The sequence below is a fragment of the Streptomyces sp. NPDC001890 genome (assembly GCF_042891445.1).
GTDB lineage: Bacteria > Actinomycetota > Actinomycetes > Streptomycetales > Streptomycetaceae > Streptomyces.
Genome location: NZ_JBIATE010000002.1, coordinates 1,017,506 through 1,074,442, shown reverse-complemented (window position 1 = coordinate 1,074,442; position 56,937 = coordinate 1,017,506). Strand labels below are relative to the sequence as shown.

General features: G+C 71.2%; 50 protein-coding genes (2 of these 50 only partly in view). 26 read left to right on the top strand and 24 right to left on the bottom strand.

The features are described from left to right. Nucleotides 1-835: the 5' portion of a cytochrome P450 gene (locus tag ACFYY1_RS10995; RefSeq protein WP_388583309.1), read on the bottom strand. The gene continues 461 nt to the left of window position 1, outside the view; only the first 835 of its 1,296 coding nucleotides appear in the window; its start codon is at nt 833-835; its stop codon lies off the left edge, out of view. A gap of 463 nt (nt 836-1,298) precedes the next feature. On the opposite strand from ACFYY1_RS10995, the gene ACFYY1_RS10990 reads away from it, so the two are divergent. The 12 genes from ACFYY1_RS10990 to ACFYY1_RS10935 all read left to right on the top strand — a co-directional run bounded on the left by ACFYY1_RS10990 (nt 1,299) and on the right by ACFYY1_RS10935 (nt 16,450). Continuing rightward, the gene (locus ACFYY1_RS10990; protein WP_266729578.1) at nt 1,299-1,631 is read left to right on the top strand and encodes a hypothetical protein; all 333 of its coding nucleotides are present in this window, start codon (nt 1,299-1,301) and stop codon (nt 1,629-1,631) included. 21 nt (nt 1,632-1,652) lie between these two features. Further along, entirely contained in the window at nt 1,653-1,964 is a 312-nt protein-coding gene (locus ACFYY1_RS10985; protein ID WP_266729579.1) for a pore-forming ESAT-6 family protein, read from the top strand. Between the two features lie 69 nt (nt 1,965-2,033). Further along, nucleotides 2,034-2,438 carry a DUF6507 family protein gene (locus ACFYY1_RS10980; RefSeq protein WP_388583307.1) on the top strand — a complete coding sequence of 135 codons (405 nt, stop codon included), beginning with the start codon at nt 2,034-2,036 and terminating at the stop codon, nt 2,436-2,438. Next, complete coding sequence (locus ACFYY1_RS10975; protein ID WP_388583305.1) at nt 2,435-5,107, top strand: hypothetical protein; 2,673 nt, start codon at nt 2,435-2,437, stop codon at nt 5,105-5,107. Before ACFYY1_RS10980 ends, ACFYY1_RS10975 begins: the two co-directional genes overlap by 4 nt. After that, nucleotides 5,107-5,481, top strand: a complete 375-nt coding sequence (locus ACFYY1_RS10970; protein ID WP_388583303.1) for a toxin-antitoxin system YwqK family antitoxin — start codon at nt 5,107-5,109, stop codon at nt 5,479-5,481. Before ACFYY1_RS10975 ends, ACFYY1_RS10970 begins: the two co-directional genes overlap by 1 nt. 53 nt (nt 5,482-5,534) lie before the next feature. Beyond that, entirely contained in the window at nt 5,535-6,320 is a 786-nt protein-coding gene (locus ACFYY1_RS10965; protein WP_388583301.1) for a hypothetical protein, read from the top strand. 81 nt (nt 6,321-6,401) lie between these two features. Continuing rightward, a complete protein-coding gene (locus ACFYY1_RS10960) occupies nt 6,402-6,713 on the top strand; it encodes a hypothetical protein (protein ID WP_388583299.1) in 312 nt (103 codons plus the stop codon). A gap of 102 nt (nt 6,714-6,815) precedes the next feature. Continuing rightward, nucleotides 6,816-8,189 (top strand): type VII secretion integral membrane protein EccD, encoded by a 1,374-nt coding sequence (gene eccD, locus ACFYY1_RS10955; RefSeq protein ID WP_388583297.1) that lies wholly within the window; start codon nt 6,816-6,818, stop codon nt 8,187-8,189. Nucleotides 8,190-8,242: 53 nt separating this feature from the next. Further along, entirely contained in the window at nt 8,243-9,448 is a 1,206-nt protein-coding gene (locus tag ACFYY1_RS10950) for a MinD/ParA family protein (RefSeq protein WP_388583295.1), read from the top strand. Between the two features lie 49 nt (nt 9,449-9,497). Beyond that, a complete protein-coding gene (gene eccCa, locus ACFYY1_RS10945) occupies nt 9,498-13,469 on the top strand; it encodes a type VII secretion protein EccCa (RefSeq protein ID WP_388583294.1) in 3,972 nt (1,323 codons plus the stop codon). Nucleotides 13,470-13,550: 81 nt separating this feature from the next. Beyond that, nucleotides 13,551-14,969, top strand: coding sequence for a DUF6177 family protein (locus ACFYY1_RS10940; protein ID WP_388583292.1), 1,419 nt, complete (start codon nt 13,551-13,553; stop codon nt 14,967-14,969). 503 nt (nt 14,970-15,472) lie between these two features. After that, nucleotides 15,473-16,450, top strand: coding sequence for a terpene synthase family protein (locus ACFYY1_RS10935; RefSeq protein ID WP_388583499.1), 978 nt, complete (start codon nt 15,473-15,475; stop codon nt 16,448-16,450). 77 nt (nt 16,451-16,527) lie between these two features. Here ACFYY1_RS10935 and ACFYY1_RS10930 read toward each other — a convergent pair whose 3' ends face one another. Continuing rightward, on the bottom strand, nt 16,528-17,805 hold the full coding sequence (locus ACFYY1_RS10930) for a PucR family transcriptional regulator (RefSeq protein ID WP_388583290.1): 1,278 nt from the start codon (nt 17,803-17,805) through the stop codon (nt 16,528-16,530). A 174-nt stretch (nt 17,806-17,979) separates the two neighbouring features. Here ACFYY1_RS10930 and ACFYY1_RS10925 point away from each other — a divergent pair, with 174 nt between their 5' ends. Then, entirely contained in the window at nt 17,980-19,473 is a 1,494-nt protein-coding gene (locus ACFYY1_RS10925) for a long-chain fatty acid--CoA ligase (RefSeq protein WP_388583288.1), read from the top strand. A 271-nt stretch (nt 19,474-19,744) separates the two neighbouring features. Further along, on the top strand, nt 19,745-21,232 hold the full coding sequence (locus ACFYY1_RS10920; protein ID WP_388583286.1) for a carboxylesterase/lipase family protein: 1,488 nt from the start codon (nt 19,745-19,747) through the stop codon (nt 21,230-21,232). Between the two features lie 41 nt (nt 21,233-21,273). Here the strand turns inward: ACFYY1_RS10920 and ACFYY1_RS10915 are convergent, their stop codons facing one another. Further along, the gene (locus ACFYY1_RS10915; RefSeq protein WP_388583284.1) at nt 21,274-21,489 is read right to left on the bottom strand and encodes an EF-hand domain-containing protein; all 216 of its coding nucleotides are present in this window, start codon (nt 21,487-21,489) and stop codon (nt 21,274-21,276) included. A 166-nt stretch (nt 21,490-21,655) separates the two neighbouring features. Between ACFYY1_RS10915 and ACFYY1_RS10910 the strand changes: the two genes are divergently transcribed. Then, nucleotides 21,656-22,294 (top strand): GNAT family N-acetyltransferase, encoded by a 639-nt coding sequence (locus tag ACFYY1_RS10910; RefSeq protein WP_388583282.1) that lies wholly within the window; start codon nt 21,656-21,658, stop codon nt 22,292-22,294. Between the two features lie 12 nt (nt 22,295-22,306). Here ACFYY1_RS10910 and ACFYY1_RS10905 read toward each other — a convergent pair whose 3' ends face one another. The 7 genes from ACFYY1_RS10905 to ACFYY1_RS10875 form a co-directional block, all read right to left on the bottom strand. Further along, nucleotides 22,307-22,930 (bottom strand): ADP-ribosyltransferase, encoded by a 624-nt coding sequence (locus tag ACFYY1_RS10905; RefSeq protein ID WP_388583498.1) that lies wholly within the window; start codon nt 22,928-22,930, stop codon nt 22,307-22,309. Between the two features lie 90 nt (nt 22,931-23,020). Then, nucleotides 23,021-24,208 carry a beta-propeller fold lactonase family protein gene (locus tag ACFYY1_RS10900; protein WP_388583280.1) on the bottom strand — a complete coding sequence of 396 codons (1,188 nt, stop codon included), beginning with the start codon at nt 24,206-24,208 and terminating at the stop codon, nt 23,021-23,023. Then, nucleotides 24,208-25,026 (bottom strand): polysaccharide deacetylase family protein, encoded by an 819-nt coding sequence (locus ACFYY1_RS10895; RefSeq protein WP_388583278.1) that lies wholly within the window; start codon nt 25,024-25,026, stop codon nt 24,208-24,210. The genes ACFYY1_RS10900 and ACFYY1_RS10895 overlap by 1 nt, the downstream gene beginning before the upstream one ends. A 387-nt stretch (nt 25,027-25,413) precedes the next feature. After that, nucleotides 25,414-25,929: an ATP-binding protein gene (locus ACFYY1_RS10890; RefSeq protein WP_388583276.1), complete on the bottom strand. Its 516-nt coding sequence runs from the start codon at nt 25,927-25,929 to the stop codon at nt 25,414-25,416. 251 nt (nt 25,930-26,180) lie between these two features. Next, complete coding sequence (locus ACFYY1_RS10885) at nt 26,181-26,948, bottom strand: enoyl-CoA hydratase/isomerase family protein (RefSeq protein ID WP_388583274.1); 768 nt, start codon at nt 26,946-26,948, stop codon at nt 26,181-26,183. A gap of 87 nt (nt 26,949-27,035) precedes the next feature. Continuing rightward, nucleotides 27,036-28,280 (bottom strand): Ig-like domain-containing protein, encoded by a 1,245-nt coding sequence (locus tag ACFYY1_RS10880; RefSeq protein ID WP_388583272.1) that lies wholly within the window; start codon nt 28,278-28,280, stop codon nt 27,036-27,038. A 214-nt stretch (nt 28,281-28,494) separates the two neighbouring features. Then, nucleotides 28,495-29,721, bottom strand: a complete 1,227-nt coding sequence (locus tag ACFYY1_RS10875; protein WP_388583270.1) for an Ig-like domain-containing protein — start codon at nt 29,719-29,721, stop codon at nt 28,495-28,497. A gap of 153 nt (nt 29,722-29,874) precedes the next feature. On the opposite strand from ACFYY1_RS10875, the gene glgX reads away from it, so the two are divergent. Then, nucleotides 29,875-32,085, top strand: a complete 2,211-nt coding sequence (gene glgX, locus ACFYY1_RS10870; protein ID WP_388583268.1) for a glycogen debranching protein GlgX — start codon at nt 29,875-29,877, stop codon at nt 32,083-32,085. A gap of 44 nt (nt 32,086-32,129) precedes the next feature. On the opposite strand, the gene ACFYY1_RS10865 is transcribed toward glgX, so the two are convergent. Genes ACFYY1_RS10865 through ACFYY1_RS10850 form a run of 4 tightly spaced genes read right to left on the bottom strand, consistent with a single transcriptional unit; the run spans nt 32,130 to nt 35,813 of the window. Next, nucleotides 32,130-32,777 carry a response regulator gene (locus ACFYY1_RS10865; protein ID WP_388583266.1) on the bottom strand — a complete coding sequence of 216 codons (648 nt, stop codon included), beginning with the start codon at nt 32,775-32,777 and terminating at the stop codon, nt 32,130-32,132. Nucleotides 32,778-32,796: 19 nt separating this feature from the next. After that, on the bottom strand, nt 32,797-34,086 hold the full coding sequence (locus ACFYY1_RS10860) for a sensor histidine kinase (protein ID WP_388583264.1): 1,290 nt from the start codon (nt 34,084-34,086) through the stop codon (nt 32,797-32,799). Nucleotides 34,087-34,117: 31 nt separating this feature from the next. Then, a complete protein-coding gene (locus ACFYY1_RS10855; RefSeq protein ID WP_388583262.1) occupies nt 34,118-34,909 on the bottom strand; it encodes an ABC transporter permease in 792 nt (263 codons plus the stop codon). Between the two features lies 1 nt (nt 34,910). Next, entirely contained in the window at nt 34,911-35,813 is a 903-nt protein-coding gene (locus tag ACFYY1_RS10850) for an ABC transporter ATP-binding protein (RefSeq protein WP_388583260.1), read from the bottom strand. 173 nt (nt 35,814-35,986) lie between these two features. Here ACFYY1_RS10850 and ACFYY1_RS10845 point away from each other — a divergent pair, with 173 nt between their 5' ends. Both ACFYY1_RS10845 and ACFYY1_RS10840 read left to right on the top strand, forming a co-directional pair. Then, nucleotides 35,987-37,879, top strand: a complete 1,893-nt coding sequence (locus ACFYY1_RS10845) for an ABC transporter ATP-binding protein (protein WP_388583258.1) — start codon at nt 35,987-35,989, stop codon at nt 37,877-37,879. Then, on the top strand, nt 37,876-39,765 hold the full coding sequence (locus ACFYY1_RS10840) for an ABC transporter ATP-binding protein (RefSeq protein ID WP_388583256.1): 1,890 nt from the start codon (nt 37,876-37,878) through the stop codon (nt 39,763-39,765). The genes ACFYY1_RS10845 and ACFYY1_RS10840 overlap by 4 nt, the downstream gene beginning before the upstream one ends. A 32-nt stretch (nt 39,766-39,797) precedes the next feature. Here the strand turns inward: ACFYY1_RS10840 and ACFYY1_RS10835 are convergent, their stop codons facing one another. The 5 genes from ACFYY1_RS10835 to ACFYY1_RS10815 form a co-directional block, all read right to left on the bottom strand. Continuing rightward, nucleotides 39,798-40,574, bottom strand: a complete 777-nt coding sequence (locus ACFYY1_RS10835) for a hypothetical protein (protein WP_388583254.1) — start codon at nt 40,572-40,574, stop codon at nt 39,798-39,800. Then, a complete protein-coding gene (locus tag ACFYY1_RS10830; RefSeq protein ID WP_388583252.1) occupies nt 40,558-41,841 on the bottom strand; it encodes a hypothetical protein in 1,284 nt (427 codons plus the stop codon). Before ACFYY1_RS10830 ends, ACFYY1_RS10835 begins: the two co-directional genes overlap by 17 nt. A gap of 14 nt (nt 41,842-41,855) precedes the next feature. Beyond that, on the bottom strand, nt 41,856-42,254 hold the full coding sequence (locus ACFYY1_RS10825) for a VOC family protein (protein WP_388583250.1): 399 nt from the start codon (nt 42,252-42,254) through the stop codon (nt 41,856-41,858). 47 nt (nt 42,255-42,301) lie between these two features. After that, complete coding sequence (locus ACFYY1_RS10820; protein ID WP_388583248.1) at nt 42,302-42,625, bottom strand: hypothetical protein; 324 nt, start codon at nt 42,623-42,625, stop codon at nt 42,302-42,304. A gap of 63 nt (nt 42,626-42,688) precedes the next feature. After that, nucleotides 42,689-42,895, bottom strand: coding sequence for a hypothetical protein (locus ACFYY1_RS10815; RefSeq protein WP_388583246.1), 207 nt, complete (start codon nt 42,893-42,895; stop codon nt 42,689-42,691). Nucleotides 42,896-43,001: 106 nt separating this feature from the next. Between ACFYY1_RS10815 and ACFYY1_RS10810 the strand changes: the two genes are divergently transcribed. Beyond that, nucleotides 43,002-43,718, top strand: a complete 717-nt coding sequence (locus ACFYY1_RS10810; RefSeq protein WP_388583244.1) for a DUF6333 family protein — start codon at nt 43,002-43,004, stop codon at nt 43,716-43,718. 202 nt (nt 43,719-43,920) lie between these two features. On the opposite strand, the gene ACFYY1_RS10805 is transcribed toward ACFYY1_RS10810, so the two are convergent. From ACFYY1_RS10805 to ACFYY1_RS10795, 3 genes are read right to left on the bottom strand one after another with little or no spacing between them, the layout of a single operon-like run. Further along, nucleotides 43,921-44,376: a VOC family protein gene (locus ACFYY1_RS10805; RefSeq protein WP_388583242.1), complete on the bottom strand. Its 456-nt coding sequence runs from the start codon at nt 44,374-44,376 to the stop codon at nt 43,921-43,923. A 55-nt stretch (nt 44,377-44,431) separates the two neighbouring features. Then, nucleotides 44,432-44,638, bottom strand: a complete 207-nt coding sequence (locus tag ACFYY1_RS10800; protein WP_388583240.1) for a DUF397 domain-containing protein — start codon at nt 44,636-44,638, stop codon at nt 44,432-44,434. A 12-nt stretch (nt 44,639-44,650) separates the two neighbouring features. Continuing rightward, nucleotides 44,651-45,475: a Scr1 family TA system antitoxin-like transcriptional regulator gene (locus ACFYY1_RS10795; protein WP_388583238.1), complete on the bottom strand. Its 825-nt coding sequence runs from the start codon at nt 45,473-45,475 to the stop codon at nt 44,651-44,653. A gap of 105 nt (nt 45,476-45,580) precedes the next feature. On the opposite strand from ACFYY1_RS10795, the gene ACFYY1_RS10790 reads away from it, so the two are divergent. The 5 genes from ACFYY1_RS10790 to ACFYY1_RS10770 all read left to right on the top strand — a co-directional run bounded on the left by ACFYY1_RS10790 (nt 45,581) and on the right by ACFYY1_RS10770 (nt 50,915). Continuing rightward, nucleotides 45,581-45,841, top strand: a complete 261-nt coding sequence (locus ACFYY1_RS10790) for a hypothetical protein (RefSeq protein WP_388583236.1) — start codon at nt 45,581-45,583, stop codon at nt 45,839-45,841. Next, the gene (locus ACFYY1_RS10785) at nt 45,838-46,359 is read left to right on the top strand and encodes a hypothetical protein (RefSeq protein ID WP_388583234.1); all 522 of its coding nucleotides are present in this window, start codon (nt 45,838-45,840) and stop codon (nt 46,357-46,359) included. Before ACFYY1_RS10790 ends, ACFYY1_RS10785 begins: the two co-directional genes overlap by 4 nt. Further along, nucleotides 46,347-47,996 carry an ABC transporter transmembrane domain-containing protein gene (locus ACFYY1_RS10780; protein ID WP_388583232.1) on the top strand — a complete coding sequence of 550 codons (1,650 nt, stop codon included), beginning with the start codon at nt 46,347-46,349 and terminating at the stop codon, nt 47,994-47,996. The genes ACFYY1_RS10785 and ACFYY1_RS10780 overlap by 13 nt, the downstream gene beginning before the upstream one ends. After that, a complete protein-coding gene (locus ACFYY1_RS10775; RefSeq protein ID WP_388583230.1) occupies nt 47,993-49,765 on the top strand; it encodes an ABC transporter ATP-binding protein in 1,773 nt (590 codons plus the stop codon). The genes ACFYY1_RS10780 and ACFYY1_RS10775 overlap by 4 nt, the downstream gene beginning before the upstream one ends. A 118-nt stretch (nt 49,766-49,883) precedes the next feature. Then, on the top strand, nt 49,884-50,915 hold the full coding sequence (locus ACFYY1_RS10770; RefSeq protein WP_388583229.1) for an alcohol dehydrogenase: 1,032 nt from the start codon (nt 49,884-49,886) through the stop codon (nt 50,913-50,915). Between the two features lie 19 nt (nt 50,916-50,934). Here the strand turns inward: ACFYY1_RS10770 and ACFYY1_RS10765 are convergent, their stop codons facing one another. Then, nucleotides 50,935-51,099, bottom strand: coding sequence for a hypothetical protein (locus ACFYY1_RS10765; protein ID WP_388583227.1), 165 nt, complete (start codon nt 51,097-51,099; stop codon nt 50,935-50,937). A gap of 290 nt (nt 51,100-51,389) precedes the next feature. Between ACFYY1_RS10765 and ACFYY1_RS10760 the strand changes: the two genes are divergently transcribed. Both ACFYY1_RS10760 and ACFYY1_RS10755 read left to right on the top strand, forming a co-directional pair. Then, nucleotides 51,390-52,304, top strand: a complete 915-nt coding sequence (locus ACFYY1_RS10760) for a TetR/AcrR family transcriptional regulator C-terminal domain-containing protein (RefSeq protein ID WP_388583225.1) — start codon at nt 51,390-51,392, stop codon at nt 52,302-52,304. Between the two features lie 163 nt (nt 52,305-52,467). Beyond that, nucleotides 52,468-54,501: a M4 family metallopeptidase gene (locus ACFYY1_RS10755; protein ID WP_388583223.1), complete on the top strand. Its 2,034-nt coding sequence runs from the start codon at nt 52,468-52,470 to the stop codon at nt 54,499-54,501. An 81-nt stretch (nt 54,502-54,582) separates the two neighbouring features. Here the strand turns inward: ACFYY1_RS10755 and glgP are convergent, their stop codons facing one another. Then, a protein-coding gene (gene glgP, locus ACFYY1_RS10750) for an alpha-glucan family phosphorylase (protein WP_388583221.1) crosses the window boundary here: on the bottom strand, nt 54,583-56,937 show its 3' portion. It continues 252 nt past the right edge of the window; 2,355 of the gene's 2,607 nt are visible here — the last part of the coding sequence; the start codon falls outside the window, past its right edge; the stop codon is at nt 54,583-54,585.

The window sequence follows — 56,937 nt, the reverse complement described above, 5'->3', positions numbered from 1 at the left end:
AGCCCAGGGCGATGGTGCTGGCGGTCGTCTCGAACCCGCCGGTGAGCACGCCGTCGGCCAGACCCGCGAGTTCCTCGTCGTCGACGTTGTCGCCGTGCTCCCGCACGATCATGCCGAGCAGGCCGTCGCCCGGCTTCTCGCGCTGCGCCTTGACGACCTCCCTGAAGTACGCCAGCGACTCCGACATCGCACCGAAGGGCGCGGTCGTACCGGCGAAGAGGTCGAATCGGTCCATGGCGAGCTGCTGGAAGTCGTCACGGTCCTCGTACGGCACGCCGAGCAGTTCGCAGATGGTGAGGGAGGGGATCGGCAGCGCGAACTCCTGCACCAGGTCGACCGGGCCCGTGGCGGCCTCCATCGCGTCGAGGCGCTCCTCGACGATGGCGTCGATCCTGGGACCCAGCCGCCGCAGCCGGCGCATCGTGAACTCCGGGGTCAGGATGCGGCGCAGCCGGGTGTGCACCGGCGGATCGTTGAACCCGAGCCCGCCGGGGCTCTGTTCGGCGGCCACTCCGGCGTTCGTCGCGAGGTGGGCGAAGTCGGTGCTGAATCCGTCGGCCGAGCCGAGGACGGCCTTCGACTCCTCGTAGCCGCTGACCACCCAGGCGTCCATGCCGAACGGCAACGAGACCTTGTGCACCGGCCGCTTCGCCCGGGTCCTGGCCAGTTTGTCCACCGGGTCGAGGCCGTCCCTGCGCAGCATCATCAACAGGTCGTCGGGCAGCAGCCGGACCGTGGATGACCCGATCCCGTACTTCTGGATCCTGGACAGGTAACTGCGCCCGATCCGGGCGGTGATGCGAGAGCGGAACGTCGTAGTCAATCTGCACTCCATGAGTCGTCGCGCGGTCCGCACACACACGGTGCGGACGTGAAACAGCTGTGCAGCAGGCGCGGATGTGGATCGTGGCCGGCGGCGACACGGCTTGTGCCAAACGGCATTCTGTCTCAGAGCGTGAGCAAGCGGCGCCCCCACGGCACCGGATCCGGCCCGCGGGGGCCGAGGAGCGGCAACTGTGATCATGCACACGCGGCGAAGGGACCGGAGCCGTCGCTCGCGGTCGTGTGCGCGGAGTGAAGGCCGGCCGGGGATCCTCGGGAGTCCTGTCGCACCGGGAGGGCTCCCCCGTCCGCGCTCCGGTCAAGTGCTCCTTTTCCGCACCTCATTGCCCGTGCCGGAAATTCGATGGCCATGTCACAGCTTGTCCACAGGCCCGAGGTCCTCGATTGCTTCGGCTTCCTGGAGTTGATAGGGATGTTCAGCACATTTGTTTGCTCAGGCTCGACAGGGGTACTCAATGAAGTTCGACATGGGGGCGCAGGTTCTGACGAACCTGTCGTCGAAGTCGCGTGGGTCGAGTGATGATCTGGGCACGCTGATTCGCCAGCTGGTTCAGGCTGCGGCACCGTTGGAGGGGAAGTTCCACGGTGCGGGGCGTGTGGCGTTCGATTCGTTCAAGAATCGTTCGGACGAGATCACGGCAGCGCTGAACGGTTCGCTTTCGGCTCTCCTCGGCGGTCAGTCGGGGATGGAGCAGGCGTTCGGTTCGGGTGACCAGGAGCAGGGTGACAACGCGCGGCAGCAGATGTCCGCGGCGAATTTCGATGCGGCGCGCTTCGGCGGCCGGTGACATACGGGGGTTGGGTTTCTGATGGCTGGTGACAGTGACCGTCGGGCATACGACACGGGTGCGTCCTCAGACGCGCAGGGCAACATCCAGGTGGTGATCGCGCGGCTGGAGGAAGTGATCGCGGCGCGGGACGGCCAGGTCAAGGCGGCGATGGCGGACTTCGCGGCCGACGGTGTGGCGGACGAGTACCACGGCAAGGAACTGCGGTGGAACCGTTCGTCGCAGGAGGTCAAGAACATCATCCAGCTGCTGAAGACGACGCTGGAGCAGAACGACGGCACCGCGCAGCACACCATCACGCGTGCGAAGGCAGCGGTCGACAACATCGGCTGACTCGGCCGGGATGCCTGCCCTGGGGGCGGGTTCGGGGTCGGTTCGGTAACGGGGAGCATGAGGTAAGGCATGACCGGCTGGGATCTGAAGCCGCAGGGCATTCAGGGTGTGCTGAAGACGACGGGTGAGGTCGCGTCGAAGATCCAGACGCACGCGACGTCGTACGGGGATCATCTGTCGTCGGCGGCGTCGAGTGCGGGGACCATCACCGCCGAGGGCGGCGGTGACGGTGGCGGCAAGGGCGGGGAGCAGGCCGTCGGTGGTCTGGTCGCGCTGGCGTTGTCACAGTTCGCCGAGCACACCACCCCTGATCTGAAGTACATCGCGGCGCGGGCGGGGAAATCCCTGACCGGTGCGGTGGATGCCACGACCGCGTATCTGAACGGTGATCTGGACATGGCCGCCGAGGCGCAGCGCAAGGCGCTCGGTGCGGTGGACATGGATCCGAAGAAGCCGGGGGTGCAGTCGCGGTGATCAAGCCCGAGGCGATTCCGCAGTACACGGGCGATCTGGGCCAGTTGGAGAAGGATCACGCGAGTCTGACGAAGGACGCGGGTCATATCCGGGACACGGGTTCCTCCGTCCACACCCAATTCCAGGCGCTGTCCGCCTATTACAAGGCGCCCGAGGCGGAGCAGTTGTTCGCGTCGACGAAGCCGGTGAAGGACCGGGCGGACGGTTTCGCGGACGATCTGGAAAAGGTCGCTTCGTCGTTGTCGGACTATGCGACGGAGATCCGTCCGCTGGTCACGAAGCTCGCGCAGCTCAAGACGGACGCGACGACGTTCGTGAACGAGAACAAGGACGACGACGAGTGGGAGTACGACGGGGACAAGGTCGAGGAGCACAACAAGCTCCGCGATGACATCACCGCGACGGTCGCCGCGTTCTGGGCCGCCGAGCGGACCTGTCACAACAAGATCACCGCCCTGTTCGGCGGGACGCAGATGGTCGCGGGGGACGGGTCCGAGCGCAAGGACCAGTACGGGTTCGACGCGGACGACCTGAAGAACGCGAAGCTTCCCTGGGGCGACCCGGTCGAGGAGAAGCACCACTGGTACGAGGTCGGCCACTGGGTCAAGTCGTTCGTGTGGGACGGGCTGATCGTCGACGGGATCTGGGGCACCATCAAGGGCCTGGGCACTCTCGTCGGGTTCGGTGGCTGGGACGCGATGGGGCAGGCGTGGAAGGGCCTCGCCCAGCTCGCGACCGGTCTCGTCATCAGCGCCGTCCCCGGCGCCGGGGCGTTGTTCTGGACCCTGCCCGACGACAAGCTCCCCTCCTGGCTGCGTGACTCGCGGACCGCGATGAAGGAGACCGGCAAGGCCCTCGTGGCGTGGGACGAGTGGGGCAAGAACCCCGGCCGGGCGGCCGGCGCCGTCACGTTCAACGTCCTGACGACCGTGTTCACCGGAGGCGCCGGCGGCGCCGCCGCGGGAGCGGGCAAGGCCGGGGCCGTCGCGAAGGTGCTGTCCGTCGCGGGCAAGGCCGGCAAGGTCATCGACCCGATGACCTACATCGCCAAGGGCGCCGGCGCGGGCCTCTCCAAGATCGGCGACATCACCAAGGGCCTCAAGGGCATCGGCAACATCGAGATCCCCAGGTTGCCCGACGACGCGATCACCCTGCCCGAGGGCTCCCTCAAGCTCCCCGACGGCACCTTCCACCTCCCCGAGGGCGCGGCGATCCCCGAGGGCGGCGTCAAACTCCCGGACGGGAACGTCAAGTTCCCCGACGACGTCCCCCTCCTGCCCGAGAACGCCACCAAGCTCCCCACCCACAGCGACGTACCCGTCCAGTACTTCGACCACGACGGGAACCTCCTCGACGAGAACGGCGGCATCGTCCAGCACGCCGACGACGCCCCCAAGGAGGGCTCCCCCTCCATTCCCCGCACCGACACCGGCGCCCCGCACGCCGGCACCCCGGTCAGGGAGCCGGTCCTGGCCGGTGTGGGCGCCCACACCGCCGACGTCTCGGCGCACGTCGGCGACGACGCCATTCGCCTCGGCAGCGATCTCGGGGACACCGGCCGCCTCGCCGACGACCTTCCCGGCACCCGCAGCGGCGACCATCTCCCCGGCGGCCACGCGGGCGACCACCTGCCCGGCGGTCACGCGAACGACCTCGGTCACGGCCCGTCCGCCGGCCACGAACCTCCCGGCCCCCGCCCCGGCGGCCACAGCGACGGGCCCGGCGGCACCCACCCCGGCGGCGACGGGCCGGGTGGACCGCACGACCCGACCCCGCCGCACCACAACGACCACGGTCCCAACGGCCATGCCGACGACGGCGCGCACCACGCGGCGGACGAGGGTGCCCCGCACCACGGGTCCGACGACGGGGCGCCCCACGGCGATCACGACCCCCACGAGTCCGGTACGGGCGGGCACGACCCCGAGGGAACGTCTCCCCACGACCACACGGACGACGGCACGGAGCACGTCGACCGGGACGTCCGGGAGCCCGGGGGCTCGCTCGCCGACGACGCCGCCCGACGCGCCGCCGACCCGATCATCCGGATCGGGGACGACCCGCTGCCGCCTCCCGGTCCCGGCACCAAGCTCCTCGGTCAGCTGCCGGAGAGCCGCCTGACACGCGACGCGAACGGTTTGATCACCCATGTCGACGGCCGCAACTTCGAGCACTTCCTGAAGGACCTCTCCTTCCAGCGCGGCGCCGCGTACAAGGAGGCCAAGGAACTCGGCACCTTCCCCAGGAAGCAGGTCGGCGCCTGTGTCGGATCGGTCATGGACCTGCGTACGGGCATGGTCTTCGAAGGGATCAACGGGAAGTTCGACAACATCATCCCCGGTGACCGGGTCCACCCGACCATCGAGGCGAGGCACAACGCGATCGGGGACCCCCCGCCGGCGCCGGACCACCCGCTCGGCCACGCCGAGGTCAAGGCTGCGAACGAGCTGCTCTGGGAGCGGGAGAAGCTGGGACTGCCCACGGACGAAGCGGCGCTCGCCGAGCTCCGTGCGTCGATCGAGTTCCCCTACCTGCCGCACATGAAGACCGAGCTCCCCGGGCGCCCTGCGGCCTTCTGCGCGAACTGCAACTTTATGCTGAAGGGCGTGGACAGCCTGCACGGCAGGTTCACCGGCAATCCTCCGACCGACGAACTCTGGACTCCGTGATGCCCGACGTGACACGAATCGACATCGACGACCCCGAAGTCGACATGGATCAGGGGCAGCGGCTGCTGTACCGGGGGGAACTCTTCACCGGCGAGGTCGAGGAGCGCCTGGGCGGTGCCGTCGTCAGCCTGGACTCCTACGTGGCGGGGGTGCAGCACGGCCCCAGCCGCGAGTGGTACAAGGACGGCACGCTCCGGTCCGAAGCGACCGCCCACGAGGGACGTCCGGTGGGAGTGTCCCGGGAGTGGCATCCGAACGGTGTGCTCGCCGCCGAGGTCGAGTTCTCCGAGAACGGTATGACCATGCTCGCGGAACGCCGCTGGGACGAAGAGGGACAACCGACGAAGAACTGGCGTGCGGGCGAGGGGCAGTAGCCCGTCGGCAGCGGAGCGGCGCCGGCCCGGGGCGGTTAGGGAATTGATCCGAAGTGAGTGCTGAGCCGCCACGCGCGGTCCTGGAGCGGCTGCGCGCGGTCGACTGGTACGGCGACTGGGACGTGCCCAGCAGTCACTCGCGCTCCCGCGCCCTGCTGATGCGGGAGCACATGCGCCGCGCGGCGCTGTGGGCCCGGGCGTACGGCGCCGAGGAGCAGTGGCCCTTCTTCGACGTCACCGCGTTCGTCGACCCGTCGTTCCGGCTGGACCCGGAGATCGAGTCCGAGCTGGAGGACTACGTGGCGCACAACGTCGGTACGCCGTCCACCGCGAGGACGTGCCGGGGTGCCGTGCGCTGGGCCGCGCTGCGGGAGCGGGGCGGGACCGGTCTGCCGGACCTCCCGGACCCGTACGAGCCGTTGCTGCTCATGTACGAGCGGGGCGGCGGCTACTCGATCGAGGAGTACATCGACCTGTACGGCGTGATGATCACGTACGGGAACTTCGAGTCCAACCTCGGCACCGAGCCGTTCCTCACGCTGGCCCCGGGCACACTCGACGCCCTCGATGCCGGAGCGGCCGGCCGGATCACGTACTACGCGAAGACCGGTGAGGGATATCCGCGCAGCAGCCCACGCGGCATCCTGCGGCGGCGTCTCACCGGCCGGGACGCACAGCCGCACGACGAGGCCTTCACCCGTAATCTTCGCTGGGAGCCGACGGAGTACCTCAGGCTCCACGAACTCGGGCACAACGACATCGACCATGTGCAGATCTCCGAGCGGGAAGCCGCCGCATTCATCGAATCGGCGGCGAAGCGGCTCACCGGTTCCCGATGAGCCGACGGCCGGGCGGTCCGACCGGCGTCCGGCGACCATGACCGACGCACCATACGACTGAGGCAACGGACGACAAGACGAATGGCACGGGATTACGACAGCCAGCTCCTGGAGTCGGTGGCGGTACGCCGGCGCAGGATGCGTGACGCACTGCTGTTCGGCGCGCAGCGGGCGCGGCGCACCGCGGACGAGCGGCTCGGAAAGGTGTTCGCGGGGATCGCCATCGCCGCCGTGCTGTGCGCGGGATGCGTGGGGTGGTCCTTTGTCCAGAACATGCTGGAGAAACAGAAGGCAGAGCAGCAGAAGCAGCAGCGCCAGGAACAGCAGTACCAGCAGCCGTCGAAGACGGTACAGCCGGAGAAATCCGAGGATTCCGCAAAGAATCCCCAATAGTTCGGCAACTCCGGCGAATTCAGAAAGAGTTCCCCGCAAAAGGGCCGAGAAGGCGCCAGTAGCATGGGCACGCCAAGCTGCCCGATTCCTCAGAACGTCGCGATGATAGGTTCCCGTAAAGTGGTGAGCACAGCAACGACTTCCCGAGCGCAGCTCAGCCGGGTGACTCTGGTCGGTGAGCGACGCCGGGCCGACATCGTCCTGCCGTCCGACACACCGATCGGGCAGCTGCTGCCGGACATTCTGCAGTTGCTGGACGACCGGGCGGCGGCACGCCCGATGACACGGCAGTTGATCACGCCGGACGGCTCCGCGCTCCCGCACGACAGCACGCTGTCCTCGGCGGGGATCGCGGACGGTGCGGTGCTCAGGCTGGTCCGGGCCCATTCCGCGCCCCCTGCCCCGGTCGTGCACGACGTCACCGATCTGGTGGCCGACGATCTCGATCTGCAGACCTGGCGCTGGCGTCCCGCCGCCCGTCGCACGAGTGCGGGCGTGGCCTCGGTGGCCTTCGCGGTGGTCGCCGCGCTGCTGGCCCGGCGTGAGTTCGCCCTGGACGCGCTGACCGCCGCCCTGGCGGCCGCCACGCTCGTCCTGCTCGCGACCGGTGCGCTCGTCGCGAGGATCGGGCAGGGCAACCGGGGCCTGGCGACCGCGCTCCTGCTCGCCTCCGGCAGCCTCGGCGTCCTCACCGCCTGGACCGCCGCGGACGCCTACCACTGGTCGGGGACCGCGCGGCTCGCCGCCGTCGCCGCGGCGCTGGTCCTGACGCTGGTGCTCCTCGGCTACTTCTCCCCGCTCGGCCGCGGCGGGCTCATCGGCGCCGTCGCCACCACCGTGATCGCCGTGGCGTGGGAGGCCGTCGCCGCCGTCCAGGACGACCTGGCCCGGCTCGGCGCGGTGATGGCCGTCTTCTCCGTCGTACTGCTCGGACTGCTCCCCCGGCTCGCACTGGCGGCCTCCGGCCTCACCGCGCTCGACGACCGCCGCTCCGGCGGCACCTCCGTCAGCCGCCACCAGGTGGGCAACGCACTGGCGGCCACCCACCGCGGCCTCGCCCTGGCGACGGTGGTCACCGCGGTCTCCGCGGCGGCCGGTGGCTGGCTGCTCACGATGGCCGGCAAGCCGTCCGTGTGGACCGTGGCGCTGCCCTCGCTGGTGGCCCTCGTGCTGCTCTCCCGGGCGCGGGCCTTCCCGCTGGTCGCCGAGGTCCTCGCGCTCTTCGCCGCCGCCGCGGTCCTGATCGTGCGCCTGGTCATGCTGTGGATGCAGCATGCCGGGGGTGCCGGACCGCTCGCCCTGCTGGTCGTGGCCGCGGTGCTGCCGCTGCTCGTCCTGGCGGTGCAACCGCCCGAGCACGTGCGGGTCCGGCTGCGGCGCACGGCCGATCTGGTCGAATCCATCGGTGTGGTGGGGCTCTTTCCGCTGGCCGTCGGTGTGTTCGGCGTGTACGGACAGCTGCTCAACAAGTTCTGAGTCGACGCGCAGGTGCTCCGGGCGGGGCAGCAGGGCGAAAGGGAAGGGCGGACATGCCGAACGAAGAGAACTGGCAGGGCGATGTGCTGCGCGCCATGCGGGGCGGCGCCGCCCAGGGGGACGTGCAGGGCCCCGGCGGTCAGCCGCACGGTGCCGCCGCGCCGGGTCCCGGCGTTCCCGCGCAGAACGCCCCTGCCCAGGGGACGCCCCAGCAGCAGTACCCCGGCCGGCAGGGGCAGCAGGGACACCAAGCAGTGGCCGCCCACCCCGCCGTACAGCCTCAGCAGCAACAGCCCCGGGCCCGGCCCGCGTACACCCCGGGCACCCGCCCCCGGCACACCCCCGACTCCCGGCCCGTGGTGGACCGGGAGCTGGCCGCCGTCGGGCGCAAGGCGCGGCGCGGTGAGCCGTTCGCCGCGCGGGCCGCGCGCGCCCTGCGGGTGAGCGTGTCCTCGTCGGCCGCGCGCGAGGTGGCCCGTACCACCGCCACCGCCGAGACGCTCCAGCAGCCCGTGACGACCGGCCGGCAGATCGCCGTCACCTCCATCCGGGGCGGCGCGGGCAAGTCGACCGTCGCCGCGCTGCTCGGCACCACGTACGCGCACTACCGCCAGGACCCGGTCCTCCTCGTCGAGGCCGATCCGGCGCTCGGCTCGCTGCCGCTGCGGCTCGGCGCCGAGTCGCTGCGCTGGACCACCGGTGACCTGGCGGGCATCATCGAGCCGCAGATGTCGCTGCTGGACATCACCGGCTATCTCGTCCAGCTCCCCGGCAACGCTTGGCTGCTGCCCGGCAGCCAGGGCCAGATCGGCGCGATGCTGGACACCAGGGCGTACGAGCGGGTCATGGTGTCGCTGCGCCGCTACTTCGGCGTCACCGTCGTCGACTGCGAGACGCTGCCCGCCGAGGTCGCCCGGGTCGCGCTCTCCGCCGCCCAGGCCCGGGTGCTGGCCGCCCCCGCCACGCTGGAGGGCATCACCAGCACGTACGCGGTCCTGCAGTGGATGCAGTCGCTGCCCCGACAGGTGATCACCGGCACCGTCGTCGTGCTCAGCGAACTGGTGCCGCACCCCGGGCTCGATCTCGACGAGGCGGCGCGGAAGCTGACGGCCACCGGCGCGAGTGTGCAGGTGCTGCCGTACGACCGTCATCTGGCGGCCGGCGGCGAGATCCGTACCGAACTCCTGGCGCACTCGACCCGGGAGGCCGCCACCCGGCTCGCCGCGGACGCGTTCCGGCTCTCCCAGCAGCACCACTGATCACCGATCGGCAGCATCCGCCGAGCCCGACCCCGAGTGACGGACGACGATGAGTACCCGACTGATCCACCGCCCGGCCAGGACCACCCGGCCGCCGGCCGCCTCCGAGGCACGCACCATCGAGGCCCCGCCGAACCTGCCCGAGGGCAAGTCGGGCAACATCGCGATGTCGCTGCTGCCCGTCGCCGGTGTGATGTCGTCCGTCGTGATGATGACGGTCGTGCGCAACAGTCAGTTCGCCGGGCTCGGCGCGATCATCCTCCTCGTCACCGTCATCGGCTCCGTGGCGCTGGTCTTCTCGCAGCGCGGCAAGGCCCAGCGCACCCGCCGTACCCAGCGCGAGGCCTACCTCGCCTATCTGGAGGACCTGCGCGAGGAGCTCTCGATCGAGGAGCGGCGGCGGGCCGAGCGGGCCGACGTCCTCAATCCGCCGCCGCACGCCCTGTACGACATAGTGCGCGACCCGGCCCGGGTCTGGGAGCGGCGCCGGCTCGACGGCGACTTCCTGCGGGTGCGCGTCGGCACGGGTGAGATGCCGGTACGCGATCTGACGGTCGCCCAGCAGGGCTCGTCCGTCCTCACGCCGCCCGACACCTTCATGCTCAACGAGGCGTCCGCGCTGATGGACCGCTTCCGTACCGGCACCGAACTCCCGCTCACCGTCCCGCTCGACCGGGTCGGCAACATCAGTGTCATCGGCCCCCGCGAGGACTGTCTGCGCGTCGCGCGCGCCCTGCTCGTCCAGACCGCCGCCACGCACGCCCCCGACGACGTCGCGATGGCGCTCGCCGTGCCCGGTGAGCGGCTGGCCGACTGGGAGTGGGCCAAGTGGATGCCGCACCTGCTCGACCCCGAGCAGTTCGACGGTCCGGTCGCCGCCCGCCGGATCGCCCCGTCCGCGCCGCAGCTGGCCCGCCAGATCGGCCCGGAGCTGCGCCGCCGCGCCTCGTACGCGGCCGAGGTGCGGCGCGGTCTGTCCGGGAAGGACGCGCTGTCCATGACGTCCCGGCTGCTGGTCGTCACCGACGGGCACGGCGAGGACGCCGTCGACCTGCCGCGCCCGGACGACGCGGTCGGCCTGCGCGAGATGGGCGTCAGCGTGCTGCACCTGCTGGAGCACCGGGTCCAGGAGCCGGGACACGTCAGCGTACGGATCAGCGTCGACGGCGACGCGGTGGTCATCGAGGACCTGCGCGAGCAGGAACCGGTCAGCGCCCACGGCACCGTGGACGAGGTCGGCATCCCGTTCGCCGAGGGCCTGGCCCGGATGCTGGCGCCGATGCGGCTGTCCGCCGAGTCGATGGTGGATGCCCCGCTCTCCGGCCCCGTGGACTTCGCCGGCCTGCTCGGCATCGACGACGTGGCGCGGCTCGACCTGTCGCGGATGTGGGCGCCACGCGGCGAACGCGCCTTCCTGCGGGTGCCGATCGGCATCAGCGACTCCCACCAGCCGGTGCTCCTCGACCTCAAGGAGTCCTCCGAGCTGGGCATGGGTCCGCACGGGCTGTGTGTCGGGGCGACCGGTTCCGGCAAGTCGGAGCTGCTGCGCACCCTGGTCCTCGCCCTGGTGGCCACGCATCCGCCGGAGGACCTCGCGCTGGTCCTGGTCGACTACAAGGGCGGTGCGACCTTCGCCCCGTTCGCGGAGCTGCCGCACGTGGCCGGGGTGATCACCAACCTGGAGAACCAGGCGGGCCTGGTGGAGCGGGTGCATGCCTCGCTCGCCGGTGAGGTCAAACGCCGTCAGCAGGTGCTGAAGGACGCGGGCAATGTCGCCGACATCGGTGACTACGCGGCGCTGCGCGCGGACCGGCGGCCCGATCTGGACCCGCTGCCGCATCTGTTCGTCGTGATCGACGAGTTCGGTGAACTCCTCACCGCGAAGCCGGACTTCATCGACCTGTTCCTGTCCATCGGCCGGATCGGCCGCTCCATCGGGGTGCATCTGCTGCTGTCGAGCCAGCGCATCGAGGGCGGCAAGCTCAAGGGCCTGGACACCTATCTCTCGTACCGGCTCGGTCTGCGGACGTTCTCCGCCGACGAGTCGCGCACCGTCCTGGACACCACCGACGCGTTCCATCTGCCGCCGCTGCCCGGTTTCGGCTATCTCAAGGTCGACACCAGCCACTACGAGCGCTTCAAGGCGAGCTATGTCTCGGGGGCGTACCGGGGGCCGGTGCAGCGTGACGAGGAGCAGGACAGCGGTCCGCTGGCCCTGGAGTACGAGGCGTTCAACACGCTGGCCGAGCCGGAGAGTCCGGGCGAGGAGCCGAAGGTGCGGCGCCGGGAGACCGGCCCGACCGAGATGGGCGTGATCGTCGACCAGCTGCGGGAGGCGGCCGCCGCGGTGCGCCGGATCTGGCTGCCGCCGCTGCCCGGTGGGATCGCCCTGGACAAGGTCGCGGGGCCGCTGGACGTGGGCCCGCGCGGGATGCAGCTGGCCAAGCGGCGCGGCCCGCTCCAGGTGCCGCTCGGCCTGCTCGACGACCCGGCCAAGCAGTGGCAGGGCCAGTGGTACCTGGACCTCACGGTGGCGGGCGGTCACGTCGCGGTCATCGGCGGTCCGCAGGCCGGCAAGACGACGCTGCTGCGTACCCTCGCGCTGGCGATCTCGCTGACCCACACCCCGCAGGAGGTCGGCGTCTACGGCCTCGACCTGGTCGGCGGCGGCCTCCAGGCCGTGTCGGGGCTGCCGCACGTCGGCGGGGTCGCGGGCCGTGCGGACCGGGAGCGCGCGGGACGCACCGTCGACGAGGTCCGGGGCATGCTCGCGGTCCGCGAGGAGCTGTTCCGCGAGCACCACATCGACTCGGTGGAGCAGCTGCGTTCACTGCACGCGGCGGGCCGGCTGCCGCAACTGGCCTCGGCCGAGATCGTGCTGATCATCGATGGATTCGGTGCACTGCGCGACGACTTCGACGAGCTGGACGACGCCGTCGTGGACATCCTCAAGCGCGGTGGCGGCTACGGCATCCACGTGGTCGCGGGCATGCTCCGCTGGAACGACGTACGCATCGCCACCCAGTCGAACTTCGGCACCCGGGTCGAGCTGCGGCTCAACGACCCCAGCGAGTCCAGCATCGACCGCAAGCTGGCGCAGACCCTGTCGCCCGACGAGCCGGGCCGCGTCCTCACCGACGGCAAGCTCTTCGCGCAGGTTGCGCTGCCCCGCACGGACGGTGTCGCGGACGTCGCGGACCTGGGCGCGGTCCTGGAGCACACCGCCCGTACGGTCCGCGCCACCTGGAGCGGCGAGGTCGCCCAGCCGGTGAGGGTCCTGCCGCACGTTCTGGAGCCGCATCTGCTGCCGGGCCCGGTCGCCGAGCCCGAGCGGGTGCCGATCGGCCTGGACCAGACAGCGCTGGCGCCGGCCCTGCTCGACCTGTTCCACCACGACCAGCACCTGCTGGTCCTGGGCGACAGCGAGTGCGGCAAGACGAATCTGCTGAAGACGGTCGCCGGCGGGCTGATCGAGCGCTACGGCGAGGATGAGCTGGTCTTCGCCGTCATGGACCCGCGGCGCGGTCTGCGCGGCGCGATCCCCGAGGAGTTCCGCGGCGGGTACGCGTACAACGCCAAGATGTGCGCGGGGCTGGCCGCCGGTATCGCCACCGAGCTGGAGAAGCGGCTGCCGGACGACCGGGCGGACACCGAGGACCTGGAGCCCGGCAGCTGGGGCAGCGGTCCGCGGATCGTGATCCTGGTCGACGACTACGACGTGCTGACCACCGCCGGGCAGTCGCCGCTCGAACCGTTCCTGCCGTACATCCCGTCCGCCGTCGACATCGGTCTCCACTTCGTGCTGACCCGCCGGGTGGCCGGTGCCTCGCGCGGCATGTACGACCCGCTGATGCTGGGTCTGCGCGAGTCGGGGGCCTCGGCGCTCCTGATGGCGGGCGACCGCAGCGAGGGGCAGCTGTTCCCCGGTGTGTACGCGACCCAGCAGCCGCCGGGGCGCGGGGTGTTCATCCGCCGGGGCCGGCCCAACCGTCTGATCCAGACCGTGTACACCGCGGAGTGACCCGCCGGGGGCGGTCCCGCTTCCGCGGGCCGCACCCCCACCGCACATCCGCACCCGGACGAAGAAGGAACGGCCGACCACATGACCAAGGACGTCATCGCCCTCACCCCGCGCATGCCCGATCCGCTGACCGTGCTCGCGGGTCTGCTCGCGGGCGGCCCGGACAAGCTGGTGGGGACGACGGGCGAGGATGCCGTCGTGCAGCTCTGCGACGACCGGGGCCGGCCGCTCGTCTCCATCGAGGCGCCGCTGCTGGTGCAGGTCGCGGGCGAGGCCGAGCGGCTGCTCGGGGCGACCGCGCCGCCGGTCCCGTTCTGGTGGACGGAGGCCCGTGCCACCACCGGGGTCGAGGAGGCCGAGCTGCTCGCGGGCACCTTCGCGGCCCGGATCGCCACCCTGGCCGGGGGCTCCGCCTGGCCGCCGGAAGCCGCGCGCTCCCTCGCGGTGGTGAAGACGGACGGGGTGAGCGTCGCGCCGGCGCCGGCCGCCGCGCAGCCCGCCGTGGACGCGCTCACCGACAAGGTGGCCGTCATCATCCAGGACCGTCCGGTGATCGCCATGACGGCGTGGCTCTCGGACGCGTTCCGGGCCGCGGCCGACGCCGAGCTGGGGCTCCAGATCGTCACCTCGCCGGGCGCCACGCTCTCCCCCGCCGTACGCAACAGCCTCAGCGGCTGGCCCTCGCGCTGGGTGGTGCAGGACGAGAAGGACGGCTACTACGACGGCCTGTCCGGTGCCGTACTGCGCTGGCAGCACGGCATGTTCGCGGCGGTGGAGTCGCCCGACGCCACGCCCGAGGACCCGCGCACCCCGGTGGCCGCCGCCTACCAGGAGGTCGGCGACACCGGTGACCGCCAGCTCGCCGTCTCGTTCCGCACGGTCCACCCGGCGGACGACCGGCTGGTGCTGGGCGGGGCGCTGGAGTCGGTGTGGCAGGAGCTGACGGGGCGGCCGCCGGCCGGGTGGGGCACCGCCGAGCCCGCCAACCTGCCGTGGTCGCTGCGCCGGCTGACCGATGTCGCCTTCGAGCGGGCGCCCGAGCCGACCTGGTTCGTGGTGGTCGGCGCCCCGGACCGGCCGGGCCTGGCCACGGTCCGCGTCAGCCGTACGAAGGCGGGGGTGGAGGAGGACGTCACGCTGGCGTTCGGTTACGGCCCCGGCGAGGAACCCCCGCTGGACGCCCTGCCCCGGGTGGCGGAGGTGCTCGCCACCCGTCATCACCTCCAGTCGATGCTGGTGCAGCTCCGCAAGGCGCGGCGCGACCTGGCCGTGCCGCCGCGCTTCGAGGGGCCCGGGGTCCCGCTGGCCTTCGTGCTCGGCGCGGAGGAGGTGCGCGAGATGCCCGGCGACCGCGCCCGGCGCACCCCGCTCTCCGAGCCGCCCGTCCAGCTCGGCCCGAGGTCCCGTCCGGCGCTGTACTACCCGCTGCCGGGCGACCCGTCGGACCTGTCCGGCTGGCAGGACTTCGAGCGGCTGATGCGGCACCTGAAGGGCGCCTGAGCGGGACGGGCCGGTCGGCGAAACCACTCGGCAGGGCGGCGCGGCGTGAAATCGCCTGTGCTGCTGCCTGCGCGGGTGGCTGCGTGCACGTCCGCGCCGCCGACCGGCGATCACCACAACAGGTCACCGACTGCTCAGAGATGTTCAATCGTTTCTGACGATCAAGCAGTTTCGGTCACAAATAGCTTCCCTCTTTCGCCCACAGGCGGTTGACTGGGGGTTACACATGGTGATGCCGCCGTCCTGCACCACGGGCGATTGCCACCGCGGGCCCACGGGCCCGGCCCCGATGCCCCGACCCCCGGCGGAGGAGAGTGAGCAGGAATGACTGCCTCGTCTCGCACGGTGAGCCTCTGGCCAAAGTCGGTGGGCGCGGGCGGCCCGTACCCCGATGCGTACCCGGCGCCGGCCCGCGAGTCCGGCCGGTTACCCGTTCGTACAGCTCATCCGAACCGCTTCGACGAGGGGCACCAATGAGCCAGATTGCGCTGCCAGCGTTTCATATGCCGTTCCAGAGCACCGGATGCAATCCAGGCGTCGAGGAGACCAGAGAGGCAGCGTGGGAATGGGCCGAATCCAATGACCTGATGCTCTCCCCGGTGGCCCGGAAGAAGATGATCCGGACCAGGCCCGAACTCTGGATCTCCCTCATCTTCCCGACCGCGTCGCAGCAGCATCTCGATCTCTTCTGCCAGTGGCTCTTCTGGGCCTTCCTCGTCGACGACGAGTTCGACGACGGGCCCGCCGGACGTGACCCGCGCATGTGCGAGGCGGCGATCGACCGGCTGGTCACCGTGCTCGACGGCGGCCCGCCGCGCGGCGCCATGGAACGCGCGCTCGTGGGGCTGCGGACCCGGACGTACCGGGACCGGTCGGCGCGCTGGATCCGGCAGTTCCGGCGGGACACGGTCGCCTGGCTGTGGACCTACTACGCCGAGGCCGTGGAGCGGGCCGCCGGGCAGGCGCCGAGCCGGACCGAATTCGTGAAGCACCGCCGGGATTCGGTGGCCATGCAGCCCTTCCTGGACCTCCATGAGATCACCGCCGGGATCGACCTCCCGGAATCGGCCCGGAGCCTGCCCGCCTACATCGCGCTGCGCAACGCGGTCACCGATCACTCCGGGCTCTGCAACGACATCTGCTCCTTCGAGAAGGAGGCACTGCTCGGGTACGAACACAACGCGGTCCGCCTCATCCAGCGTGATCGCGGCTGCACGCTCCAGGAGGCCGTGGACGAGGCCGGGGCGCAGCTCGCCGGGATCGCGCAGCGGGTGCAGCGGGCCGAGAAGGAGCTGATCGAGGAGATCGAGGCGGCCGGCATCCAGGGCCCCACCCGGCTCGCGCTGGAGCGGTGCGTACGGGACTACCGGGGGCTGGTCCGGGGCGACTTCGACTACCACGCCCGCGCGGAGCGCTACACCCGCCCCGATCTCGTCGAGGTCGACGAACGGGACTCCCTGTCCGAGCACTTCGCGGCCTGAACAGCCGTCAACCCGTGCGGGAGCCGCCGACCGGGGGCCGGCCACGGCCTCCGGTCCCGCGCACCCCATGCCCTGAACTACCCCAAGTCGCTTTCTCCCGCAGCCTGTTCGTCTTCGCCGGCCAGCAGCGGCAGCGCCCGCAGGGCCAGTGCCCAGCCCAGCCGTACCTCGCCCGACTCCGCCGAGGCGCCGGTGAGTTCGGCGATCCGGCCGATCCGGTTGAGGACCGTGTTGCGGTGGCAGTAGAGCAGCTCGGCCGCCCGCGCCGCCGAGCAGCCGTGGTCGAGCCAGACCCGGAGCGTGCCGAGCAGCACGTCGCGTTCGGCCGCCATGTCCAGTACGCCGCCCAGCCGCGTGGTCACGAGGCGCTCGGCGATCTCCGGCCGGCCGACCAGGAGCACCTCGGCGAGCCGGTCGTCGAAGGCCGCCGCCGCACCGCTTTTGGCGGGCAGCGTGCGCAGCGCCTGCTCGGCCAGCCGCAGCGCCCGCCCCGCCCTGGCCAGCCGGTCGAACTCCGGTGACACGCCCGCGGTGGCGCCGGTGCGGTGGCGCAGCAGGTCGAGCAGGACACCGGAGTCCCCTGCGGCCGCCAGCCGCACGATGCCCGCGTACCGGCCCGACCGGGGCCGCCAGAAGGACCAGATCCCGTGCTCTTCGAGGACGGGTGCCGGGTTGGGCGGCGCGGCCGGGTCCTGGGCGGCGACGACGATCACGTACCGGTCGTGGAGCGGCACGCCCAGCGCGGCGGAGGCCGCCGCCGCGACCGCCGGGTCGTCGCCGCGACCGTCGAGCAGGGCCTCGAAGAGGGCGACGCGGCGGGTGTCCTGCCGGCCCTGCATCTCCAGCTGGGTGAGCCGGTACGACTCGGCCATGACCAGCGAGGAGCGGTCGATGGTCTCCCAGACGGCGCCCGCCATGTCCAGCTCGGTGTCCCGGTCGCCCGCGACCGGCCCCACGGCGTCCGGTGCCCCGCGACTCGCCCGCAGATGTTCGGCCATCACCTGCCACATCACCCGCCCACCGCGCCGGTAGGCTTGGAGCACGGTGTCCAGCGGCACGCCCTGCTCCGCGCGCCGCCGCCCCGTCTCGCGCGCCGCGTGCTCGCCGTCGCCCCCGCTGGACGGCAGCCCGCCGAAGTCCTCCACCGCGCGCAGCAGGTTGTCCCGGCAGATCCCCCACAGGTCGTCCCGGCTGACGGGCGAGCCGGAGGCGTACGTACCGCTGTGCGCGTGGATGTCGTCGACGACCCGCCGGGTCAGTTCGTCGATCCCCGGCAGGAGGGCGGTGGCCAGGGCGCGGCGCAGCTCACCGTCGTCGCCGGTACGAGGGGCGGGGGCACGCGGGTTCTGCGCCATGCCCCGAAGATTAACGCCCGCGCTATGCGGATGCCTCGCCATGTGTCTCTCCACGTGGCCGCTGCCCAGGTCGGCGGTGCGCATGGTGGGCACCTGCACATTGTGCGGAGCCGGGGCCACGGCCGATTCTGGGCGGGAAGAGCCGTGTGAACGCCATGTTTCCTGGAGCGTGTCATGTTTCTCAGCGTCGCCATCGTCCTGCGCGAGTCGGCCCGCAAGCATCCCGACCGCGTGGCCGTGGTCGATTCGGGCACCCGGATCACCTACCGCGAGCTGTGGGACGGAACGCTGCGCTGCGCGGGCGCGCTGCGGGCCTCGGGGGTCCGGCCGGGCGACCGGGTCGCGGTGCTGCTGCCCAACTCGGCGGACTTCCTGTACGCGTACTTCGGCGCGCTGGCCGCCGGGGCGACGGTGGTGCCGGTGCACGGGCTGCTGGTGGCCGACGAGGTGGCGTACGTGCTGCGGCACAGCGGTTCCGTCGCGCTGATCGGCGGCGGTCCGATGTGGCCGGTCGCCGAGGAGGGGGCACGCGCCGCGGGGGTCCGGGCCGTGCGGGGCGTGCCGGAGGGCGGCGACCCGCTGCCCGCGGCGGAGCCGGCGGCCCCGGAGGACACCGCGGTGATCCTCTACACCAGTGGCACGACCGGGCGGCCCAAGGGGGCGCTGCTCACCCACCTCAACATCGTGCTGAACGCCTCCGTGGTCGCCCACGACCTGCTGCGGCTGGACGTCGACGACGTGGTCCTCGGCTGTCTGCCGCTGTTCCACACCTACGGGCAGACCTGTGCGATGAACGCGACGCTGCGGGCCGGGGCGACGCTGGTGCTCATGCCGCGCTTCAGCGGCGCGGGGGCGCTGGAGCTGCTGGCGGCCGAGGGCGTGAGCGTCTTCATGGGCGTACCGACGATGTACCACGCCCTCGTGGAGGCGGCGGCGCAGGACGGGTCGACGCGTCCCACCCTGCGCGCGGCCGTCTCGGGCGGTGCGGCCCTGCCCGTCGCCGTGCTCGAACGCTTCGAGGAGACCTTCGCGACGCAGGTCCTGGAGGGTTACGGGCTGACCGAGACCTCCCCGGTGGCCACCTTCAACCAGCCGGAGATCGGCCGCCGCCCCGGCACCGTCGGCCACCCGGTGTGGGGCGTGGAGGTCGGGGTGGCGGACGCGGCGGTGGAGGAGACCGTGGTGCTGCTCCCGGACGGCGAGGTCGGCGAGGTCGTGGTGCGCGGCCACAACGTGTTCGCCGGGTATCTCGACGATCCGGCGGCGACGGCCAGGGCGGTGGTCGACGGCTGGTTCCGCACCGGGGATCTCGGGGTCCGGGACGAGGACGGCTTCCTGAGCATCGTCGACCGGAAGAAGGACCTGGTCATCCGGGGCGGCTTCAACATCTACCCGCGTGAGGTCGAGGAGGTGCTGGTCCGGCACCCGGCGGTCTCCGAGGTCGCGGTGATCGGTGTGCCCGACGAGGCGCGCGGCGAGGAGATCTGCGCGGTCGTCGTGCTGCGGGCCGGCTCGGAGGCGGTGACGGAGCAGGAGCTCATCACCTGGTCCAGGGAGCGGCTCGGGCGGCACAAGTACCCGCGCATCGTGCGCTTCACCGGGTCGCTGCCGCTGGGCCCGACCGGCAAGGTGCTCAAGCGGGCCCTGACGGCGGCCCCGTCCGCCTAAGGGCTGTCCCGTGATCCCTGGTGGATCAGCGTGCGGCGTCGGACGCGGTGCATCGCAAGGCGGAGGGACGCCCGAATACTGGATGTATTCGGGCGTCCCGACAACGCGGCGAGGTGCCGTGGCCGTCGTCGCGCGCCCGCCAGGGAATACGGGACAGCCCTTGGACCCCGCCCCGCCACGGCGGCGGATCCGGTCCGGGTCGACGCGGCCCCGGACTGGGTACACATATCGGTCACCGGTCCGCGATCGCACCCCAGAAGGGCTGAACCACATGTCTGCCGTACCCACTCCGATACCCGGGACCTCACCCCGGGTCAGCACGGTCCACGGGGCGGTGCGCGGCACGCTGGAGCAGGGCGTCGCCGTCTTCCGCGGCATCCCGTACGCCGCCGCGCCGGTCGGTGCCCTGCGCTTCCGGGCCCCCGGACCGCCCGAGCCGTGGGAAGGGGTGCGGGACGCGGTGGCGTTCGGGCCGACCGCACCCAAGCGGCCGTACGACCCGCCGCTGGACCGGCTGCTGCCCGACCCCGACGTACCGGGCGACAACTGCCTCAACCTCAATGTGTGGACGCCGTCCCCGGACGCCACCGGGCTGCCCGTCATCGTCTGGATCCACGGCGGTTCGCTGCTGCACGGCTCGTCGGCGGTTCCGCTGTACGACGGGACCGCGTTCGCCCGGGACGGGGTGGTCCTGGTGTCGGTCAACTACCGGCTCGGCGTGGAGGGGTTCGGGGTGTTCCCGGACGCGCCCGCCAACCGGGGACTGCTCGACCAGATCGCGGCCCTGAGCTGGGTGCGGGAGAACATCGCGGCGTTCGGCGGCGATCCGGACCTGGTCACGGTGTGCGGCGAGTCGGCGGGGGCGATCAGCATCGGCGCCCTGCTGGCCGCCCCTCGGGCCAGGGGCCTGTTCCGGCGGGCCGTGCTGCAGAGCGGTGCACCGACCGCGCTGCCGCTCGGCGCGGGCGCCCGGCGCACCACGGAGCTGATCGCCAAGCGGCTCGGGGTGGCGGCGACGGCCGGGGCGCTGGCCGCGGTGGATCCGGCCGCGCTGCTGGCCGCGCAGACCGCGGTGACGGCCGGCGGCTCACCGCTGACCGGCGGGAATTCCTTCCAGATCGTGGTGGACGGCGATCTGTTGCCCCACGATCCGCTCGAAGCGCTGCTGGACGGCGCCGCGTCCGGTGTCGATCTGCTGCTGGGCTCGAACAGCGAGGAGTACCGGCTCTGGTTCGTGCCCAGCGGTCTGACGGAACGGCTGTCCGCGTTCAAGCTCAGGCTGGCCCTGCTGAAGTTCAAGGTCCCGGGCGCCACGACGCGTACGTACCGGGCGAACCGGCCGGGTGCCACGCCGGGTGAGCTGCTCGGGGCGCTCGCCACCGATCTGCTGCTGCGGGTCCCGCTGAACCGGGTGGCCGACGCCCGTGCGGACGGGCCGGGGAGCACCCATGTCTACGAGTTCGGCTGGCCGTCCCCGGTGCTGCGGCTGGGCGCCTGTCACGCGCTGGAGATCGGCTTCGTCTTCGACACGCTGGACAAACCCGACGCGGTGGCGCTGGCCGGTCCGGACGCCCCGCAGGAGCTGGCCGACGCGATGCACGCGGCCTGGGTGGCGTTCGCCACGTCCGGCGACCCCGGCTGGCCGGCCTGGGACGCCTCGCGCCCGGTGATGGGCTTCGGCCCCGGCAGGCCCGCCGTGGTGCGGGCCCCGCGCGACGAGGAGCTGCGCGGCTGGTCTCCGTACCGCGAGAGCGCCTGAACGGCGGCCCCCGGCCCGGGAGGCCGGGGGTCCTGCGGGACTCAGTCCTTGTTCTGGGCCGCCCAGAACTCGTCGAACGTGAGCAGCCCGTCGCTGTTGGCGTCGTGCGAGTTGATGACGGCCTGGGCCACCGTCTCGGTGACGTAGGGGTCACCGAGCTGCGCCATCACGCTCTTGTACTCGGCGGCCGAGATCAGCCCGTCGCCGTTCAGATCGAACCGCTCGAATGCCTTGCGCGCCGACTCTATGTCCGCCACGGTTCCGCCCCTTCTCATCCCTGTTCAATGCCTGGCCAATGCCTGACCGACGGGGGCCAGATTAACGGTCGTGACCGATGGCGTTCGCGGCGGCCGGTAGTCGATCATGCGTGGGGGGAGTCCGCCGCCCGGCGGACCACGGACCGGACGGGGAAGCGGGACACCGATGGACGACGCGCTGGCACGGATTCTGACGGCCTCGGCGGACGGGCGGTTTCCCCCGCCGGACGGTTCGACGACCGTGGTGCGGCAGCCCTCGGGCCGGGACGCCGGGGTGCTGGCGTTCACCGCGCACTCGGTGGTCTTCACCGACGAGGACCCCGACTGGGTGCGGGCCGTGCTGGCCGAGACGCCTGGCGACGAGCTCGCCGCGACGATGAACCCGCACTTCCTGAACGCGCTGCTGGCCCGGACCGGCCGGCACATGAACACCGTCGACCTGCTGACGGTCGCCCCCGCGCTGCCCGGCACCCCGGAGATCGAGCTGCGGGAGATCGAGGACCCGGAGCATCCACGGGTGGCGCGGGCGATGAAGTACCGCGACGAGGTGCGGGTCTGGTCCGCCGACGGCGGTGTGGTGATCCTCGGCCGGGGCGTGGCGGGCCGCTGGGAGACCGCGGTCGAGGTGGCCGAGGAGGCGCGCGGCCGGCGGCTGGGCGAGCGGCTCGCGCGGGCGGCCCGGCAGCTGGTGCCGGACGCGGTGGTGTGGGCCCAGCAGTCGCCGGGGAACGCCCGCAGTGTGCGGACGTTCCAGGCGGCGGGCTACCGGCCGGTGGGCTCGGAGGCCCTGTTCGTCATGGGGTGACCGTGCGCCGGATCAGCTGCGCCACGGCTTGTAGTGCGGGTTGTCGACGCACTCGTTCATGATCTCGGTCTTGGTCGCCCGGTCGATCGGGCACGCCCCGACGATGAACTCCCGGTCGACGCCGCCGGGGAAGGCGACCTCCACCTGGTCGGCGTACTTGTGGGTGTCGCCGATCGTCTTGTTCACGTCGATGCCGCCGGGGGCGTCGATGTAGTAGTTGAACTCGCTCTTCCACTTCTTGTACAGGTCGTGGTCGTACGTGGTGGAGACGAACGGCGACGGCTGGTTGACCAGGACGTACTTCTCCAGGTCGTACTGGCCGTAATCGATGTCCCTGGCGTGGAAGCCCTCGTCGAAGATGGTCGCCGGGCCCCGGCCGTCCGCCCGGTAGAGCTGGCGGCAGTCGGCCCGCCACGAGGGCTGCGGGGTGATCCGGTCGAGGTCCACCGGGTCGGCGGCGGCGAAGAGGTGGTCGGCGACGGCCGGACAGCTGCCGGGCTTGACCGCGGCGGCGGGGGCGGCCGCGGCAGTGGGGGCGAGCGCGGGGGCGGCCTCCGTGGCGGCGGCCGGGACGAGGACGGCGGAGAGGGAGAGAACGGCGAGTGCGGCCCGGCGCCGCAGTCGAGAAGTGATCATCATGATGGTCACTGTCGCGGCGGTGCGGCGCCGGGCCGGGGAGCGTCACCCGAACGCGAGCGTGTCAGGCGTGGTGTTGACGCCGGGCGGTCAGCGGAAGACGCCGGTGTGGCCGAGCGAGTAGCGCCCCGGCTGCGGGTAGACGGCGAGCCCGTGCGGGCCGCTGCCCACCGGGATACGGGCCAGCTGCTTGCCGGAGGCGGTGTCGATCGCGTACACCTCGGCGTCGTAACGTCCGCTCAGCCAGAGGACCTTGCCGTCCGCCGAGACCCCGCCCATGTCGGGGCTGCCGCCGCCGGGCAGCCGCCACTTCTTCGCCAGCTTGCGCTGTGCGAAGTCGAAGACGGAGATGGTGCCCTCGCCGCGGTTGGAGATGTACATCTCCTTGGAGTCGCGGCTGACGTAGAGGCCGTGGGTGCCCTTGCCCGTGCGCAGCAGCTTCGGGGTGGTGAACTTCTTCCCGTCCAGCACCCAGATCCCGTCGGCGATCATGTCCGCGATGTAGAACGTCCCGCCGTCCGGCGACAGTTTCACGTCCTGCGGCATCGCGCCGCTCAGCGGCAGCTTCTGCTGACCGACGACCTTCATCTTCGCGGTGTCGACCTTGAGGAGTTCGCCGGAGAACTCGCAGGAGACGATGAAGTACCGGCCGTCGGCGGAGAAGTCGGCGTGGTTGACGCCCGCGCAGTCGACCGGGACGGTCTTGGCCGTCTTCATGGTGTGGGCGTCGCGGAAGACCAGCTGACGGTCCATCGAGGCCATCACCACGGCGTACTTGCCGTCCGGGGTGAAGTAGAGGTTGTACGGGTCGGAGACCGGCACCGTGGGACCGGTCTTCCCGGTGGCCGGGTCGATGGCGGTGAGGCTGTCGCCGATGTCGTTGTTGACCCAGAGGGTCTTCAGGTCCCACGAGGGGACGACGTGCTGCGGCTGGCGGCCGACCTTGATGGTTTTGATGACCTTGTACGTGGCGGGGTCGATCACGGACACGGTGTCGGAGTTGGTGTTGGGGACGTACACCCGGGACGGGAAGTCCTTGACCTCCGGGGACAGCTTTCCCCGGTCGGCCGAGTAGACGTCCTTGGCGTCGAGCACCGGGGGCATCCCGGGGAGCCCCGGAGGTGCGGGCGGTGCGACGCGTTCGGATTCGGCTGGCCGGGCGGCCTCGCTGCCGACGGCCTGGACGTTCGTCTTCTCGGCGGAGGTGCCGCAGCCGGTGAGTACGGCCAGCAGGACGCCCCCGAGCAGGGCCGCGGTGTGCTTGGTGGAGGGAGACATCAGGTCAGCAGCTCCGTGGTCGTCACCGCGCGCAGTCGGCGGCGGTCGATTTCGGTGAGGAGGAGGGGCAGCGCGGCGACCGTGTCCGCGTAGCCGAAGTGCAGGCTCACCACCGATCCGTTACGGATCTCCCCGGCCACCTTGCGGGTGACGGCCGCGGCGCCGGGAGAGGTGAAGTCGAGGGAGTCCACGTCGTACGAGAGGACGTGCGGGTAGCCCGCCCTGGCGGCCAGCCGCTGGACGAGCGGGGTGGCGTCGCGGGTGCGCGAGGGGCGGAACCAGGTGCCGATGGAGCCGGTGAGCCTGCGCAGCCGCTGGGCGCAGCCGCTGATCTCCGCGTACGCCTCGGCCTCGCCCATCGAGGAGATGTCGGTGTGGTGCTGGGTGTGGTTGCCGAGTTCGTGGCCGCCGTCGAGGATGCGCCGGGCCATGCCGGGGTGTTCGTCGAGCCAGCTGCCGACGGCGAGGACGGTGACCCGGGCGTGGGCCCGTTCGGCCTCGGCGAGCACGGTGCGGGCGATGGCGGGGTCGCCCTGGCCGTGGAAGGTGAGGGCGACGCGGGCGCGATCGCGGGGGCCGTGGTCGATCTGGACCGGCTGCCCGGGGAAGCGGTGCGGTCCGGGGGCGGGGTTCGGGGACGGGGGCCGGGTGGTCGCGCCGGCCTGGTTCTTCGGGCTCACCGTGTCCGTGACGGTCCCGGCCGGCGCGCCGTCGGCATCGCGGTCCGCGCATCCGGCGGTGAGGACACCGGCAAGGGCAGCCCCTGCTCCCGCGCGCAGGGCGCCGCGACGGTGCACCGGAATGTCGGAGACGTTCATGTACAGACACAGTAGGTGCGGAATGAGACAGAAATAACAATTTCGACATATGGGCGAACCGAATGAATCACTCACTCAATCCCATAAATATTCACACTTTTGCAGGCAAGTGACCCATCACACCTGCGATTCACCTGGAGAATGTCCCACTATGGCAGCAGATGCATCGATTGCACCTTTGGCGGGGTGGTCGCCCGTCTGCCATAGTCGGTCACACGACCGCATGACCCGAGCCCGGTCGTCACAAGCGGCCGCGAACACACCCCCCATTTCGCGGCCCCCACACAGCAGCCCCCGAAGCGCCCCACCACGGCGGACGGGGGCTGCTGTGGTTTGCGGGCACGGGCAGGCGCGGGCAGGGCACGGGTACGGCCCCGTCGGCCGGGGTCAGCGGTCGGAGATCCGCATCTCGAACCAGGTGGTCTTGCCGCGCGGCAGCAGATCCACGCCCCAGCGGTCGGAGAGCTTGTCGACGAGGAAGAGGCCCCGTCCGCTGATGTCCATCGGCTGAACGGGCATCAGGCAGGGCAGCCCGCGCGAGGGGTCGCGCACCTCGATCCTGATCCAGCCGCGGCGGCGCATCATCCGCAGCCCGAAGACCCGGGCGCCGGTGTGCCGCACCGCGTTGCCGACGAGCTCCGAGACGAGCAGCACGGCGTATTCGGCGGTCTGCGGGGAGAGCGCCCACTGACGCAGCACCACGCACGAGGTGAGCCGCCGGGCGGTGGCCGCGGACTCCGGACGGGAGGGTAACCGGACTTCGCCCTCCGCCGGATTACCGAACAACTCCAGTGCCTTGAACGCCTGTTCATCCTCCGTGGTCGGCATCCACCGCGCCGCTGTCGCACCGCTGTGCGGTCGCGGCTGTTCCACACCCTCCAGGCCCGCCATGGACACCATCATGGCCGCAAGACGGGCGTGCCGGGGCCGTTCCGAAGGAATCCGCGCCCCGGAACCCGCCGTTCCATGAAGGTCGACAGTCATATGCCATTGGCAGGATGCAGGTCGCCGCAACCCATCTGACCTGCACGGATACACCCTCGGAGCGGGATCTGCGGGCTCATCGGGGTGCTGGGCCTTAAGGTTGTCTTAAGGCCCAGCTAATCCGCCCGCACGGATGAACGCGCGTCAGTCTGTGCCCAACTGGCGTTCGGTCAGAGGAATTTGGCCTTGCCCGGACCCTCTTCGACGAAGCTGCGCATTCCGCGCTCCCGGTCCTCGGTGGCGAACAGGCCGGCGAACCAGTTCCGCTCGATCGTGAGCCCGGTGTCGATGTCGGTCTCCAGGCCGGCGTCGATGGATTCCTTGGCGGCGCGCAGCGCCAGAGCCGGCCCCTTGGCCAGCGCGGCGGCCCAGGCGTGCGCCTGCTCGTACACCTCGGCGGCGGGCACCACCCGGTCCACCAGGCCGATCGCCAGGGCCTCTTCGGCCCGCACGTGGCGGCCGGTGAAGATCAGGTCCTTGGCGCGGGAGGGGCCGATCAGCCGGGCCAGGCGCTGGGTGCCGCCCGCGCCCGGGATCAGGCCGAGCAGGATCTCGGGCTGGCCGAGCTTGGCGTTGTCGCCGGCGATGCGGAAGTCGGCGCAGAGCGCCAGCTCGCAGCCGCCGCCCAGCGCGTAGCCGGTGACGGCGGCGACGACGGGCTTGGGGATCCGGGCCACCGCGGTGAACGAGTCCTGCAGCGCCTTGGACCGTACGACCATCGCCGGATGGTCCATCGCCTGCATCTCCTTGATGTCCGCGCCCGCCGCGAACACCTTCTCGCCGCCGTAGAGGACCACGGCGCGCACGTCGTCGCGGCGGGTCGCCTCCTCGGCCAGTTCACGCAGCCGGTCCTGGGTGGCGACGTCCAGGGCGTTCATGGGCGGGCGGTCCAGCAGGATCGTGCCGACGCCGTCGCGTACTTCGAGGTTTGCGGTCATGGGGGCAGGTTAACCGTCGCTAACGACGGCGGGCCCGGTGCTGTTGGTCACAGCACCGGGCCCGCTCCGTACGACGTGCTCGAAGGACTACTTGGTCCACTCCGACCAGGACATGTTCCAGCCGTTGAGGCCGTTGTCCGGCTGGATCGTCTTGTCGTTGGAGTTCTTCACGACCACGACGTCACCGATGAGCGAGTTGTCGAAGAACCAGGCGGCGGAGGTCTTCTTGGACCAGGCACCGCGCACGTCCTGCAGACCGACGCAGCCGTGGCTGGTGTTGGTCGAGCCGAAGATGCCGGAGTTGCCCCAGTAGTTGCCGTGGATGAAGGTGCCCGAGGTGGACAGACGCATCGCGTGCGGCACGTCCTTGATGTCGTACTCGCCACCGAAGCCGACGGTGTCACCGTTCATCCGGGTCACCTTGAGCTTCTCGCTGATGACCATCTGACCGTTGTACGTGGTGGTCGCCGGGGCGCCCGCCGAGATCGGGATGTCCTTGATCTGCTGGTCGTCGCGGACGACCTTCATCCGGTGGCTGCTCGCGTCGACCGTGCTGACCTGCTTGCGGCCGATGGTGAAGGAGATCGTCTTGGCCTGCTTGCCGTAGACACCCGGGCGTCCCTCGACGCCGTCGAGGTTGAGCTTCACGGTCACCTTGGTGCCCGCGGCCCAGTAGTCCTCGGGGCGGAAGTCGAGCCGGTCGTTGCCGAACCAGTGGCCCTCGACCGGGACGGACGGCTCCGCCGTCACCTTGATCGCGTTCTCGACCGCCTCCGGGTCGGTGATGCCCCGGGTGAAGTGGATCGAGACGGGCATCCCGACGCCGACCGTGGAACCGTCCTCCGGGGTGTACTGCCCGATGAAGGTGTTCTGCGGGACCAGCGTGGTGAAGCTGGTGTCCTTAGCCGACTCACGGCCCTTGGAGTCCTTGGCGACCGCGTGGACCTTGTACTTGGTCGCGGCGGCCAGGTGCTGGTCCGGGGCCCAGCTGGCGCCGTCGGCCGCGATCTTCCCCTCGACCTCGGCGCCCTTGGGGTCGGAGACCTTGACCGTGGTCAGCTTCCCCTGGTCGGCCGAGACCTTCAGCACGCCGCTCGTCGCGACGGAGTCCGCGCCGTCCTTCGGCGCGACGGTCACCACGGCCTGCGAGGCCGAGGTGTCCTCGGCCTTCCCCGCGCCGCCCTTCCCGCCACCGGCGTCGTCTCCCCCGCCGCACGCCGTCACCAGCAACAACAGCGCACCCAGAACCAGAGCCAGCGGTCCGGTGGATCCTCGCCCGCCCCGTACGCCGTTCGCCCCGGCCGATGTCCCCGATATCGGCTGCCCGTTCAATGTGGTCGTCTCCCCTCACACGGCCTGGCCCCGCCAAGGCCCCCGGGAGCCCGAAGGCTCCCTCCCCCGCGCGCTGCACATGCACGCTCAGCGAAAGATAATCACACCGAGCGTGGGGAAATGACCCCCCGGATGTCACCGTTCAGTCCCAAGTTGTCCCGGGGCTCTGCCGGGTGGCGCGGACGGCGGCCGGGCGGGGCGGGGCCGACGGGGATCAGCGGAGAGCGGAGCCGGCCCTCCACCCGGTCCAGTCCAGGTTCCAGCCACCGAGCCCGTTGTCCGGCGCGACCTTCTTGTCCTTGGAGTTGACGACCTCGACCACGTCGCCGATGAGCGTCCGGTCGTAGAACCAGCCGGCCGGGGTGTCGCTGCCGCCGCCCTGTACGTCGAGCAGTCCGACACAGCCGTGGCTGACGTTCTGAGAGCCGAAGACGTCCTCGTCCGACCAGTAGTTGCCGTGCAGGAAGGTGCCGGAATCGGTGAGCCGGATGGCGTGCGGGACGTCCTTGATGTCGTACTCGCCGCCGAAGCCGACCGTGCGGCCGTTCATCCGGGTCACCTCGCGCATCTCGCTGACCACCATCTTCCCGTTGTACGTGGTCGTCTTCCCCGCGGCGCCCGCCGTGATCGGGACGGTGGTGACGTCTTCGCCCTCGCGGTGCACCTCCATGGTGTGCGCGGCCGCGTCGACCAGGGACGTCTGGGAGCGGCCGATCTCGAAGACGACCTTCTTGTCCTGGGTGCCGTACACATGCGGCGCGCCCTCCACGTCGCGCAGCGCCATGTCGACGGTCACCTCGGTCCCCGGCTTCCAGTAGGCGGCGGGGCGGAAGTCGAGCCGGCTCCCGCCGAACCAGTGCCCCACCACCTCGACCGGCGGCACGGCCGTCACCCTGATGGCCTTCTGGACCGCCGCGCGGTTGGTGACCGGCCGGTTGAAGTCGAAGGAGACGATCATCCCGGTGCCGACCGTGGAGCGGTTCTCCGGCTTGAAGTAGCCGATGAAGCGGTGCTCGGGCACGGCCGTAGTGAAGGTGGTGTGGCGGGCCGAGCGGTTCCCCGAGCCGTCCACGGCCACCGCGTCCACGCTGTACTTGGCGGCGAGCCTGAGCCGGCCCGCCCCGCCCTCGGGCGCCCAGGACCGGCCGTCGTCCGCGATCCGGCCCGGCACCTTCTGGCGCTGCGCGTCCTCGATCCGGGTCACCGCCACGCTCTCCAGTCGGCCGTCGGAGACCTTCACCCCGATCCGGTCGTCCGGGCCGATGTTCTTCGCCCCGTCCCGCGGGGTGACCTGGATCGCGTCCTGCGGCGGGCCCGCCGTCCCGCTGAAGATCGATCCGACGCCGGTGCAGCCGGTCAGTACCGCCAGCACGACGAGCAGCCCCGCCCATGTCGCCGCGGTGGCCGGGTTCGCCACCGCCCTCTTCGCTACGTGGTTCACGCCCGCCCAACGACAGGGGCCGGTCGGGGGAAACGTGAGTGCGGGCGTCCGGGTGGGCAGAAACAGGGGGAGGACCACACTCGGGGAGCCGCGGCCGGGACGCCGTGCGCTCCTTTTCGGTGCCGGTCCCCACGAGCCGCGGGAGGCGAGCAGGTGTCGAGCACAGCCGAGCAGGAGGCGGTGCAGGAGCCGGGTACGGCAGCCGGCCGGGGGCGGCCGCCCGCCGTGTGGCCCGGCGCCCCGACGCCGCTGGGGGCCCGTTTCCGGGTGGGTCCCGACGGGGTCGCGGGCACCAACTTCGCGCTCTGGGCTGGAGGTTCGGAGGCGGTCGAGCTCTGCCTCTTCGACGAGGACGGGACCGAGCGGCGGCTCGCGCTGACCGAGCTGACCCATGAGATCCGGCACGGCTTCGTACCGGGTGTACGGCCGGGGCAGCGCTACGGCTACCGGGTGCACGGCCGCTGGGACCCCTGGACCGGGGCCCGCTGGAACCCGGCGAAGCTGCTCCTCGATCCGTACGCACGGGCGGTGGACGGCTCTTTCACCCTTCCGGCCGAGGTGTACGGCCATGTGAGGGACTGGCCGCAGCAGCAGGTCGCCGACACCGTCCGCGACGAACGGGACTCCGCCCCGCACGTCCCCAAGGCCGTCGTGGTCCATGACGACGACGACTGGGCCGAGGACCGCAGGCCCAAGACCCCGTGGGCGGACTCGGTCATCTACGAACTGCACGTACGCGGCTTCACCAAGCTGCACCCCGAGATCCCCGAGGAGCTGCGGGGCACGTACGCCGGTCTCGCCCATCCGGCGGCCGTCGGGCACCTCCGGCGGCTCGGGGTGACGGCGGTGGAGCTGCTGCCGGTGCACCAGTTCGCCCACGAGGACCATCTGCTGAGGCGCGGGCTGCACAACTACTGGGGCTACAACTCCATCGGCTACTTCGCCCCGCACGCCGGCTACTCGGCGAGCGGCACCGCGGGCCAGCAGGTCGGCGAGTTCAAGCGGATGGTGCGGGCGCTGCACGACGCGGGGATCGAGGTGATCCTCGACGTGGTCTACAACCACACGGCGGAGGCGGGCGAGCTCGGTCCGATGCTGTCGCTGCGCGGCATCGACAACCGGGGCTACTACCGTCTCCAGCCCGACGCCCGCAGGTACGCGGACTACACCGGCTGCGGCAACACCCTGCACGTGGTCCAGCCGCAGGTGCTGCGGCTGATCACGGACTCGCTGCGCTACTGGGTGACGGAGATGGGGGTCGACGGCTTCCGCTTCGACCTGGCGGCCGCGCTGGCCCGTTCCATGCACGACGTCGACATGCTCTCGCCGTTCCTCGCGGTGATCGCCCAGGACCCGGTGCTGCGCCGGGTGAAGCTGATCGCCGAGCCGTGGGACGTCGGCAGCGGCGGTTACCAGGTGGGCGCCTTCCCGCCGCTGTGGACCGAGTGGAACGACCGCTACCGGGACGCCGTACGGGACTTCTGGCGCGGCGCCCTGCCCGACGTCCGGGACCTCGGCTACCGGCTGACCGGGTCAAGCGACCTCTACGCGTGGGGCGGGCGGCGCCCGTACGCCTCGGTCAACTTCGTCACCGCGCACGACGGCTTCACCCTGCGCGACCTGGTGAGCTACGAGCGCAAGCACAACGAGGCCAACGGCGAGGGCAACCGGGACGGCACCGACGACAACCGGGCCTGGAACTGCGGCGCCGAGGGCGAGAGCGAGGATGCCGGGATCAACGCGCTGCGCCGCCGTCAGCTGCGCAATCTGCTGACCACGCTGCTGCTGTCGACGGGCGTGCCGATGCTGGTCGCGGGCGACGAGATGGGCCGTACGCAGGGCGGCAACAACAACGCGTACTGCCAGGACAACGAGATCGGCTGGCTGGACTGGTCGCTGCTCGAACAGCCCGACTGGCGGGCGCTGACCGAGCTGACGGCCCGGATGCTGCGGCTGCGCCGCGCCCATCCGGTGCTGCGCCGCCGGGCCTTCTTCTCCGGGCTGCCGCAGGCGGCGGACGGGCTGCGGGACCTGGCGTGGTTCACGGCGGGGGGTACGGAGATGACGGAGGCGGACTGGTACGCGCCGGCCGCCACGGTCGGGCTCTACCTCTCCGGGCGCGACATCCCCGGCCGGGACGCGCGGGGCGAACAGATCACGGACGACAGCTTCCTGGCGGTCCTGCACGCCGGCCACCGCCCGTGCGGTTTCCGGCTCCCCGGGCCGCCGTGGGCGCGGAGCTACGAGCTGGTCCTGGACACCTCGCGGGAGGACCAGGCCACGGCTCCCGGCACCGCCCACCCGGGCGACGGGACGCTGGCCGTGCCGGCCAGGTCGGTGCAGCTGCTGCGGGTCACCGAATGAGCGGAATGAGCGGGGTGGGCGGCAGGTGGGCGTGCGGCCGGGGGTCAGCCGAGGATGCCCCGGTCGTAGCCGATCGCGACGGCGGCGGCCCGGTCCTTGGCGCCCAGCTTGGCGAAGACATGGGTGAGATGGGTCTTCACGGTGGCCTCGCTGATGAACAGCTCGGCGGCGATCTCCCGGTTCGAGGTGCCCTTCGCGACGAGTTCGAGCACCTCGCGCTCGCGGCCCGACAGCGCCTCGCTGCCCGCCGCCGGGGTGCGCACCCGTGAGATGAGCCGGGAGGCGACGGCGGGCGAGAGCACGGTACGGCCGTCGGCGGCGGCGCGGACGGCGGTGAACAGCTCGTCGCGGGGCGCGTCCTTGAGCAGATAGCCGGTCGCGCCGGCCTCGATCGCGGGCAGGGTGTCGGAGTCGGTGTCGTACGTGGTGAGGACCAGCACCTTGGACCGGGCGCCGCGCCGGGCCAGTTCGGCGATGGCGGCGACTCCGCCGCCGCCCGGCATCCGCAGGTCCATCAGGACGACATCGGGGTCCAGCCGGACCGCCAGCTCGACCCCCTCGACCCCGTCCGACGCCTCCCCGAGGACCTCGAAGTCCGGAGCCGAGTCGAACATGCCGCGCAGACCGTCCCGTACGACAGGGTGGTCGTCGACGACGACGAGCGTGATGACGCGTGCGGATTCCTGAGCCATGGCAGGACAACCGTACTGGTCATCGGCTGTGCCGGACCAGGGGCACCCGGGCGCTGACCGCCGTGCCCCGGCCCGGCTCCGTCTCCACCTCGACGGTGCCCGCGATGCGTTCGGCGCGGGCCCGCATGCCGCCGAGCCCGAAACCGCCCGCACCACCGGCCGGCGGCAGGGCGGCCGGATCGAAGCCGCAGCCGTCGTCCCGTACGTCCAGGGTGAGTTCGTCCCCCATGAACGACAGCGTGACTCCGGCCCGGGAGGCCCCGGCGTGGCGGCCGACATTGGCGAGGGCCTCCTGCGCGATCCGCAGGAGGGTGGCGGCTATCTCGTCATGGACCGGCTCGACGGTGCCGGTGACGGTGAAGTCGGCCCGGACCCCGTGGCGTTCGGACCAGTCGGTGACCGTACGCTTCAGCGCGCCCGGCAGGTCGTCGTGTTCCAGCGCGGCGGGGACCAGGTCGTGGACCGAGCGGCGTGCCTCGCCGAGGCTGTGCCGGGCGAGGGCGGCGGCGCGGTCCAGGTGCACCCGGGCCAGCGCCGGGTCGGTGTCGCCGATCGAGGTCACCACCTGGAGCTGGGCGATGATGCCGGCCAGGCCCTGGGCCAGGGTGTCGTGGATCTCGGCGGCGAGCCGGCGGCGCTCGTCCGCGACGCCCGCCTCGCGGGCCTGGACCAGGAGCTGGGCGTGCAGTCCGGCGTTCTCCGCCAGGGCCTGTTCGAGCCGGGCGTTGGCCGACTCCAGTTCGGTGATGGTGTCGACCTGGGTACGGGCGTGGTCGGCCTCGCGGTCACCGATCCTGGCGAAGACCATGGTCAGGGTTCCGTGCAGGCCGAACAGGGCGGCGAAGGCGACCCAGTTCATCAGGGAGGCCGGCGGCAGGCCGCTGCCGCACTGCGCGCCCGCCATGATGGCGGCGGTGACCAGCAGCCCGGGGCGCACGGCCCGGCGCGGGAGCAGCCGGCCGGTGTCGAAGTATCCGAGGATCGCGAACACCGAGTAGAAGGGGTTGCACCAGGTCAGTGCGAAGGCGAGCGCGGTGCGGGCGACGAAGTAGCACTGCGACGCCCGTGACCTGGGAGGAACGGCCGGCCCGACCCGCCCCCACCAGAGCTGGAGGGCGAGAGCCGCCGGCACCAGCGCCGCGACGGCGTACACGTCCGCGCGGTCCATGATGAGCGGGGCGGTCACGGCCACGACGACGGTGCTCAGGCCGAGGAACCCGTAGGGCCCGTACCGGAAGAACCGTTCCCACCCCAGCTCGGCGCTCATCGCGTCGTTCCGGTGTGCCGTTGCCGTGTCCCCCGCCTTCATGGGTTCAGTCTCCCCGTCTCCGGCGCGCCGGTCACTCCCACCGGAACAGCCGGGTCGCGAGGAAGGTCACCAGCGCGGTCCACAGCACCATCACACCGAGCTGGGCCAGGCCGGGCCAGCTGCCGGACACCGCCCGGTCCAGCGCCTCGGACGCCGCGCCGAACGGGGTGACCCGGACGATGCCGCGCAGGGTGTCGGGCATGCTCTGCACCGGGATCCAGACACCGGCGGTGAACATCATCAGCAGGTTCACGGCCGAACCGATGCCGGCGGACGCCTTGGTCGTACGGGAGAGGGCGCAGAGCAGTGCGCCGAGGGTCAGCACGCTCGCCGTCGACAGCAGCAGCGCCAGGACGTAGCCGACGGGCTGTGCGGGCAGTTCGACGCCGAAGGCGATCCGTCCGACGGCCATCGCCAGTGCGGCGGAGCCGAGGGCGGCGGCGCCGTGCAGGGCGATCTGCGCGGTGAGCAGCGCGGAGGGACGTACCGGAGTGGTGGACATCCGGCGCAGGATGCCGCGTTCGCGGTAGCCGGTGAGGACGGGCGGCATGGCCTGCAGCCCGGACATGATCATGGCGAGCAGCACCGCCACCGGCACGTACAGGTCGATGACGCGCCGGCCGCCGAGCGCGTCGTCGGGGGCCCGGAAGGAGGGGATCAGGCCGAGGATCGTCATGAGCCCGGTCGGGAAGACGAGGATCCAGAACAGGGCGGCGGGTTCGCGGAGGAAGAGCCGGGTCTCGGACCTGAGCACCGCCTTGCGCGCGGACGCGGGGGCGGGGGCGGGCTTCGTGGTGGCCGTGGCCGCGTTCACCGTGGTCATCTCAGGCCGCCTGTTCTGTGAGGTCGAGGAAGGCGTCGTCGAGCGTCGCCTCCGAGACACGGAGCCGGTGTGCGGTGATGCTGTGCCGGGCCAGCAGGGAGATCACGGCGTTGACCGTCTCGTCGGTGCCGCTGATCTCGATCCGCTCGTCCTTGCGTGCCACGGAGACCGCGCCGGGCAGTTGCTCCAGCTCGGCGTCGGTGAGCGGCCGCGACGGGGTGAAGGAGATGACCGTGGAGCCGTCGGCGCTGCCGATCAGGCCGGAGGGGGTGTCGAGGGCGACGACCTTCCCCTTGTCGATGACGGCGATCCGGTCGCAGAGCTGCCTGGCCTCCTCCATGAAGTGGGTGACCAGCAGGACGGTGACGCCGCTGTCGCGTACGTCCTCGATGAGCTTCCAGGTGTCCCGGCGGGCCCGTGGGTCCAGGCCGGTGGTCAGCTCGTCGAGCACCACCACGCGCGGGTTGCCGACCAGGGCGAGCGCGATGGACAGCCGCTGCTTCTGACCGCCGGACAGCTTGGCGAAGCGGGTGCCGTACACGGTGTGCAGGCCCAGCCGTTCGGCGAGCTCCCGCCAGTCGGCGGGGTCCGGGTAGAAGGCGCTGTACAGCTCCAGCGCCTCGGCCACGGTGAGTTTGGGCTGGAGCTCGCTCTCCTGGAGCTGGGCGCCGAGCAGCCGGGTGACCCGGTCGTGGTCGGCGACGGGGTCGAGTCCGGCGACGCGGACGGTCCCGGCGTCGGGGACCCGCAGCCCCTCGACGCACTCGACGGTGGTGGTCTTGCCCGCGCCGTTGGGGCCGAGGATCCCGAAGATCTCCCCCTCGTCGACGGCGAAGCTCACTGAGTCGACCACGGTGCGCCCGGCGTACGCCTTCCGCACCCCGTTCACTTCGATGATTGCCATGGACCCGAGCATCGGGGCGCGGGGGCCGGCGCACCATCGTCCATCGCGCTCGAAGGGGCATCAGCCGATCGGTTGATACGGACTACGACCTGCGCTCCCGCCGCCCATGAGGCCGTACGTCGGCCGGAAAACCACATGAGCGATGTCAGGGGTGAAACGTAGTCTCGACTGTGATGCCCGAAGAACATGCAGAGCCCAAGGACCGGTCCACCGTTCAGTCCCTGCTGCGGTTGTGGCCCTATGTGAAGCCGGTGCGCAAGCGGCTGTTCGGCGCCGCCCTGGTCGCGATCGTCGCGTCCTGCGTCGGTCTGGTGATCCCCCTCGTCCTGAAGTGGATGGTCGACGGCCCGGTGGCGGACCGCGACCCCGGCGGGGTCTGGCTCGGCGCGCTGTACCTGCTGTTGCTGGGCATCGGTGAGGCCGCGCTGTTCGGGGTGCGGCGATGGATGGTGGCGCGACCGCTGGCCGGGGTCGAGGCGGCGATGCGGGCCGACCTGTACCGGCATCTGCAACGGCTGCCGGTGGCGTTCCACGACCGCTGGCCGTCGGGGCAGTTGCTCTCGCGCGCGACCACGGATCTGATGCTGCTGCGTCAGTTCCTGGCCTTCCCGCTGACCTTCCTGCTGGTGAACGGTGCGACGATCCTGGTCGGCATCGTCATTCTGCTGATGCAGCACTGGACGCTGGGGCTGGTGCTGCTCGCTCCGGCGGTGCCCCTGATGGTCATCTGCCTGGTCTTCGAGACGAAGTTCTCGCTGGTGGCGCGCCGAGCCCAGGACCAGGTCGGCGATCTGACGACGGTCGTCGAGGAGAGCGTGCTCGGCATCCGCATCATCAAGGGCTTCGGCCGGCACCGCAGCCAGGCCCTCGCCTTCCGTTCCCTCTCGGAGCGGCTGCGCACCACGGAGCTGGGCAAGGCCCGTCTGCTGGCGGGCATCTGGTCCGCCAACACCCTGCTCCCGGAGCTTTCCATCGGTGCGGCAGTGGTGCTCGGCACGGTCCAGGTCGCGGACGGGGACCTCTCGGCGGGCACCCTGGTCGCCTTCCTCTCCACGGCGCTCGCGCTGCGCTGGCCGGTGGAGTCGATCGGCTTCCTGCTGGCGATGAGCCAGGAGTCGGCGACGGCGACCGAGCGGTTCTTCGAGGCGATGGACGTGGCCGAGGAGGCGGACGCGCCGGACGCGGTCGAGCAGGCCGGCGTGGACGGACAGGCCGACGGCGCGGACGGCCCGGGTGGCGCGGAGGGACGGGTGCGGGCCGATGGCTCGTCCCGGGGTGAAATGGTCTTCGAGGGCGTGGAGTTCCGCTACCCCGACGCGGAGCCCGGTTCCGTGCCCGTGCTGTCCCGGATCGATCTGCGGATCCGGCCCGGCGAGACGATGGCCCTGGTCGGGGCCACGGGCTCCGGCAAGACGACGCTCACCGCCCTCGTGCCGCGACTGCACGAGGCCACCGCGGGGCGGATCACACTGGACGGCACGGACATCACCACCATGCCCCGGGAGCGGCTGCGCAAGCTGGTGTCGGTGGCGTTCGAGGAGCCGACGCTCTTCTCGGCGAGCGTCGGGGAGAACGTGCTGATGGGCGCCGAGGGCGCCGGGGAGGACGAGCTGCGCAGGGCACTGGCCGTCGCCCAGGCCGGTTTCGCGCACGAGCTGCCCGAGGGCGTCGACACCCAGGTCGGCGAGCAGGGCCTCAGCCTCTCCGGCGGCCAGCGGCAGCGGCTCGCCCTGGCCCGCGCCGTGGTCGGCCGGCCGCGCTTCCTGGTCCTGGACGACCCGCTCTCCGCGCTGGACGTGCACACGGAGGCGCTGGTGGAGGCCGCGCTGCGAGACGTCCTGGCGGAGACGACGGCGATCGTGGTCGCGCACCGGCCGTCCACGGTGATGCTCGCGGACCGGGTGGCGCTGCTCTCCGGGGGCCGGATCGCCGCCGTCGGCACCCATCAGGAACTGCTGCGCGGCAGCGCCGAGTACGCCTGGCTGATGTCGGGCGCCGAGGGCGCCGGTGGCGCCTTCCCCGACCAGTCCACCGAGGACGTCCTCGTCGAGAAGGGCCCCCGATGACCAGTACGACACCCGGCACAGCCCCCTCCAAGAACACCGCGAACGCGCCGGACGCCCCGGACACCACGGACGCCACCGGCGCCCGATCCGCGTCCCGGGACCGCTTCGACCGCGACGACCTGCCCGTCCCGCCCGGCGCGACCGGGGCACTGCTGCGGTCGCTGCTGCGGCCGATGAAGGCCCGGGTGGCGCTGATCGCGCTGCTGCTGCTGGTCCAGCAGGCCGCGCTCCAGGCCGGTCCGCTGCTCGTCGCCTACGCCATCGACAGCGGGGTGCCCGCGTTCCGGGACGCGGACTACGGGCCGCTGATCGCGGTGGCCGTCGCCTACGCGCTGTGCTCGGCGGCGGGCGGGGCCACGCAGTACGCGTTCGTACGGGCCTCCTCCCTGGTCAACCAGGACGCGCTGCTCGATCTGCGCGGGCGGATCTTCCGTCATGCGCAGGCGCTGAGCGTGGACTTCCACGAGCGCTACACCTCGGGCCGGCTGATCTCCCGTTCCACCACGGACGTGGAGTCGCTGCGGGAGCTGCTCAGCGAGGGGCTCCAGGAGCTGATCGGCGTCGTACTGTCCTTCGTCTCCATCTCGCTGATGCTGCTCTGGCTGGACTTCGGCCTGGGATCGCTGGCCGTGCTCTCCTTCGTCCCGTTGTATCTGCTGGTGCGGCGCTTCCAGCGGCGGGCCGGACTGCTGTACGCCGAGCGGTCCTCGGCGATCGCCGCGGTCATCGTGAAGTTCGCGGAGACGATGAACGGCATCCGCCCCGTCCAGGCCTTCCGCCGCGAGCCGGTCAACGACGGTCACTTCGAGGACCTCAACAACACGCACCGGTGGACCAACGGCAGCGCGATGCTGGAGATGGGCCGCTATGTCGTCGGCTCCCGGCTGGTCGCCAACACGGCGATCGCCGGAATCGTGCTGTGGGGTGCGTACCGGGTGGCCTCGGACACCCTGGCGCTCGGGGTGCTGGCCGCGGCCGTGCTCTATCTGCGCCGGCTGTACGACCCGATCGACCGGCTCGGCATGTTCCTCAACTCCTACCAGTCGGCCGCGGCCTCCCTGGAGAAGATCGCGGGCCTGCTGGCCCAGACCCCGTCCGTCCCCGACCCGTCCGACCCGCGCGAGCTGCCGGCCCTCACGGGCGAACACCCGGGCCGCGAGGTCGTCTTCGACCAGGTGCGCTTCGCCTACCGCACGGGCGGTGAGGTGCTGCCCCGCTTCGATCTGACGATTCCGGCGGGGCAGACCGTCGCCGTGGTCGGGTCGACGGGCGCGGGCAAGTCGACGCTGGCCAAGCTGCTGGCCCGGTTCTACGACCCGACGGACGGCCGGGTCCTGCTCGACGGCACGGATCTGCGCGACCTGGCCGTCCCGGAGCTGCGGCGCGGCGTGGTGATGGTGACCCAGGAGGCGTTCCTGTTCTCCGGGACGGTCGCCGAGAACATCGCGATCGGCAGCCCGGACGCGACCCGCGCGGAGATCGAGCAGGCCGCGAAGGCGATCGGCGCGCACGACTTCATCACCGGTCTGCCCGACGGGTACGACACGGACGTACGCAAGCGGGGCGGCCGGATCTCGGCCGGTCAGCGCCAGCTGGTCGGCTTCGCCCGCGCCCTGCTCGCCGACCCGGCGGTGCTGATCCTCGACGAGGCGACGAGCTCCCTCGACATCCCCGGCGAACGGGCGGTGCAACGGGCCATGGACACGGTGCTGCACGGCCGCACCGCGGTGGTCATCGCCCACCGCCTGTCCACGGTGGAGATCGCGGACCGGGTCCTGGTGATGGAGCACGGCCGCATCGTGGAGGACGGCCCCCCGGCCGAACTCATCGCGGGCACGGGCCGCTTCGCGGGGCTGCACCGGGCGTGGCGGGAGAGCCTGTCGTAGCGCGCCGGGCCGGGAGGGTTGCCCAAGAGCCCTCAAGGTCCGACGGGCGGCATCAGGTCGCTCTCACTGATGGTGTACGTCAGCAACGGGTAGCGGAAGTCCGTTTCGTTGTTCTCACGGCGCCGCAATTGGTAGAACTCGCGTCGCTGCTCGTCGTCGGCCGAAATGAGGCGCGCCCCCTGCGGGAGATACGCATGATCGTCGCGAAACCGGACGAGGGTCTTTGACGTTCGAAAGGTCACGCCCAGCCATTGGTTGTCCACCGCCCGGCCGGGCGCGTCCAATACGATTCTGTGCCTGAGCCGCCGATTCGAGTCCACGGAAAACGCGACGACACCGTTGTGGACGAGGGGGATCTCGAACTTCTCACCACCGGACCCCTTTGGTTCGAAGATCAGCTTCCTCGGCGGGCTCGCACCGGGGTCTCGATAGCAGGAGAAGGCGGCGATGAACGACTCGTCGGCCAGATCGAGAGCCTGGTCGGAATGGCCGCCCATGGTGGTGTAAGCGTTCGTGTAGCTCTCGATGAGAGCACTGTTGAAGCCGACCGGAAGCGCCGCACGTTCTTGGATCTGTTGCGCCAGCCGTTCGTGCACTGCCCGGAAACGCTGCGCCGGGCTGCCGTACCGGGTGGTGGTACGGACGAGAGGCACACCACCCGCCTCGTCGACCCTCGAAAGCACGGCTCCTTTCCGTCCCTTTCCCACGTCTTCCCAACGAACCGAAGCGGACAGCTCCGCAAAGGGATTCCCCTCGGTCGGCAGAGCGAACGAGATGATCTCGTCCGAGATCCTAGATTCGGGGGGCAACGTAGTCTCCCGTGTTCATGCTGAAGAGAAACTTGTCGCCGTAATCGATGAACGACGAGGTCTTGTTCTCCTCGGCGTACAGCCTGCGCAGATCGTCCATGCCGTCCGCTGTGGGTGGTTCCAGCTGCACCAGATCTCCGGCCGCTTCGAGGAACGTGTGGCCGTTCTTGTGAACGGCTTCGGTGCTCGAACAGCGCACCACGTATCCCAGGCGGGTCGGGAGCAACTCGGCATCCAGCGTCGAGGGCCGGATTTCGTGCGTGTACAGGCGGTTGGTGGACAGCGGCATGAAGAACACGGAGCCGGGATGGAGCGTCACGGTGAACTGCGCGGGGAAATCGGCCCCGGCGCGTTCTTCGACCGGCTTCTTGAGGCGGAAGTGGAGTCTGGTCAGCCCGCTGGCGCCCTTCACGCCGTAGTCGAAGGCGTCCTCGGCCAGGGGCCGCAGATTGTCGAGCCGGTCGTAGAAGGTGCAGAAGGCCATGATGCCGTTGACGGGCATGTCCTTGGTCTTGTCGGCATGGGCCGAGATCTTGGCCTTGGACTGCTTGCGCTCAGCTGTGGCAAGGGTGTTGTGGTAGATCTGCGCCAGGACGTGATTCAGCGGCGCCTGGTTCCGGAAGACGGTGGCGGCCTCGCGGTTCAGGGCCTCGACGACGTGCGTGTCGGTCGGGCGGAAGTTCTCGGTCGGCCCCGAGAGATTCGTGGAGCACCGGAGCAGACGGAAATGCAGTTCGTCACCGTCTCGTGTGACGGGCGTCAGATAGATTCCGCTGCGATGGGCCGTTCCGGGCTTGGTGGACTCCGTCAGGGACTGGAACGCGTGCTCCGTGCTGATCCGCCCGAAGTAGTCGGCGTCGAGTCCGAAGAAGCGGCGGTAGTACACGCCGACGCCGTGCACGCGGACGGGAACCCGGCCGAGGCCGACGAGGGTCCAGGGCTCGTCGACGTCCTCGTGGTAACCGTGTGACAGCTCCCGGACGACGAACACCCGGGCAGCCGTACGCAGTTGGCGGCGGCTGATCCCGGATATGTCGCCACACAGGTAGACGGTCTTCTGCGCGAGGTCGTGCGAACCAGGAGCGTCGGACGAACCGGAAACGCCGGGCGAACCAGAAGCGTCGGGCGAACCAGGAGCAAGGTCCTCCGGTGTGATCACGGACCCGAAGAAGTTCCTGACCAAGTCATTGTCGTGCAACGTCGAAGGCGCGACCAAGATGTTGCCCGCATCCTCGATGCGCGCTTCCGCCTGCTCTGTCGTGTGCATCAAGCGGTACCTGCCTACCGGTCCTGCGGTGCGAGGGTGCGCAGGACACAGAACTCGTTGCCCTCGGGGTCCGCCATGACCACCCAGTTCCGGTCCGGGCCCTGGCCCACATCCGCCTTGGTGGCGCCGAGGCCGAGCAATCTGGTCACCTCGTCCTCGGTGCCGGCGTCGATCGGGCTGACGTCGAGGTGAAGCCGATTCTTCACGGCCTTGCCCTCGGGCACCTCGATGAACAGCACGGTGGGCGGCATCTGACGGGCCCGCACATCCTCGACGGTCGGCACCCAGGAGCCGATCTCGACCTTGCCCTCGCTCCGCTCGATCACCTTGAAGTCCAGGACTTCGCACCAGAAGGCCGCGAGCCTCTCCGGATCGTGGCAGTCAACGGTCAGCTCGGTGAACCTGCTTGTCATGACTCTCCCAGGCAGTGAGGACGGGGCTCAGAGTATGCCGCGCCCGACTACAGCGACGCCCGCACCGCTGCCCCCGCGGAGACGACATCCAGGTCGATCACGACTTCGTCGTCCTCCCAGCGGCCGCGCTCCGAGATCACAAGGCCGATCAGCGCCAGATCACCGGCCTGGTCCCGCAGCGCGTACTGCTCATGGGTCTCCGCACCGAGGTCGCCCGACTCGTCGCGCTCCCAGGCGTCCACCGCGGCCTGGGCCACGGCCCTGGGCAGCCGCACCGTGACACGGCCGGCCTGGGCGTCGACCTGCTTCCCGATCGCCGCCAGCACCTTCGAGTCTTCCCGATACCGGGCGTACTGCTCTTCATCCACCACAGAGCGAGGCTACTCAGACCGCTGGACGCGTCTCGACCGAATTGGCCCGGCGAAGAACGGCTCTCACCGGCGGCGGGCGTTGAACGCTGCGGCGGCCTTGTGATTGGCCTTGAGCAGCGCTGGAACGAGGACATGGACGGCGACCGGGACGACGATCGCCGTCATGACCAGCGTACGCAGCACCAGTGGCAGGTGGGCGGTGTACGGGCCCAGGAGCAGGAAGGCCACGTCACGGACCTTGTCGATCAGCAGCGGAGCGGGCGAGATCATGAAGGTCGCGGTCCGCCAGGGCTCCGGACCGAAGGCCCGCCGGATCCGTAGCCCGCTCGACGGCGAGACGCCGGGACTGTCAGTGCCCGTCGCTACGGTGCCCCTTGTGACCGACACCACTTTTTGGGCCTGCCCACCCGACCGAGAAGTTCGGGGACATGGCGATGACTACACCCTCACCCTCCTCCTTCCCCCCTTCCCCGCAGGCACGGTGAACTTTTCTCCCCACGACCCGGAAGGAGCCCGCCACTTCGCCGAAGACTTCGACACCGTCGACGAGATCCTCGAAGAGCTGCCCCCCGGCTCCGCATGCGGCTCGCCGGCTCCGGAGACGCGGGCGGACCTGGACATCATCAAGGTGGGCTGCTGGGGCAACGTCATCTCCATAACCGACCCGGCCCTGGCCGACAGCATCGGCGACTCGCCGCTGCTCGGGGCATCCAACACTCTCCGCGAGCGCTACCCGGACGCCAGGATCGTCGGGTCAGCCGATGTTCACTGCGGAGGAGACCACACCGAAGACATCATCCGGCTTCCCGGCGGCTTGATGCTGCACGCCGAAGGCTGGTCCGGCGTGGAACCGTTGGAAGTCACCGGCGACCCTCAGGCCGTAGTACGCGCCCTCGGCATCAGCTCCGAGACCCTCGCCGAGGAAGCGATCGACCTGGACGAGGAGTCCGATGAAATCGACTGGCGGGCCCTGGGCCGGCTTGCGCTCGGACCGTGCGACCCGTGGGGCCGCGTGGACCTCCGGATGTCCGTCTTCCGCGTCCGCCACACCAGCGGCTCCACGTTCCGGATGGAAGAGTCCTGGTTCCTTTGACCGGTAACGATCAAGAAGCCGGCTCCAGGTCGCCCACATGTCTTGATCGATTCGCAGTCCCCTGCAGTCCCCTGCAGTCCGCATCAGGCGAGGTGATCTCCGGGGCTGGGTGACCGGCGACGCTCGTGATCGAAACGAAACGGCCCAGAGCGTGGTGGCAGCCGCGAACGAGTGGCTGCCACCAGCACCGTCGCAACGGCCCTCAGACGACATCGAATTCATTGCCTTCGGGGTCCTGCATCGCGACGGCGTAGAGCCCCATGTCCGGCTCGTCCTTGGTCCGCAGCACGGTGGCACCGGCTTCGACCAGCCGTTCCGCCGTCGTCTTGACCCGTTGTGTGCGGACGTCCAGCGGGGCATCACGTCCCCCACCGACCTTCAGGTCGAAGTGCCACCGGTTCTTGGCGGCCTTCGGCTCCGGAACCTGCTGGAACCACACCCTTGGTCCACGTCCCACGGGATCGACGATCGACTCCGGAATATCCCCGGCACCAGCCGGCAACTCCGCCTCGGGCACCCCCATCGCCGCCCAGTAGGCACGCCACGTGGCGTGCCCGCCAGGCGGAGGCTCAGGCACGTAGCCCAGGGCCTCGGCCCAGAAAGCCACCATTCTCTGCGGATCGGAGCAGTCGATCGTCAGCTGCACTGTCATCTCCATGCCCGGAGCATCCCAGGCAGGTCTGACAGACGATCCACTTCGGCGGGCCGGACGGTCAGACGGTGCCGAACTCTCCGGCCTTGACGCCTGCCACGAACGAGGCGAACGAGGCGGCGGAGGCGTTCAGCACCGGGCCGCCCGGATTCTTCGAGTCGCGGACGGGGACCAGTCCGAGCGTGGCAGCGAGGTTCGCGGCAACCTCGATGCAGTCGCCTCCGTTGGAACTGTGCGAGGACTTCCGCCAACGGGGCTCGTTAGTCACGGGTCTTCCCTTTCATGCCTGCTCGATCATCGCCACGGATGCCGCTTGGGACAGCGCTTCAGCCTGTAGCTGATGGTAGGCCGTCAGCAGGGGCAACACGGAAGTGCTCTCGCGATCCACGTGTCCCTGCGCGTGGGATTCGGCGTACGCGACCATGGACCTGTCCGGAAGCGTGAGCAAGTTGACGGGCAAGTTGAAAGGGCGGCGTTCACCTATGCCGAAGGGCGCCACCTGCAGGACGGTGTTGGGGAGCGCGGCGAATTCGACCAGTTTTTGAATCTGGGGGCCCATGACCTCTGAACCGCCGATCGGGCGGCGGATGCAGCTCTCGTCCATCACCACGAGCAGCATGGGCGGCCTGGCCCTCGCCAGCGCCGCCTGCCGTTGCGCGAGGAACGAGACTCGCTCATCCGCCTGGTCCGACGTGATGGAGCCGCGCCACACGTCTCCGTACGCCAATGCCCGCGCGTACTCCGGCGTTTGCAACAACCCAGGGATGATCCCGATCTGAAACAGCCTGATCTCCACGGCCCGGCCCTCGTACCCGACGTATTCCGGGAAGCCTTCCAGCAGTACGCCGAGCCGCATGTTGCGCCACTCGCGCTCGAACGAATCGGCGGTGCCAGCAGTGCCGAAGGCAAGGTCGATCTTGCGTGAGAAGGGAAGGGTTGGCGGCTTCCGACCAGTTTCTACAGCCGAGATGTGCTGGCTGGAATACGCCAGCTTTCCGGCCAGATCGTCCTGGCTCCAGCCACGACTCTCCCGCAACCTGCGCATATGAGCTCCGTAGGCAGCTTCGGGGCTGCTCTCGGGGTCTAACTCCTTGCGGTTGACCACGCCGCCACCCAACCCTTCCTTCCGTTCTGATTACTTGAAGGGTTCCCCACTCTAGGCCACGCTGATCCCCCTTGGTAGCGGAACCGTTACGGAGAGGAGTGGCCTGTGTGTACGGAAGACGGCCCCCCGAGCAAGCAGAAGCCCCCACAAGTCCCGTCCACCGGAACCCTGTTGGTGGACACCGGACGTCGTGACCAGGTGGGCGAGTTCCGGGGGACGGCCGGCCCCTACTGGTCGTTGCGGCCGGTCTGCGGCGGTACGGAGTGGGAGGCGGAACCCGTGAACGTGCGGGAGCCGAGCCCGATGGAGCGGTTGCGGGCCGAGATCGCGCGGTGCAACGCCCGGAGCGAGGGGCGGATCCTGTGACCGGCGAGGTGAACACCGCACCCGGACAGGCGAGTTACCGGTGCGAGGCGGTCGCCGAAGGGCTCGTGTACGGGACCGACGAAGCGGCGCGGTACGTCCTGGGCAGCTTCTGGACCATCTCCCCCGTCCTCGCACTGCGCTGGCTCGGCGGACAGGCCCTGTGGATCGTGGACCGGCTCGATCTCGACGACCAGCTCGCCGAACTCCGCGCCTGGTACGAGGACCGCGAGAGCCAACGAGCCGCCCACGCACACATCAAGGGCGGAGCCCCGCTCCTCGTCGTCGTCCCCGACGAGGACTGCACGTACACGCTGTCCGTACGCTACGTGGAACAGGCACACGTGACCGCGCTCCGTTGCCGCCCCGGGGAGGGATCGACATCAGAAATCGCTCGCCGCACCCCGTACGACCCCCCGACCGCCGCAGCGCCCTGCGCTACCTGTGGTGGCTGGTCGTCTGCCAGCGCCGGCGGATCGCCGCCGGCGCGCTGCTCGGCAGCGCCTGGATGGTGTGTCTGACGCTGCCGCCGTACCTGCTGTCCCGCGCCATCGACGACGGGCTGCAACCGGGGCGGTGGCCCGCGCTGGCCGGCTGGGTCGCGGCCCTGCTGGGCGTGGGGGTGCTGAACGCCTGGCTGGCCATCATGCGGCACCGCACGATGACCAGGGTGCGGCTGGATGCCGCCTTCCGTTCCGTGCGGGCCGTGGTCTCGCAGTCGACCCGGCTGGGCGGGGCGCTGCCGCGCCGGGCCACGGCCGGGGAGGTCGTCACGATCGGGTTCGGCGATGTCGGGGTGATCGCCAGCACCCTGACCATCACCGGCCCCGGTGTCGGCGCGGTCCTCGCCTTCCTCGTCGTGGCCGCACTGCTGCTCGCCGTGTCACCGCTGCTCGCCGCGGTGGTACTGCTCGGGGTGCCGTTGCTCGCGGTGCTGGTCGGCCCGTTGCTGGGGCGGTTGCAGGGTGTCGAGGCGGCGTACCGGGGGCGGCAGGGCGGGCTCGCCGGCCGTTTCGCGGACATGGTCGGGGGCCTGCGCGTCCTCAACGGCATCGGCGGCAAGGAGGTGTACGCCGAGCGCTACCGGCGCGGCTCGCAGGAGCTTCGGGCGGAGGGGTACCGCGTCGGCGCGGTGACCAGCTGGATCCAGGCCCTCGGCGTCGGTCTGCCCACCCTGTTCCTCGGGGCCGTGACCTGGCTCGCGGCCCGGATGGCCGCCGAAGGGACCATCAGTGTCGGCGAGTTGGTCGCGGTCTACGGGTACGCCGCGGTGCTCGCGGTGCCGGTGGAGTTCTTCATCGAGGGCGGCTACGACCTCAGCCGCGGACTGGTCGCCGCCCGCCGGGTCATCCGTTTCCTGGACCTGGAGCCCGATTCCACGAGCGGCGGAACGGCAGGCGAAGCGGCGGCGGACGGTCCCGGCTCGCCGGCCACGCTCCATGATCCGGCGTCCGGCGTGGAGGTGGCACCCGGGAGGCTGACCGCGCTGGCCGGTGCCCGGCCGTCGGAGTCCGCGGCGGTGGTCGAACGGCTCGGCCGGTTCACCGATTCGGCCGCGACCTGGGGCGCGATACGCCTCGACGAGATCGACCTGACGCAGGTGCGCCGGCGGATCCTGGTCGCGGACAACGAGGCCGATCTGTTCGCCGGCCCGCTGCGCGAGGTGATCGGCGGTGCCCGGGACCGGGACGAGGAGTCCATCGGCCGGGCCCTGTATGCGGCCGTGGCGCAGGACATCGTGCGCGGGCTGCCGGACGGACTCGACTCGCCGGTCGACGCACAGGGCCGCAACCTCTCCGGAGGCCAGCGCCAGCGCCTCCGGCTGGTCCGGGCCCTGCTGGCCGATCCCGAGGTGCTGCTGGCGGTGGAGCCCACCTCGGCGGTCGACGCGCACACCGAGGCGGCCATGGCGACCCGGCTGCGCACCGCACGCGCCGGCCGCACCACGGTCGTCACCAGCACCTCACCGCTCGTACTGGACCGGGCGGACACCGTGTACTACCTGGTCGGCGGTCGCGTCGCGGCCGTCGGCAGCCATCGGGAGCTCCTGGACCTGGAGCCCGGCTACCGCCACCTGGTGTCACGCGGTGAGGACGACGCCCTCGCCGACGAAGGGGCCGGAGGAACCGTCCGGCCGTCCAGGGAGGCCGTGCGATGACCACCGGATCCGAACCCATGTCCCCGGCCCTGCCCATCGCCGACCCGTCCAGGACACTCCGCGCGGCGCTCCGGCTGATCCGGCTGGACGGCCGTGTCTTCGTCGGCATGATCGGCCTCAACGCGCTGGCCGCCGGTGCCGGGCTTGTCGGCCCGTGGCTGCTCGGCCGCATCGTCGACGAGGTCGGGGCGGGCGCCGGGGTGGCCGCGGTGGACCGCCTGGCGCTCATCATCCTCGTCTTCGCCGTGGCGCAGCTCCTCCTGGTCCGCTGGGCCGGTTACGTAGGACACCGCTTCGGCGAGCGGACGCTGGCGCGCATCCGCGAGGAGTTCACCGACCGGACGCTCGCGCTGCCCGCCCGGGTGGTCGAACGGGCCGGGACGGGCGATCTGCTGACCCGCGGCACCACCGATGTCGCCATGGTCGGCGCCACCCTCCGGGACGCCGGGCCCGAGGTCCTCATCGCCGCGGTCCAGGCGCTGTTCATCCTCGGTGCGGTCTTCGTACTGGACCCGCTGCTCGGCGCGTGCGGGGTGCTGGGCCTGCTCGGGATCTGGTGCGCCGCCCGCTGGTACCTGCGCCGGGCACTCACCGCGTACCTGGCCGAGGGCAGCGCCAACTCGGCGCTCGCGGAGCAGCTCGCGGCCACCGCCGCCGGGGCCCGCACCGTCGAGGCCCTCGGACTTCAGCAGCGCCGCATCACCGCCTGCGACGAGGCCGTCGAGGAGTGCTGGAGGACCCGGACCAGGACGCTGTTCCTGCGCAGTGTGCTCTTCCCGGCCGTGGACGTCTCGTACGTCATTCCGGTGGCCGGAGTCCTGCTGATCGGCGGCGTACTGCACGACCACGGCGCGGTGAGCCTCGGTGCGGTGGTCGCCTCGGCCCTGTATCTGCGGCAGCTCTCCCAGCCCCTGGACACCATCCTCCAGCGGCTGGAACAGCTCCAGAGCAGCAGCGCCTCCTTCGCCAGGGTCGAGGGGCTCGCCCTGGCGACGCACGTACCGCCGGCCGCCTCCCCCGCACCGGCCGACGACCGGATCGAGGTGACGGACGTGCGTTACGCCTACGACGGCGGGGGCGACGTCCTGCACGGTGTCGGCCTGACGGTCCGTCCCGGCGAACGGCTCGCCGTCGTCGGCCCCTCCGGCGCGGGCAAGACCACCCTGGGCAGGCTGCTCGCGGGCATGGACGCACCGCGCACCGGGTCGGTGACGGTCGGGCGGGTCCCGGTCGCCGGGCTGGACCCCGAGCGGCTGCGCAGGCACGTCGTGCTGGTCACCCAGGAGCACCACGTCTTCCTCGGCACGGTCCGGGACAACCTGAGGATCGCCTCGGCCGACGCCACCGACGACGAACTGCGCGCGGCGCTCTCCGCGGTCGGCGCCGACTGGGCCGACGAACTGCCGGACGGCCTGGACACCGATCTGGGTCACGGGGCGCACCGGCCGGACGGCGCGCGGGCGCAGCAGCTCGCCCTGGCGCGCGTGGTGCTGGCCGATCCGCACACGCTGATCCTGGACGAGGCCACCGCGCTCCTGGACCCGAGGACGGCCCGGCACACGGAGCGGGCGCTGACCGCCGTGCTGGAAGGCCGGACCGTCGTCGCCGTCGCGCACCGTCTGCAGACGGCTCACGACGCCGACCGGGTGGCGGTGATGGAGGACGGCCGGATCACCGAACTGGGCACCCACGACGAGCTCGTGGCGGCCGGCGGCGCGTACGCCGCGCTCTGGCGCTCCTGGCACGGCGATCGGCCGTCCGGCTCCTGAGCCGGCGGGCGCGGCCGGGGAGAGGGCCGCCCCGTCCGCAGCGCCCGGCGCGCGCGACCCGGCCGGAGCTGGTCTGCTGGTTCCGGGGGCCGTCCGTCCATGACCCGGAGAGATCCAGATGAGTGTCTCCAGCAGCTACCGAGCCGCGCAGGCCGCCGCCTCGGGTGGCCCCTTCGAGATCGTCGAGCGCGCGGTACCGCGGCCCGGCCCGGGGCAGGTCCGGGTGGCCGTGGACGCCTGCGGGGTCTGCCACAGCGACGCGCTCTTCGTGAACGGCGCGCTGCCGGGCGTGCGGTTCCCGGTGGTCCCGGGGCACGAGATCGCGGGCCGGATCGCGGAGCTCGGCGAGGGTACGCAGGGCGCCTGGCAGGTGGGCGACCGGGTGGCGGTGGGCTGGTTCGGCGGCAGCTGTCACCGCTGCACACCGTGCCGGCGGGGCGACTTCGTGGTCTGCGAGAACCTGAAGGTGCCCGGGTGGGCGTACGACGGCGGCTACGCCGAGAGCGTGGTCGCCCCGATGGACGCCCTGGCCCGGATCCCCGACGCGCTGTCCGCCGTCGACGCGGCGCCGATGGGCTGTGCGGGGGTGACCACGTTCAACGGGCTGCGGCGCAGTGCCGCCCGGCCCGGGGACCTGGTCGCCGTGCTCGGCATCGGCGGCCTCGGGCACCTGGGGGTGCAGTTCGCGGCGGCGATGGGCTTCGAGACGGTGGCGATCGCCCGGGGCGCCGCCAAGGCGGACTTCGCGAAGGAGCTCGGGGCCCATCACTACATCGACAGCACCGGGGGTGCCCCGGTGGCGGACGCACTCAAGGCGCTCGGCGGCGCCCGGGTCGTGCTGGCCACCGCCGCCAACTCCGCCGCCATCACGGCGACCGTGGAGGGGCTCGCGCCGCGCGGCGAGCTGGTGGTCATCGGGGCGGACCCGGAGCCGCTGGGGATCAGCCCGAACCAGTTGCTGATGTCGGGCAAGGTCGTCCGGGGCCACCCGTCCGGCACCGCGCAGGACGTGGAGGACACCCTGGCGTTCAGCACCCTGCACGGGATCCGCCCGATGACCGAGACCGTGCCGCTGGACGGCGCGGAGGCCGCGTACCAGAGGATGATGTCCGGCGCGGCCCGCTTCCGGATGGTGCTCACCAACGACTGACGCCCGGCCCCCACGGGCCTCACCGTGCTGTGCGTACGCCCCGGAGCAGTACGAGGCAGAGCACGGCGGTGCCGAGCATCGTGGCGGCGGCACCGGCCGCGGCCATGTCCAGGCTGTGGGTGAAGGCCCTGGTCGCCGGGGCGAGCACCGTCTCCCCCAGCCGGCCCGGCAGCTGCCGGGCCACCGCGACCGCGCCACCGCGACCGCGCCGCCCAGGGTCTCCCGCGCGGCATCGGGTACGGCGCCCGGCGCGCGGGGCGGCGGACTTTGGAGCAATGACGGGGGCGGTCGGATCCGGGGCCTGGGCCGGGGCCGGGGTGTTCGGTCCCGAAGTCAAGGCGGGAGCAGAGCAGTTGCTCCGCGTACACCGCAAACACCGCCGTAGTGCACCTGGCGTGCGGCCTCGAAAACCCCGCTGAATTCCGTGGGTTGAGGGGGCGTACGCCGTTCCTGGTGCACTAGTACAGTGCTCCCGTGCCGATCGAACCGCCCTACCTCAGGATCGCCGGTGGACTGCGCCGCCGGATCGTCTCCGGTGAGCTCGCCCCGGGCGACCGGCTGCCCTCCACGCGCGTGATCGTGCGGGAGTGGGGAGTCGCCATGGCGACCGCCACCAAGGCGCTGTCGGTGCTGCGCGCCGAGGGTCTGGTGCGGGCGGTGCCGGGGGTCGGCACGGTCGTCGCCGAGCGGCCCGCGCCGGGGCCCGGCGGCGCGGGCGACGGGCCCGCCCTGAGCCGTGGCCGCATCGTGCGCACCGCCACCGAACTGGCCGACGCCGAGGGGCTGCCCGCGGTGTCGATGCGCCGGGTCGCGACCATCCTGTCCACCTCCACCATGGCGCTGTACCGGCACGTGCCGGGCAAGGCGGAGCTGATCCGGCTGATGTCGGACGAGGCGTTCGGGGAACGCCCGCTGGGCGCCGTGCCCCACGGCTGGCGCCCCGCGCTGGAACTCGCCGCCCGGTGGCTCCGGTCGGCGTACGGGCGCCATCCGTGGCTGGCCCAGGCCGCGGCCTCCTTCACCGGGCCGACGGCGTCCCCGCACGCGATGCGGTACACGGAGTGGGTGCTGCGCGCCCTCGCCGGCACCGGGCTGCCGCCGCACACGAAGCTGCACATCCACCTCACGCTCTTCGCCCATGTGCAGGGTCTGGCGATGGCCGGCGAGCTGGAATCGCAGGCTCTTCAGGACACCGGGCTCTCCGCGGAGCAGTGGATGGAAAAGAATGAGCCACATTCCAACGCCATCTCGGCCAGCCTCGACTACCCGTTCCTCAACTCCTTGTTCGAACACGATGAGTTCGAACTCGACCTCGACGTTCTCTTCGAATTCGGGCTACGGAGGACGCTGGACGGCATCGCGGTGATGGTCGGCGAAACGTCCGCTTAACGAACATGACCTTTCCGGCAACGAACGACTTCCGGCCAACTTGTTGACGCGGTCCTGACAGGAACGGCCTTCGGCTGACACTCTTCACCCCGTTCTGCGCACTTCTCGCTCACCCCGGACGGCTCACCCTGCCGCCGGTACCCCCCTCGCAGAAGGAGTCCGCGTGAGATCCACGCCCAGCCGTCGTGCCACCGCGACCGGCGCTCTGATAGCCGCAGCAGCCCTCATCGCAGTCGGAGTCCAGACCGGTACGGCCACTGCCACCCCCGGCAGCACGACCTCGGCGGTACCGGCGGCAGCCGGTGCCGACCAGGGTTCCCTCGCCAAGCAGCTCTCCCCGTCCCAGCGCGCCGAGCTCATCCGCGAGGCCGACGCCGGCAAGGCTGCCACGGCCAAGGACCTCGGTCTCGGTTCTCAGGAGAAGCTCGTCGTCAAGGACGTCATCCAGGACAACGACGGCACCACGCACACGCGTTACGAGCGCACCTTCGCCGGACTCCCGGTGCTCGGCGGCGACCTGATCGTCAAGGAGTCCAAGGCGGGGGCGACCCAGGGCGTCACCAAGGCCTCCAAGGTGACCAGCGGTCAGCTGAAGGCCGTGGACCTGAAGGCGGACGTCGCGCCCGCCAAGGCGGAGAAGCAGGCGCTCGGCCTCGCCAAGGCCGACGGCTCCAAGAAGGCCGAGGCCGACCGGGCGCCCCGCAAGGTGGTCTGGATGGCGCAGGGCAAGCCGCAGCTCGCCTACGAGACCGTCGTCGGCGGCCTCCAGCAGGACGGCACCCCCAACGAGCTGCACGTCATCACCGACGCGGCCACCGGGGCGAAGCTGTACGAGTGGCAGGGTGTCGAGAACGGCACCGGCAACACCCAGTACAACGGCCAGGTCACCCTCGGCACCGCCCCGTCGTACACGCTGACCGACACGGGCCGCGGCAACCACAAGACCTACAACCTGAACCACGGGTCGTCCGGCACCGGGACGCTGTTCACCAACACCACCGACGTGTGGGGCAACGGCAACCCGTCGAACGCCGAGACCGCCGCCGCGGACGCCCACTACGGCGCGGCCGAGACCTGGGACTACTACAAGAACGTGCACGGCCGCACCGGTATCCGCGGTGACGGCGTCGGCGCGTACTCCCGCGTCCACTACGGCAACGCCTACGTCAACGCCTTCTGGCAGGACAGCTGCTTCTGCATGACGTACGGCGACGGCGAGGGCAACCTCAAGCCGCTGACCTCGCTCGACGTGGCCGCGCACGAGATGTCGCACGGTGTCACCGCCGCCACCGCCAACCTGGTGTACAGCGGCGAGTCCGGTGGCCTCAACGAGGCGACCAGCGACATCTTCGCCGCGGGCGTGGAGTTCTACTCCAACACCTCCGCGGACCCGGGCGACTACCTCGTCGGCGAGAAGATCGACATCAACGGCGACGGCACTCCGCTGCGCTACATGGACAAGCCGAGCAAGGACGGCGCGTCCAAGGACGCGTGGTACTCGGGCATCGGCAACATCGACGTCCACTACTCCTCGGGCCCGGCGAACCACTTCTTCTACCTGCTCTCCGAGGGCAGCGGCGCCAAGGTCGTCAACGGGGTCTCCTACGACTCCCCGACCTCCGACGGCCTCCCGGTGACCGGCATCGGCCGCGCCAAGGCCGAGCAGATCTGGTTCAAGGCGCTCACCACCAAGTTCACCTCCACCACCAACTACGCGGCGGCCCGCACCGGCACCCTCGCCGTGGCCGGTGAGCTGTACGGCACGACCAGCGCCGAGTACAAGGCGGTCGGCGACGCCTGGGCGGCCATCAACGTCGGCACCCGTGACGGCGGCAACCCGGACCCGGGCGGCAAGGTCTTCGAGAACAAGTCCACGGTCAACATCCCGGACCGCGGTGCGGCCGTCTACAGCTCGGTCAACGTCACCGGCATCACCGGCAACGCGCCCAGCACCCTCAAGGTCGACGTGGACATCACCCACACCTACCGCGGTGACCTGGTCGTCGACCTCGTCGCCCCGGACGGCACGGCCTACCGGCTGAAGAACTCCTCGGCCGGCGACCCGGCGGACGACGTCCGCGGCACCTACACGGTCAACGCGTCGTCCGAGGTCGCCAACGGCACCTGGAAGCTCAAGGTCCAGGACGTCTACTCGGGTGACACGGGCAAGATCAACAGCTTCAAGCTCACCTTCTGAACCCCCCACGGGTCATGACCCGGTGATCACCGCCCGGCAGGAGCTCACGCCCCTGCCGGGCGGTTCCACGTCCGGCCGGTCTCAGCGCATCAGCACGCCCGCGCCGTCCCCCGCCGCCTGAACGGGCAGCGCCACCAGGCCGAGTTCCGCCCCGGTCGCCAGCAGCGGATGGGCCGGCAGCACCCGCACCGTGTAGCCGTACGGCCCGGTGCGGTCGAGGGCGAGCGGCCCCTCGTAGAGCCAGCGTCCCTCCAGGTCCTGGCCCCCGGCCGGTTTCAGCGGGAAGAGCCGGCCGTCCGAGATCCCGTCGGCGTCGTCCACCCGGCCGGCCACCGCCTGCACCTCCACGTCGCCCGGCTCCAGCACCCCGAGGGCGACCCGGACCCGGAGCAGCAGCGTCGACCCCAGCTCGGCCGAGCCGTCCGCCGCGGTGGGCGCCACGGCCTCCACGTGGTCGACGGCCACCCGGGGCCAGGCGGCACGGACCCGGGCCTTCCAGTCGGCGAGCCGGCGCGCCGTCCCGGGGTCCAGCGCACGCCGGGCCTGCGCGGCGGGCGCGTAGAGCCGCTCCACGTACTCACGGACCATCCGGTCGGCCAGCACCTTGGGGCCGAGCGTGCCCAGCGTGCGGCGGACCATCTCGATCCAGCGCCCCGGAAGGGCCTGATCGCCGCCCCGGTCGTAGAAGCGCGGCGCGACCCGGTCCTCGATCAGCTCGTAGAGGGCGGCCGCCTCCAGATCGTCCCGGCGGTCCTCGTCCAGGGCCAGACCGTCGGCGGTCGGGATCGCCCAGCCGAAGTCCGGCTCGAACCACTCGTCCCACCAGCCGTCGAGCACCGAGAGGTTGAGGCAGCCGTTGAGCGCCGCCTTCATCCCGCTCGTACCGCAGGCCTCCAGCGGGCGCAGCGGGTTGTTCAGCCATACGTCGCAGCCCGGGTAGAGCTTCTGCGCCATGGCCATCCCGTAGTCCGGCAGGAACACGATGCGGTGGCGCACCCGGGGGTCGTCGGAGAACCGCACCAGCTCCTGCACCAGCCGCTTCCCGCCGTCGTCGGCGGGGTGGGCCTTGCCCGCGACGACGATCTGGATCGGGCGGTCCGGGTGGAGCAGCAGCTCCCGCAGCCGGTCGCGGTCGCGCAGCATCAGCGTGAGCCGCTTGTACGAGGGGACGCGCCGGGCGAAGCCGATGGTCAGCACGTCCGGGTCGAGCACGGAGTCGATCCAGCCGAGCTCGGCCGGCTCGGCGCCCCGGGCCCGCCAGGAGGCGTGCAGCCGTTCGCGGACCTCGGTGACCAGCTGTCCGCGCAGGGACCGCCGCAGCTCCCACAGTTCGCGGTCGGGGACCTCGGTGGCGGAGTCCCGGCGGCCGGGTGCGCCGCCGGAGCGGTCGCGCAGCCGGAGGACCTCGGACGCGACCCAGGTGGGTGCGTGGACCCCGTTGGTCACCGAGGTGATCGGCACCTCGGCGGGGTCGAAGCCCGGCCACAGCCCGGCGAACATCTCCCGGCTGACCGAGCCGTGGAGGGTGGAGACGCCGTTGGCCCGCTGGGCGAGCCGGAGCCCCATCACCGCCATGTTGAAGAGGCCGGGTTCGCCGCCGGGGTAGGTCTCCGTGCCCAGTTGCAGGATGCGTTCGGCGGACACGCCCGGGAGTTCGCCGTCGTCGCCGAAGTGCCGGGCGACGAGTTCGCGGTCGAAGCGGTCGATCCCGGCGGGCACGGGGGTGTGGGTGGTGAAGACGGTGCCGGCCCGGACGGACTCCATCGCGGAGTCGAAGTCCAGGCCGGTGCCGGAGAGTTCCCGGACGCGTTCGAGGCCGAGGAAGCCGGCGTGCCCCTCGTTGGTGTGGAACACCTCGGGCTCCGGGTGTCCGGTGAGGCGGCAGTACGTGCGCACGGCGCGCACCCCGCCGATGCCGAGGAGCATCTCCTGGAGCAGCCGGTGCTCGCTGCCGCCGCCGTACAGCCGGTCGGTCACCTCGCGTTCGCCCGGCGCGTTCTCCTCCACGTCGGAGTCGAGCATCAGCAGCGGTACGCGGCCGACCCGGGCCTGCCAGATGTGGGCGTGCAGCGAACGGCCGCCGGGCAGGGCGAGCACCACCCGGCTCGGGGTGCCGTCGGCCTCGCGCAGCAGGGTGACCGGGAGCTCGTTGGGATCGAGTACCGGATAGTGCTCCTGCTGCCAGCCGTCGCGCGACAGGCTCTGGCGGAAGTAGCCGTGCCGGTAGAGCAGGCCGACCCCGACGAGGGGGACGCCGAGGTCGCTGGCGGCCTTGAGGTGGTCGCCGGCGAGGATGCCGAGCCCGCCGGAGTACTGGGGCAGCGCCGCGGTCACCCCGAACTCCGGCGAGAAGTAGGCGACGGCGGCCGGGAGTTCCGCGCCCAGCTCCAGCTGCTCCTGGTACCACCTGGGTCCCTCCAGGTAGTCCCGGAGGTC

What these genes read in the sequence shown, in the direction of transcription:
- ACFYY1_RS10895 (WP_388583278.1), bottom strand. Translation starts at nt 25,026, where the DNA reads ATGAACGTCTCCGACATTCCGGTGCACCGTCGCGGCGCCCTGCGCGCG.
- ACFYY1_RS10770 (WP_388583229.1), top strand. Translation starts at nt 49,884, where the DNA reads ATGAGTGTCTCCAGCAGCTACCGAGCCGCGCAGGCCGCCGCCTCGGGT.
- ACFYY1_RS10815 (WP_388583246.1), bottom strand. Translation starts at nt 42,895, where the DNA reads ATGATCTCGCCCGCTCCGCTGCTGATCGACAAGGTCCGTGACGTGGCC.
- ACFYY1_RS10825 (WP_388583250.1), bottom strand. Translation starts at nt 42,254, where the DNA reads ATGACAAGCAGGTTCACCGAGCTGACCGTTGACTGCCACGATCCGGAG.
- ACFYY1_RS10900 (WP_388583280.1), bottom strand. Translation starts at nt 24,208, where the DNA reads ATGTCTCCCTCCACCAAGCACACCGCGGCCCTGCTCGGGGGCGTCCTG.
- ACFYY1_RS10925 (WP_388583288.1), top strand. Translation starts at nt 17,980, where the DNA reads ATGTTTCTCAGCGTCGCCATCGTCCTGCGCGAGTCGGCCCGCAAGCAT.
- ACFYY1_RS10920 (WP_388583286.1), top strand. Translation starts at nt 19,745, where the DNA reads ATGTCTGCCGTACCCACTCCGATACCCGGGACCTCACCCCGGGTCAGC.
- ACFYY1_RS10780 (WP_388583232.1), top strand. Translation starts at nt 46,347, where the DNA reads ATGGTGTGTCTGACGCTGCCGCCGTACCTGCTGTCCCGCGCCATCGAC.
- ACFYY1_RS10845 (WP_388583258.1), top strand. Translation starts at nt 35,987, where the DNA reads ATGCCCGAAGAACATGCAGAGCCCAAGGACCGGTCCACCGTTCAGTCC.
- ACFYY1_RS10855 (WP_388583262.1), bottom strand. Translation starts at nt 34,909, where the DNA reads ATGACCACGGTGAACGCGGCCACGGCCACCACGAAGCCCGCCCCCGCC.
- ACFYY1_RS10860 (WP_388583264.1), bottom strand. Translation starts at nt 34,086, where the DNA reads ATGAAGGCGGGGGACACGGCAACGGCACACCGGAACGACGCGATGAGC.
- ACFYY1_RS10970 (WP_388583303.1), top strand. Translation starts at nt 5,107, where the DNA reads ATGCCCGACGTGACACGAATCGACATCGACGACCCCGAAGTCGACATG.
- ACFYY1_RS10930 (WP_388583290.1), bottom strand. Translation starts at nt 17,805, where the DNA reads ATGGCGCAGAACCCGCGTGCCCCCGCCCCTCGTACCGGCGACGACGGT.
- ACFYY1_RS10910 (WP_388583282.1), top strand. Translation starts at nt 21,656, where the DNA reads ATGGACGACGCGCTGGCACGGATTCTGACGGCCTCGGCGGACGGGCGG.
- ACFYY1_RS10990 (WP_266729578.1), top strand. Translation starts at nt 1,299, where the DNA reads ATGAAGTTCGACATGGGGGCGCAGGTTCTGACGAACCTGTCGTCGAAG.
- ACFYY1_RS10890 (WP_388583276.1), bottom strand. Translation starts at nt 25,929, where the DNA reads ATGATGGTGTCCATGGCGGGCCTGGAGGGTGTGGAACAGCCGCGACCG.
- ACFYY1_RS10905 (WP_388583498.1), bottom strand. Translation starts at nt 22,930, where the DNA reads ATGATCACTTCTCGACTGCGGCGCCGGGCCGCACTCGCCGTTCTCTCC.
- ACFYY1_RS10960 (WP_388583299.1), top strand. Translation starts at nt 6,402, where the DNA reads ATGGCACGGGATTACGACAGCCAGCTCCTGGAGTCGGTGGCGGTACGC.
- ACFYY1_RS10985 (WP_266729579.1), top strand. Translation starts at nt 1,653, where the DNA reads ATGGCTGGTGACAGTGACCGTCGGGCATACGACACGGGTGCGTCCTCA.
- ACFYY1_RS10805 (WP_388583242.1), bottom strand. Translation starts at nt 44,376, where the DNA reads ATGGAGATGACAGTGCAGCTGACGATCGACTGCTCCGATCCGCAGAGA.
- ACFYY1_RS10775 (WP_388583230.1), top strand. Translation starts at nt 47,993, where the DNA reads ATGACCACCGGATCCGAACCCATGTCCCCGGCCCTGCCCATCGCCGAC.
- eccCa (WP_388583294.1), top strand. Translation starts at nt 9,498, where the DNA reads ATGAGTACCCGACTGATCCACCGCCCGGCCAGGACCACCCGGCCGCCG.
- ACFYY1_RS10980 (WP_388583307.1), top strand. Translation starts at nt 2,034, where the DNA reads ATGACCGGCTGGGATCTGAAGCCGCAGGGCATTCAGGGTGTGCTGAAG.
- ACFYY1_RS10865 (WP_388583266.1), bottom strand. Translation starts at nt 32,777, where the DNA reads ATGGCTCAGGAATCCGCACGCGTCATCACGCTCGTCGTCGTCGACGAC.
- eccD (WP_388583297.1), top strand. Translation starts at nt 6,816, where the DNA reads ATGATAGGTTCCCGTAAAGTGGTGAGCACAGCAACGACTTCCCGAGCG.
- ACFYY1_RS10940 (WP_388583292.1), top strand. Translation starts at nt 13,551, where the DNA reads ATGACCAAGGACGTCATCGCCCTCACCCCGCGCATGCCCGATCCGCTG.
- ACFYY1_RS10885 (WP_388583274.1), bottom strand. Translation starts at nt 26,948, where the DNA reads ATGACCGCAAACCTCGAAGTACGCGACGGCGTCGGCACGATCCTGCTG.
- ACFYY1_RS10850 (WP_388583260.1), bottom strand. Translation starts at nt 35,813, where the DNA reads ATGGCAATCATCGAAGTGAACGGGGTGCGGAAGGCGTACGCCGGGCGC.
- ACFYY1_RS10935 (WP_388583499.1), top strand. Translation starts at nt 15,473, where the DNA reads ATGCCGTTCCAGAGCACCGGATGCAATCCAGGCGTCGAGGAGACCAGA.
- ACFYY1_RS10950 (WP_388583295.1), top strand. Translation starts at nt 8,243, where the DNA reads ATGCCGAACGAAGAGAACTGGCAGGGCGATGTGCTGCGCGCCATGCGG.
- ACFYY1_RS10840 (WP_388583256.1), top strand. Translation starts at nt 37,876, where the DNA reads ATGACCAGTACGACACCCGGCACAGCCCCCTCCAAGAACACCGCGAAC.
- ACFYY1_RS10830 (WP_388583252.1), bottom strand. Translation starts at nt 41,841, where the DNA reads ATGCACACGACAGAGCAGGCGGAAGCGCGCATCGAGGATGCGGGCAAC.